The sequence below is a fragment of the Nonomuraea sp. NPDC049152 genome (assembly GCF_040648355.1).
Taxonomy (GTDB): Bacteria; Actinomycetota; Actinomycetes; order Streptosporangiales; family Streptosporangiaceae; genus Nonomuraea.
Window position 1 is genome coordinate 1 of sequence record NZ_JBEZDO010000003.1, and the last position, 53747, is coordinate 53747.

At 69.3% G+C, this 53747-nt stretch carries 58 protein-coding genes, 3 tRNA genes and 1 riboswitch (1 of these 62 running past the window's edge); of the genes, 35 read left to right on the forward strand and 26 right to left on the reverse strand.

Going from position 1 to position 53747, the window contains the following annotated elements; translation table 11 throughout:
* A partial coding sequence (locus tag AB0B45_RS06450) for a zinc ribbon domain-containing protein (protein WP_358126286.1) occupies window positions 1–395 on the forward strand: 395 nt, incomplete at its 5' end.
* Here AB0B45_RS06450 and AB0B45_RS06455 read toward each other — a convergent pair.
* Entirely contained in the window at window positions 392–1246 is an 855-nt protein-coding gene (locus tag AB0B45_RS06455; RefSeq protein ID WP_358126289.1) for an NAD(P)H-binding protein, read from the reverse strand. The genes AB0B45_RS06450 and AB0B45_RS06455 overlap by 4 nt on opposite strands.
* 114 nt (window positions 1247–1360) lie before the next feature.
* On the opposite strand from AB0B45_RS06455, the gene AB0B45_RS06460 reads away from it, so the two are divergent.
* Window positions 1361–1699: a transposase gene (locus AB0B45_RS06460; protein ID WP_358126291.1), complete on the forward strand. Its 339-nt coding sequence runs from the start codon at window positions 1361–1363 to the stop codon at window positions 1697–1699.
* Between the two features lie 177 nt (window positions 1700–1876).
* Here AB0B45_RS06460 and dacB read toward each other — a convergent pair whose 3' ends face one another.
* Entirely contained in the window at window positions 1877–3424 is a 1548-nt protein-coding gene (gene dacB / locus AB0B45_RS06465) for a D-alanyl-D-alanine carboxypeptidase/D-alanyl-D-alanine-endopeptidase (RefSeq protein ID WP_358126294.1), read from the reverse strand.
* Between the two features lie 334 nt (window positions 3425–3758).
* The gene (locus AB0B45_RS06470) at window positions 3759–4310 is read right to left on the reverse strand and encodes a DUF1707 and FHA domain-containing protein (RefSeq protein WP_358126297.1); all 552 of its coding nucleotides are present in this window, start codon (window positions 4308–4310) and stop codon (window positions 3759–3761) included.
* An 80-nt stretch (window positions 4311–4390) separates the two neighbouring features.
* Here AB0B45_RS06470 and AB0B45_RS06475 point away from each other — a divergent pair, with 80 nt between their 5' ends.
* Genes AB0B45_RS06475 through AB0B45_RS06485 form a run of 3 tightly spaced genes read left to right on the forward strand, consistent with a single transcriptional unit; the run spans window position 4391 to window position 8129 of the window.
* Window positions 4391–4903, forward strand: coding sequence for a PadR family transcriptional regulator (locus AB0B45_RS06475; protein ID WP_358126299.1), 513 nt, complete (start codon window positions 4391–4393; stop codon window positions 4901–4903).
* On the forward strand, window positions 4900–5592 hold the full coding sequence (locus AB0B45_RS06480) for an ABC transporter ATP-binding protein (protein WP_358126302.1): 693 nt from the start codon (window positions 4900–4902) through the stop codon (window positions 5590–5592). The genes AB0B45_RS06475 and AB0B45_RS06480 overlap by 4 nt, the downstream gene beginning before the upstream one ends.
* Window positions 5592–8129 (forward strand): FtsX-like permease family protein, encoded by a 2538-nt coding sequence (locus AB0B45_RS06485; RefSeq protein WP_358126305.1) that lies wholly within the window; start codon window positions 5592–5594, stop codon window positions 8127–8129. Before AB0B45_RS06480 ends, AB0B45_RS06485 begins: the two co-directional genes overlap by 1 nt.
* Here AB0B45_RS06485 and AB0B45_RS06490 read toward each other — a convergent pair.
* Window positions 8122–8880 carry a class I SAM-dependent methyltransferase gene (locus AB0B45_RS06490; protein WP_358126307.1) on the reverse strand — a complete coding sequence of 253 codons (759 nt, stop codon included), beginning with the start codon at window positions 8878–8880 and terminating at the stop codon, window positions 8122–8124. The two genes, AB0B45_RS06485 and AB0B45_RS06490, sit on opposite strands and share 8 nt — an antisense overlap.
* A gap of 106 nt (window positions 8881–8986) precedes the next feature.
* Entirely contained in the window at window positions 8987–9844 is an 858-nt protein-coding gene (locus AB0B45_RS06495) for a hypothetical protein (RefSeq protein WP_358126310.1), read from the reverse strand.
* A 228-nt stretch (window positions 9845–10072) separates the two neighbouring features.
* Between AB0B45_RS06495 and serA the strand changes: the two genes are divergently transcribed.
* The gene (gene serA / locus AB0B45_RS06500; protein ID WP_358126313.1) at window positions 10073–11662 is read left to right on the forward strand and encodes a phosphoglycerate dehydrogenase; all 1590 of its coding nucleotides are present in this window, start codon (window positions 10073–10075) and stop codon (window positions 11660–11662) included.
* A 680-nt stretch (window positions 11663–12342) separates the two neighbouring features.
* Here serA and AB0B45_RS06505 read toward each other — a convergent pair.
* Window positions 12343–12831: a C40 family peptidase gene (locus tag AB0B45_RS06505; protein WP_358126315.1), complete on the reverse strand. Its 489-nt coding sequence runs from the start codon at window positions 12829–12831 to the stop codon at window positions 12343–12345.
* A gap of 168 nt (window positions 12832–12999) precedes the next feature.
* Window positions 13000–13144, reverse strand: a riboswitch (cyclic di-AMP (ydaO/yuaA leader).
* Window positions 13145–13244: 100 nt separating this feature from the next.
* Here AB0B45_RS06505 and AB0B45_RS06510 point away from each other — a divergent pair.
* The 3 genes from AB0B45_RS06510 to AB0B45_RS06520 all read left to right on the forward strand — a co-directional run bounded on the left by AB0B45_RS06510 (window position 13245) and on the right by AB0B45_RS06520 (window position 16351).
* Window positions 13245–14297 carry a 3-isopropylmalate dehydrogenase gene (locus AB0B45_RS06510; RefSeq protein WP_358126318.1) on the forward strand — a complete coding sequence of 351 codons (1053 nt, stop codon included), beginning with the start codon at window positions 13245–13247 and terminating at the stop codon, window positions 14295–14297.
* 208 nt (window positions 14298–14505) lie between these two features.
* The gene (locus AB0B45_RS06515) at window positions 14506–15603 is read left to right on the forward strand and encodes a branched-chain amino acid aminotransferase (protein WP_358126321.1); all 1098 of its coding nucleotides are present in this window, start codon (window positions 14506–14508) and stop codon (window positions 15601–15603) included.
* Between the two features lie 196 nt (window positions 15604–15799).
* The gene (locus AB0B45_RS06520; RefSeq protein ID WP_358126324.1) at window positions 15800–16351 is read left to right on the forward strand and encodes a GNAT family protein; all 552 of its coding nucleotides are present in this window, start codon (window positions 15800–15802) and stop codon (window positions 16349–16351) included.
* Between the two features lie 146 nt (window positions 16352–16497).
* Here AB0B45_RS06520 and AB0B45_RS06525 read toward each other — a convergent pair whose 3' ends face one another.
* From AB0B45_RS06525 to AB0B45_RS06545, 5 genes are all read right to left on the reverse strand, one after another.
* Complete coding sequence (locus AB0B45_RS06525; RefSeq protein WP_358126327.1) at window positions 16498–17301, reverse strand: MOSC N-terminal beta barrel domain-containing protein; 804 nt, start codon at window positions 17299–17301, stop codon at window positions 16498–16500.
* Window positions 17302–17395: 94 nt separating this feature from the next.
* On the reverse strand, window positions 17396–18106 hold the full coding sequence (locus AB0B45_RS06530) for a dienelactone hydrolase family protein (RefSeq protein ID WP_358126330.1): 711 nt from the start codon (window positions 18104–18106) through the stop codon (window positions 17396–17398).
* A gap of 198 nt (window positions 18107–18304) precedes the next feature.
* Complete coding sequence (locus AB0B45_RS06535) at window positions 18305–18865, reverse strand: GNAT family N-acetyltransferase (RefSeq protein ID WP_358126333.1); 561 nt, start codon at window positions 18863–18865, stop codon at window positions 18305–18307.
* Window positions 18866–18889: 24 nt separating this feature from the next.
* Entirely contained in the window at window positions 18890–19492 is a 603-nt protein-coding gene (locus AB0B45_RS06540) for a Uma2 family endonuclease (protein WP_358126336.1), read from the reverse strand.
* Between the two features lie 82 nt (window positions 19493–19574).
* On the reverse strand, window positions 19575–20219 hold the full coding sequence (locus tag AB0B45_RS06545; protein ID WP_358126338.1) for an O-methyltransferase: 645 nt from the start codon (window positions 20217–20219) through the stop codon (window positions 19575–19577).
* A gap of 107 nt (window positions 20220–20326) precedes the next feature.
* Between AB0B45_RS06545 and AB0B45_RS06550 the strand changes: the two genes are divergently transcribed.
* Both AB0B45_RS06550 and cimA read left to right on the forward strand, forming a co-directional pair.
* Window positions 20327–20938 carry a thioredoxin domain-containing protein gene (locus tag AB0B45_RS06550; RefSeq protein ID WP_358126340.1) on the forward strand — a complete coding sequence of 204 codons (612 nt, stop codon included), beginning with the start codon at window positions 20327–20329 and terminating at the stop codon, window positions 20936–20938.
* Window positions 20939–21113: 175 nt separating this feature from the next.
* Window positions 21114–22688, forward strand: a complete 1575-nt coding sequence (gene cimA, locus AB0B45_RS06555) for a citramalate synthase (RefSeq protein ID WP_358126342.1) — start codon at window positions 21114–21116, stop codon at window positions 22686–22688.
* A gap of 66 nt (window positions 22689–22754) precedes the next feature.
* Here the strand turns inward: cimA and AB0B45_RS06560 are convergent, their stop codons facing one another.
* Window positions 22755–24386 carry a heparinase II/III family protein gene (locus tag AB0B45_RS06560; RefSeq protein WP_358126345.1) on the reverse strand — a complete coding sequence of 544 codons (1632 nt, stop codon included), beginning with the start codon at window positions 24384–24386 and terminating at the stop codon, window positions 22755–22757.
* Window positions 24387–24482: 96 nt separating this feature from the next.
* Between AB0B45_RS06560 and AB0B45_RS06565 the strand changes: the two genes are divergently transcribed.
* Entirely contained in the window at window positions 24483–25070 is a 588-nt protein-coding gene (locus AB0B45_RS06565) for an HD domain-containing protein (protein ID WP_358126348.1), read from the forward strand.
* Here the strand turns inward: AB0B45_RS06565 and AB0B45_RS06570 are convergent.
* Window positions 25067–25444, reverse strand: coding sequence for an antibiotic biosynthesis monooxygenase (locus AB0B45_RS06570; RefSeq protein ID WP_358126351.1), 378 nt, complete (start codon window positions 25442–25444; stop codon window positions 25067–25069). The two genes, AB0B45_RS06565 and AB0B45_RS06570, sit on opposite strands and share 4 nt — an antisense overlap.
* A 141-nt stretch (window positions 25445–25585) precedes the next feature.
* Between AB0B45_RS06570 and AB0B45_RS06575 the strand changes: the two genes are divergently transcribed.
* A complete protein-coding gene (locus tag AB0B45_RS06575) occupies window positions 25586–25789 on the forward strand; it encodes a cold-shock protein (RefSeq protein ID WP_358126354.1) in 204 nt (67 codons plus the stop codon).
* Window positions 25790–25827: 38 nt separating this feature from the next.
* Here AB0B45_RS06575 and AB0B45_RS06580 read toward each other — a convergent pair whose 3' ends face one another.
* The 6 genes from AB0B45_RS06580 to AB0B45_RS06605 are packed head-to-tail and all read right to left on the reverse strand — an operon-like array spanning window position 25828 to window position 28327.
* Window positions 25828–26409 carry a hypothetical protein gene (locus tag AB0B45_RS06580; protein ID WP_358126357.1) on the reverse strand — a complete coding sequence of 194 codons (582 nt, stop codon included), beginning with the start codon at window positions 26407–26409 and terminating at the stop codon, window positions 25828–25830.
* Entirely contained in the window at window positions 26406–27053 is a 648-nt protein-coding gene (locus AB0B45_RS06585; protein ID WP_358126360.1) for a DUF6286 domain-containing protein, read from the reverse strand. The genes AB0B45_RS06580 and AB0B45_RS06585 overlap by 4 nt, the downstream gene beginning before the upstream one ends.
* Window positions 27050–27385, reverse strand: coding sequence for an Asp23/Gls24 family envelope stress response protein (locus AB0B45_RS06590; RefSeq protein WP_358126363.1), 336 nt, complete (start codon window positions 27383–27385; stop codon window positions 27050–27052). Before AB0B45_RS06590 ends, AB0B45_RS06585 begins: the two co-directional genes overlap by 4 nt.
* A complete protein-coding gene (locus AB0B45_RS06595; protein WP_358126365.1) occupies window positions 27382–27570 on the reverse strand; it encodes a hypothetical protein in 189 nt (62 codons plus the stop codon). Before AB0B45_RS06595 ends, AB0B45_RS06590 begins: the two co-directional genes overlap by 4 nt.
* Window positions 27567–27845: a hypothetical protein gene (locus tag AB0B45_RS06600; protein WP_358126367.1), complete on the reverse strand. Its 279-nt coding sequence runs from the start codon at window positions 27843–27845 to the stop codon at window positions 27567–27569. Before AB0B45_RS06600 ends, AB0B45_RS06595 begins: the two co-directional genes overlap by 4 nt.
* Window positions 27842–28327 (reverse strand): Asp23/Gls24 family envelope stress response protein, encoded by a 486-nt coding sequence (locus tag AB0B45_RS06605; RefSeq protein WP_358126369.1) that lies wholly within the window; start codon window positions 28325–28327, stop codon window positions 27842–27844. Before AB0B45_RS06605 ends, AB0B45_RS06600 begins: the two co-directional genes overlap by 4 nt.
* Before the next feature lie 127 nt (window positions 28328–28454).
* Here AB0B45_RS06605 and AB0B45_RS06610 point away from each other — a divergent pair, with 127 nt between their 5' ends.
* The gene (locus AB0B45_RS06610; RefSeq protein ID WP_358126372.1) at window positions 28455–29219 is read left to right on the forward strand and encodes a fumarylacetoacetate hydrolase family protein; all 765 of its coding nucleotides are present in this window, start codon (window positions 28455–28457) and stop codon (window positions 29217–29219) included.
* A gap of 28 nt (window positions 29220–29247) precedes the next feature.
* Window positions 29248–30615 (forward strand): glutamate--tRNA ligase, encoded by a 1368-nt coding sequence (gene gltX, locus AB0B45_RS06615; RefSeq protein WP_358127550.1) that lies wholly within the window; start codon window positions 29248–29250, stop codon window positions 30613–30615.
* Here gltX and AB0B45_RS06620 read toward each other — a convergent pair.
* Window positions 30509–31771 (reverse strand): MATE family efflux transporter, encoded by a 1263-nt coding sequence (locus tag AB0B45_RS06620; RefSeq protein WP_358126375.1) that lies wholly within the window; start codon window positions 31769–31771, stop codon window positions 30509–30511. The genes gltX and AB0B45_RS06620 overlap by 107 nt on opposite strands.
* A 55-nt stretch (window positions 31772–31826) precedes the next feature.
* Between AB0B45_RS06620 and AB0B45_RS06625 the strand changes: the two genes are divergently transcribed.
* Complete coding sequence (locus AB0B45_RS06625; RefSeq protein WP_358126379.1) at window positions 31827–32378, forward strand: PadR family transcriptional regulator; 552 nt, start codon at window positions 31827–31829, stop codon at window positions 32376–32378.
* A 19-nt stretch (window positions 32379–32397) separates the two neighbouring features.
* Here the strand turns inward: AB0B45_RS06625 and AB0B45_RS06630 are convergent, their stop codons facing one another.
* Window positions 32398–34365, reverse strand: coding sequence for a M3 family metallopeptidase (locus tag AB0B45_RS06630; RefSeq protein ID WP_358126382.1), 1968 nt, complete (start codon window positions 34363–34365; stop codon window positions 32398–32400).
* Between the two features lie 158 nt (window positions 34366–34523).
* Here AB0B45_RS06630 and AB0B45_RS06635 point away from each other — a divergent pair.
* The 5 genes from AB0B45_RS06635 (at window position 34524) to AB0B45_RS06655 (ending at window position 36733) form a co-directional block, all read left to right on the forward strand.
* A tRNA-Gln gene (locus AB0B45_RS06635) sits at window positions 34524–34595 on the forward strand.
* A 149-nt stretch (window positions 34596–34744) separates the two neighbouring features.
* Window positions 34745–34820, forward strand: a tRNA-Glu gene (locus tag AB0B45_RS06640).
* Window positions 34821–34837: 17 nt separating this feature from the next.
* Window positions 34838–34910, forward strand: a tRNA-Glu gene (locus tag AB0B45_RS06645).
* A gap of 84 nt (window positions 34911–34994) precedes the next feature.
* On the forward strand, window positions 34995–36110 hold the full coding sequence (locus AB0B45_RS06650; protein WP_358126385.1) for an ATP-binding protein: 1116 nt from the start codon (window positions 34995–34997) through the stop codon (window positions 36108–36110).
* Window positions 36101–36733, forward strand: coding sequence for a response regulator transcription factor (locus AB0B45_RS06655; protein ID WP_358126388.1), 633 nt, complete (start codon window positions 36101–36103; stop codon window positions 36731–36733). Before AB0B45_RS06650 ends, AB0B45_RS06655 begins: the two co-directional genes overlap by 10 nt.
* Here AB0B45_RS06655 and AB0B45_RS06660 read toward each other — a convergent pair.
* Entirely contained in the window at window positions 36723–38090 is a 1368-nt protein-coding gene (locus AB0B45_RS06660; RefSeq protein WP_358126391.1) for a serine hydrolase domain-containing protein, read from the reverse strand. The two genes, AB0B45_RS06655 and AB0B45_RS06660, sit on opposite strands and share 11 nt — an antisense overlap.
* Window positions 38091–38326: 236 nt before the next feature.
* Here AB0B45_RS06660 and AB0B45_RS06665 point away from each other — a divergent pair, with 236 nt between their 5' ends.
* The 5 genes from AB0B45_RS06665 (at window position 38327) to AB0B45_RS06685 (ending at window position 42445) form a co-directional block, all read left to right on the forward strand.
* A complete protein-coding gene (locus AB0B45_RS06665; protein WP_358126394.1) occupies window positions 38327–38707 on the forward strand; it encodes a hypothetical protein in 381 nt (126 codons plus the stop codon).
* Window positions 38704–39018, forward strand: a complete 315-nt coding sequence (locus tag AB0B45_RS06670) for a hypothetical protein (protein ID WP_358126396.1) — start codon at window positions 38704–38706, stop codon at window positions 39016–39018. Before AB0B45_RS06665 ends, AB0B45_RS06670 begins: the two co-directional genes overlap by 4 nt.
* Before the next feature lie 14 nt (window positions 39019–39032).
* Window positions 39033–39578: a MarR family transcriptional regulator gene (locus AB0B45_RS06675; RefSeq protein WP_358126400.1), complete on the forward strand. Its 546-nt coding sequence runs from the start codon at window positions 39033–39035 to the stop codon at window positions 39576–39578.
* On the forward strand, window positions 39575–39937 hold the full coding sequence (locus AB0B45_RS06680; RefSeq protein ID WP_358126403.1) for a hypothetical protein: 363 nt from the start codon (window positions 39575–39577) through the stop codon (window positions 39935–39937). Before AB0B45_RS06675 ends, AB0B45_RS06680 begins: the two co-directional genes overlap by 4 nt.
* A 144-nt stretch (window positions 39938–40081) precedes the next feature.
* Window positions 40082–42445 (forward strand): arylsulfatase, encoded by a 2364-nt coding sequence (locus AB0B45_RS06685; protein WP_358126406.1) that lies wholly within the window; start codon window positions 40082–40084, stop codon window positions 42443–42445.
* A 51-nt stretch (window positions 42446–42496) separates the two neighbouring features.
* Here the strand turns inward: AB0B45_RS06685 and AB0B45_RS06690 are convergent, their stop codons facing one another.
* Together AB0B45_RS06690 and AB0B45_RS06695 are read right to left on the reverse strand one after the other, a co-directional pair.
* Window positions 42497–44218, reverse strand: coding sequence for a hypothetical protein (locus AB0B45_RS06690; protein WP_358126409.1), 1722 nt, complete (start codon window positions 44216–44218; stop codon window positions 42497–42499).
* 180 nt (window positions 44219–44398) lie between these two features.
* A complete protein-coding gene (locus AB0B45_RS06695) occupies window positions 44399–45115 on the reverse strand; it encodes an IclR family transcriptional regulator (protein ID WP_358126411.1) in 717 nt (238 codons plus the stop codon).
* 65 nt (window positions 45116–45180) lie between these two features.
* On the opposite strand from AB0B45_RS06695, the gene leuC reads away from it, so the two are divergent.
* From leuC to AB0B45_RS06715, 4 genes are all read left to right on the forward strand, one after another.
* Window positions 45181–46566: a 3-isopropylmalate dehydratase large subunit gene (gene leuC, locus AB0B45_RS06700; protein ID WP_358126413.1), complete on the forward strand. Its 1386-nt coding sequence runs from the start codon at window positions 45181–45183 to the stop codon at window positions 46564–46566.
* 35 nt (window positions 46567–46601) lie between these two features.
* Window positions 46602–47189, forward strand: coding sequence for a 3-isopropylmalate dehydratase small subunit (leuD, locus tag AB0B45_RS06705; protein ID WP_358126416.1), 588 nt, complete (start codon window positions 46602–46604; stop codon window positions 47187–47189).
* Window positions 47168–47407 carry a hypothetical protein gene (locus tag AB0B45_RS06710; protein WP_358126419.1) on the forward strand — a complete coding sequence of 80 codons (240 nt, stop codon included), beginning with the start codon at window positions 47168–47170 and terminating at the stop codon, window positions 47405–47407. Before leuD ends, AB0B45_RS06710 begins: the two co-directional genes overlap by 22 nt.
* A gap of 102 nt (window positions 47408–47509) precedes the next feature.
* Window positions 47510–47809, forward strand: coding sequence for an HU family DNA-binding protein (locus tag AB0B45_RS06715; protein WP_358126422.1), 300 nt, complete (start codon window positions 47510–47512; stop codon window positions 47807–47809).
* Between the two features lie 62 nt (window positions 47810–47871).
* On the opposite strand, the gene AB0B45_RS06720 is transcribed toward AB0B45_RS06715, so the two are convergent.
* Window positions 47872–48075 (reverse strand): hypothetical protein, encoded by a 204-nt coding sequence (locus AB0B45_RS06720; protein ID WP_358126424.1) that lies wholly within the window; start codon window positions 48073–48075, stop codon window positions 47872–47874.
* Window positions 48076–48131: 56 nt separating this feature from the next.
* Here AB0B45_RS06720 and AB0B45_RS06725 point away from each other — a divergent pair, with 56 nt between their 5' ends.
* Window positions 48132–49364: an MFS transporter gene (locus AB0B45_RS06725; protein WP_358126426.1), complete on the forward strand. Its 1233-nt coding sequence runs from the start codon at window positions 48132–48134 to the stop codon at window positions 49362–49364.
* Here the strand turns inward: AB0B45_RS06725 and cofC are convergent.
* The gene (gene cofC, locus AB0B45_RS06730; RefSeq protein ID WP_358126428.1) at window positions 49336–49974 is read right to left on the reverse strand and encodes a 2-phospho-L-lactate guanylyltransferase; all 639 of its coding nucleotides are present in this window, start codon (window positions 49972–49974) and stop codon (window positions 49336–49338) included. The two genes, AB0B45_RS06725 and cofC, sit on opposite strands and share 29 nt — an antisense overlap.
* 80 nt (window positions 49975–50054) lie before the next feature.
* On the opposite strand from cofC, the gene AB0B45_RS06735 reads away from it, so the two are divergent.
* The 4 genes in view from AB0B45_RS06735 to AB0B45_RS06750 are tightly spaced (at most 11 nt apart) and all read left to right on the forward strand, a layout consistent with a single transcriptional unit that may run on beyond the window.
* On the forward strand, window positions 50055–50765 hold the full coding sequence (locus tag AB0B45_RS06735) for a lysophospholipid acyltransferase family protein (RefSeq protein WP_358126431.1): 711 nt from the start codon (window positions 50055–50057) through the stop codon (window positions 50763–50765).
* A 5-nt stretch (window positions 50766–50770) separates the two neighbouring features.
* Window positions 50771–51781 carry an NAD(P)H-dependent glycerol-3-phosphate dehydrogenase gene (locus AB0B45_RS06740; protein ID WP_358126434.1) on the forward strand — a complete coding sequence of 337 codons (1011 nt, stop codon included), beginning with the start codon at window positions 50771–50773 and terminating at the stop codon, window positions 51779–51781.
* Window positions 51778–52719, forward strand: a complete 942-nt coding sequence (locus AB0B45_RS06745) for a PLP-dependent transferase (RefSeq protein WP_358126437.1) — start codon at window positions 51778–51780, stop codon at window positions 52717–52719. Before AB0B45_RS06740 ends, AB0B45_RS06745 begins: the two co-directional genes overlap by 4 nt.
* A gap of 11 nt (window positions 52720–52730) precedes the next feature.
* On the forward strand, window positions 52731–53747 hold the 5' portion of the coding sequence (locus AB0B45_RS06750; protein WP_358126440.1) for a D-alanine--D-alanine ligase family protein. 78 nt of this gene lie beyond the right edge of the window; the window shows 1017 of its 1095 coding nt (coding positions 1–1017); it begins with the start codon at window positions 52731–52733; its stop codon lies off the right edge, out of view.

Sequence of the window (53747 nt, forward strand, 5' to 3'; positions counted from 1 at the left end):
TGGGTATCCTCACGCACAAGGCTGAAAGCGCCGGTCGAGAGCTGATCGCGGTGAACCCCGCCAACACCTCCCGCACCTGCCCCGACTGCGGGCACGTGTCCGGGAAGAACCGCACCACCCAAGCCGACTTCGCCTGCGTCGGCTGCGGATACGCTGCGAACGCCGACGTCGTCGGCGCGACCAACGTTCTCAGGGCCGGGCTGGTCCTGCGCGAGGCCGCATCACCTAGCGAGAAGCCACCCGTTTACGGGGTGGAGGAGTCACCCAGGGATACGCATCATTGGCCGGGCGCCGTTACGGAAAGTTCGACCGACGTCACCCGTTGGGCCGGGGCCGTTGCTGGCCGATGTCATTTCGTTCGGCTCAGCCGGATTGGCTCGGCTCGGTCGGGTTAGGTCAGGTCGCTTGTGTGGTCGGATGCCCATTGGGACAGGGTGCGGGCGGGTCGGCCCAGGACTCGTTCGACGTCCGGCGAGACCTCGGGCGGTTCCTCCGCGTACTCGGCCTGGTAGCCCAGGATGTACTCGGCGACGTCCATCGGGAACCCCGCCGTGATGTAGGCGGCGCGCGCCTGGCCGTACGTGAGCGGCTCGAAGCGGAGCCGCCTGCCCAGGCCCTCGCCGACGGCGGCCGCCTGCTCGCGGTGGGTCTGCGCCAGAGGTCCGCTCAACGTGTAGGCGTGCCCGGCGTGGCCGTCCTCGAGGAGCGCGGCGACGATCACGTCCGCGATGTCGGCCTCGTGGATGGGCACGCCGAGCGCGTCGGGAAAGGCGCTGCGCACCACGCCCTCGGTGCGGATCGACTCGCCCCACATGTCGAGCTTGTTCACGGCGAACTCGCCCGGCCGTACATGGGTCCACTCCAGCCCGGACCCCTCGATGACCTCCTCCACGTCGTGCAGCATCTCGAAACTGCCCGGTCGCCGGGTCGTCACGGCCGAGGTCGTCATGTCGACGACGCGGGTCACTCCCGCCCTGGCCGCGTGCGCCAGGAAGGCGTCCGCCTGCTTGGTCGCGAGGTCGGCGTCGAGAACGCCGGGCAGGTAGAAGGTCCTGTCCACCCCTTCGAGCGCGGCGGCGAGTGTGGAGGCGTCGGTGAGGTCGCCGGCCACCACCTCAGCCGCGCCGGGCAGCGCGGCGGTGGCCGGGTTCCTGGTCAGGGCCCGGACCTGATGCCCTGCCGCGAGCAGCCGGTCGACCACGACGCGGCCGACCGTGCCCGTCGCGCCGGTCACGAGGATCCTCATGGATCTTCTCCCTTTCGTCGGTGAGGCGGTGAAGGTAACCCCGGAAACGCCTGGTCCGCACATGGGCCTATGTCTCATTTGGCAGGTCGGGGTGCATGCGGGAGGATCACCGGCATGGAGGCGCTCGCTCAGCGGCTGGTTCCGGACGAGATGTGGGCGGTGGCCAGCACGCTCATGCCAGGGCAGCGGCTACGTCCCCAGGGCGGCGGCAGGGCCGCGACCGACGCGCGCAGGGTGATGGCAGCGGTCGTGTATGTGGTCACGAGCGGGTGCGCTTGGCAGCATCTGCCGCATTCGTTCGGGGTTACGGTGCCCACGGCGCATCGGTGGTTCGCCCGCTGGACACGAGCCGGGCTGTGGCAGAACCTGCACGAGGCGACGGCGTCCGACCCCGCGCTCGCCGACTGGACCAGGGCGATCCGTGACTGCGCGTCGCTGCGTGATCACACGTGAAAAATCACCAAACGAGACATTAGCCAAACCGGGGCAATCCGCCCATTTGCCCGCGTGACGCGGGTTCCGTGCGTCGGTGGGACACTCCGCTGCCGGGGTGCCGGGAGAGCGGAAGGCCCGCCTGGGCGAACCAGGCGGGCCGTTGACGCGGAGACGGCGGTCAGGCGGTCCAGGCGGTCAGCACTGGGCGGGCTTGAGCCACGAGCACTCCAGGTCGCCGCCCTCCTGGGAGGCGGGGCTGTCGTCGGTGCGGAGCTGGGCGGTGGTGTCGGGTGTGATGCGGCTGAACTTCGCAAGCCGTACCGCGATCTTGTCCTCGATGTCCTTGGGCGACCCGGACAGGTACTGGTTCAGCATGACGGAGAACACCAGGGGCTCGCCCTCGGCGCTCGTGACGTAGCCGGACAGCGACGTGACGCTCGTCAGCGACCCCGTCTTGGCGTGGACGTTGTTCGCGGCGGGCGTGCCGCGCATCCGGCTGCGGAGGGTGCCGCCGGTGAAGCGGTCGGCGTTCCCGGCGATGGGCAGCGCGTCGTACCAGGTCTTGAACCACGGCTTGCCCCGCACCGACAGCAGCAGCTGGGTGATCGAGGTCGCGGTGACGCCGTCGCGACGGGAGAGGCCCGAGCCGTCGCGCAGGTTCAGGATCTGGACCCCGTTCGCCTTGGCGAAGTCCGAGGTGACCTTGAGTCCCGCGGACCACGTGCCCTGGTTCGCCACCTTGCGTCCCATGGCCTTGGTGAGGATCTCGGCGTGCATGTTGTTGCTGAGCTTCATGAACGGCACCAGCAGCTCGCTCAACGGCATCGACTCGTGCTTGGCCAGCTCGGTCGCCCCCTGGGGCGCGCCGCTGACCGTGGGGCCGAGGATCTTGACGCCGTGGGCGTTCAGCGCCTTGCGGAACAGGGAGGCGGCGTAGTGGGTCGGGCTGTCGACGGCCACCCACTCGTCGTACGGCTCAGCCACGGTGCCGGTGATGACGATCGTGTTGGTGGCGTGCCGGCGTTCGATGAGCACGTCCGTCGAGGAGCCGACGGTCGCGTTGTTGACGATCTTCACGTAGTCGGTCTCGGGGGTCGTGCTGACCTTGACCTTGTCCCCGTCGGCCGCGACGGAGACGATCACCGAGCCCGCGTCGTAGTCCTTGTCGGGCGAGGCGGTCAGCGCGGAGATCTGGGCGGCGTAGTAGGCGGTCTCGTCGTCCCACGCCCAGTCCTGGCCGAGCCGTAAGTCGTCGAACCAGGTGTCATCGGCGACCAGCTTGCCGGTGACGAGCTTGACGCCCTTCGCGGCGACGGCGGCGGCGAGCGCGTCGTAGTCGGCGGCCAGCATGGTCGGGTCGCCGGTGCCGCGCAGCACCAGGTCTCCCCTGAGAACCGACCCGATGGTACGGCCGGCGGCCAGCGCGCTGGTGGTGAAGCGATAGTCGAGGCCGAGCACCTCGGCTGCGGCCGCGGAGGTGAACAGCTTGGTGTTGGAGGCGGGGGTCATGAGCTTGCCCGCGTCGGTGGAGTAGAGCTGCTCGCCGGTGCTGGCGCTCTTGACCACGACGCCGGCCCGGCCGATGTCCAGGCGGGAGTCGCTGAGGATCTGGTTGAGATCCTGGGTGAGGTCGGCCACGCCGGGGGAGGGGTCGGTGGCGGTGGCGGGAGAGACAGGGCTGGACGCCCACGCGAGGGCGGCGACGAGCGCGCCGGCGACGAGTGAGGCTGGGGTGCGACGCATGGAGGTCTCCAGGGTGCGTACTAGGTCTCGCAGGGATCATGGGAGCGCCGGCCCCTACTCGCAATCCGCAAATTTCCGTATCTTTCCTCGAGGCCGCTGACCCGCCAAGCCGTTGGGGCATGCCTAACGCATCCAGACAGACGATGTCGCGTGACTCGGTGCTTTTGGTCGGCCGGGTTGAACGGGCGGCGTTGCGGACCTCAGCCGGAGTCCTGCTGGAGCATGCGTGCTCGACAGACGGTTTCCGGTGACGGGCGGTGGACTATCGGGTGCTTGCCGTACCGGACACAGACAACCTCACCTCTCGACGCGGTCGCCGGTGACGGAGTGGGGGTTAGCGGGTGCCTGCCGTGCTGGACACCAGGAACCCCACGTCCCCGAACGAGATCTCGTCGCCCGACCGTACCCGCGCAGGGCCGACCAGCCGCCACCCGTTGAGGCGGGTGCCGTTCAGGGATCCCAGGTCGAGGAGCATCCAGGACCCGTCGTCGCCCTTGCGTAGTTCCGCGTGCACCCTGGACACGGTCAGGTCGGCCAGCACCAGGTCGCAGGCGGACCCGCGGCCCACCACGTACCGGAGCCTGCTGTCGTCGGGCAACGCGAGCCGCGGCAGCCGCGGCTTGCGCCAGGCGGACTGCAGGCGGGTGGTGAGCTCCGAGACGGAGGCGACCACATCGGTCAGCCGCTGTCTGAAGGTGTTGGGCGGGGGGAGGTCGGCGACCAGGTCGTCGAGCTCGTGGCGGCTGCGCGCCCGCAGCGCCTGATCGACCCGGCCCACGAAGGTGTCGTGACTCAGACGCCCCTCGACGGCGCGGTCGCGGAGCTCGTCGATGGCGCGATCACGTTCCCCATCGGATGCGCGAAATGGGGGTTGCGTCGAGCTCATGCCCCGAGTATCGGCCCGAACCGCGTTTCCTGTCCAGAAAACCTTGAAGGGGGCATACTGAGTATGCATACTCAGTATTCATGTCGATCCGACACGGGCTTCTGGCGTTGCTCAGCCAGGGGCCCCGATATGGCTATCAACTGCGCGCGGAGTTCGAGGCGTCGACGGGGGCGACCTGGCCGCTCAACATCGGCCAGGTCTACACGACGCTCTCCCGCATGGAACGAGACGGCCTGGTCGCCTCCGGAGAGGAGGACGAGCAGGGCCGGGTCGTCTACACGGTCACCGAGGCCGGTCGGGCGGAGATGGAGCGATGGTTCAGCACCCCCGTCGCCCAGTCCGACCGGCCGAGGGACGAGCTGGTCATCAAGCTCGCGATGGCCGTCACCGCGAAGGACGTGGACGTCGGCAAGGTCGTCCAACGCCAGCGAACCGCCACGATGCGCACCCTGCAGGAGCTGACCAGAGCCAAGCGTGCCAGCTCTGCCGGCCCTGCCCAGCGTCTGGTGCTGGATTCGATGATCTTTCAGGCCGAGGCCGAGCAGCGCTGGCTCGACCACTGCGAGGCCGTACTCAAGGAGGCAGGAGCATGAAGCGTGTGATGGCGCTGAAGGACGTGGCGCGCGTGCACGGGGAAGGTGAGGCGGCCGTCCACGCGCTGAGGGGTGTCAGCCTGGAGATCGACGCGGGGGAACTGGTGGCGGTCATGGGCCCCTCGGGTTCCGGCAAGTCGACGCTGCTCAACCTCGCGGGCGGCCTGGACAGGCCCACCAGCGGCATGGTCGAGGTCGAGGGGATCGACCTCTCGACCGTCAAGGACCTGGCGGCGCTGCGACGCAGGAGCGTCGGCTACGTCTTCCAGGACCTCAACCTCATCCCTTCGCTGACCGCCGTGGAGAACGTCATGCTCCCCAGGGAGCTCGACGGCGTGCGGGCCCGCGAGGCCAGGGAGGAGGCGTTAGGGGTGCTGGGAGAGATCGGTCTGGCGCACCTGGCCGACCGGTTCCCCGACGAGATCTCGGGCGGCCAGCGCCAGCGCATCGCGATCGCCAGGTCGCTGGTGGGCGAGCGGCGGCTGATCCTGGCCGACGAGCCGACGGGCGCGCTGGACACGCCGACCGGCGACGAGATCCTCGAGTTGCTGCGGAGCCGCTGCGAGGCGGGCGCGGCGGTGCTGCTCGTCACCCACGAGTCGCGTTACGCGGGGTGGGCGGACAGGGTGGTGTTCCTGCGCGACGGCCGGATCGCCGACGTGACGACCGCGCCGGCGGTGAGCGTCTGATGAGGGTCGCACTGCGCATCTCGCGCCGGGACGCCTTCAGAGCCAAGGGGCGCACCGCTCTCATCATGGTGATGATCGGCCTGCCGGTGCTGGTGATCACGGGGCTGCTCACCTTCGCGGCGACGGCTGGCGTGACGACCAGCGAGGGGCTGGTCAGAGATCTGGGCGCCGCCGACCTGCGGGTCAAGACGACACAGTTCAACAAGATCAGCCAGCAGTACGGCGACAGCGGAGACCCCGGTTCCGTGTATACCGAGGGGCCGAAACGCTCTCAGCCCACGACCACGGCGGAGGTCGCGGCGCGGCTCCGGCCCGGCACCAGGCTGATCGGCTTCGACGAGGGCGGCCTGGACGTCTGGAGCGCCGACGGCTACGACCGCGTCAGCGCAGCGGAGATCGACCTGCGCGATCCCCTCGCCAAGGGCATGCGACCGCTGGTGGAGGGCCGTTACCCCGCGGGCCCTGACGAGGTCGTGGTGACCCAGGCCATGCCGTTCCGCGCCGGAGACACGATCAAGGTCACCCGCGCGAACCGTCAGGTGCGGGTGGTCGGCGTGGTGGCCTACCCGTTCAGCACCGAGCACACGGAGGTCGTCGGCTTCAAGGGTGTGCTGCTGCTGGACAGACGCGACGGCATGGGCACCGGCTGGCTCGCCGACACCCCGTCCCCCGCGACGCTCGAGGACACGCGGCGCCTCAACGAGATCGGGCTCGTCGGTCTTTCCGCCCTCACCGCTGACGATCACGAGAGGAATGTGCCGACGTCGACCGCCGAGGTGATGTCGATCGCGCTCGTGGTCTTCATGGTGGCGGCGGAGACGGTTCTGCTGGCAGGGCCCGCGTTCGCGATCGGACTGCGCAGGCGCAGGACCGAGCTCGCCATGATCGCCGCGCAGGGTGCCACGGGGGCGCAGCTACGGACGATCGTGCTGGCCGACGGGCTGGTGCTGGGCGGTGCCGCCGCGGTGCCGGCCGCCGTCGTCGGTACGGCGGGCGGGCTGCTGCTCGTTCCGCTGCTGTCGGGCTCGGTGGGCCCGGCGGAGGTGCCATGGTGGCAGGTGCTCGGCGTCGCGGCGCTCGGGCTGCTGAGCGGGGTGGTGGCGGCCATGGTCCCCGCGCTGCAGGCGGCGCGGCAGGACACCGCCGCCGTGCTGGCCGGACGCCCGGGGGTGACCCGTGACAGGGCGGGCAAGCCCGTCCTCGGGCTGGTGCTGCTGGTGGCGGGGATCGTCGCGATTGTGCTGGCGACCAGGACCGAGGAGGTCTGGATCTTCGCTGCCGCCATGCTCGGGCTGCTGGGGATGGTGGCGCTGACCCCCTGGCTGGTCAAGTTCACCGGGCGGTTCGCCGTGAGGCTGCCGCTGGCGTTGAGGCTGAGCGTCCGCGACGCCGTTCGCCACCGCGTGCGTACGGCATCGGCGGTCGCGGCGGTGATGACGGCGACGGCCGGAGCCATCACCGTGGGCATCGGGATCTACAGCCAGGACCTCGACGCCGGCGAGTCCTACCGTTCCGCCGCCCCTGTCGGCACGCTGACGATCAGCGCGGTCGGGGCGGACGACGCGGAGTGGGCGAAGATCCGCGAAGCCGCGAACCAGCGGATGCCCGGCGTCACACAGGCAGGGGGCTTCCGAGCGACGAACGAGAAGGGCCAGGCGCTCCTGCTGTTCCCGCAGAGACCGTTCAGATGCGTGGGATGCGGGTCGATGTTCTTCGACGTCACCATTGGTGACCAGCGGCTGCTCGATCTGCTGCAGGGCGGGCACGACCCGCGGACCGCCGCCGCGTTCGCGGAGGGGAAGGCAGTGGTCTTCGACCCCGCGCCCCTGCGGAAGGGCAAACTCCGCGTCCAGGTCGGCTCCGACGAAGGAGCCGGTGGCGACAAGACCTTCGAGATACCGGCGGTCGTGGGGAAGCCGGCCGACCGGAAGCTGGGCGTGGTGCTGGTTCCACCGGCGGTGGTGTCGGCGAAGGGCTGGACGCTCAAGGAGCGAGAGCTCTACGCGCGTTACCAGCCGAAGGACGTGGACAAGCTCCAGAGGGAGCTGACGGTGCTCAGCCCGTATGTCGGCGTCAGCGTGGAGCAGGGCTACCGGCGTGACATCGGCAGCGCGCTGCTCGTGCTGATGGGGGCCGCGCTGATCCTGGTGCTCGGCGGCACGCTCGTGGCGACCGCGCTGGCGGCGGCCGACATGCGGCCCGATCTCGCGACCGTCTCGGCGGTGGGCGCGCCCGCCAAGACAGGTCGGCTCGTGGTCGCTGGGCAGGCAGGTTACGTCGCGGGCCTCGGCGCGCTGGTGGGCGCCATCGCCGGCGTCGTCCCCGGCGTCGCACTGGCCTGGGTCATGACCACGGGTGGTGGCATCGCTCTGAGCTTCGGCCCGTTCATGGTCCGGCAGCACCCCGGTCCCGCGACGATCGCCGTGCCCTGGTCACTGGTCGGCGTCCTCGTGGTCGGGCTGCCGCTGCTGGCCGCGCTGGTCGCGGGAGCGTTCGCGCGGACGAGGACGCTGACCGTGACCCGCCGCCTCACGTGACGATGCGGCGCACGCGGATCTTGGACTGCTTGTGCTTGAGGAGCTCCCAGTCGTCCATGAACGTCGCCGACAGGCCGTACTTCCCGGCCAGCTCCACGAGCGTCTCGGTGCGGTAGTAGAAGTCTTCGCGCAGGACGTGGTGCTCCTTGCCCTGCGTCCTGTCGAAGGTGAAGTCGAACCAGCCGTCGGGCTTCATGACCCGGCCCACGTGCGCGAAGCACTCCTCGATCACGTGCAGCGGGGAGTGGGAGAAGACGCTGTGGGCGTGGACGACGTCGAAGAACTCGTCGGGCAGGAAGCCGAAGCGCAGGTCGTGGACGGGGGTCAGGCGGGGAAGCTTGTCCTGCAGGCCGAAGTCGGCCAGCGTCTGCTGGGCGGCGAACAGGATGTCGGGAGAGATGTCGAGCCCGTAGTAGTGGCCGGGGGCGAGGTAGTCGATGAACAGCCGCCCTGCGCGCAGGTTGCCGCAGCCGATCTCCAGCATGCGGTGCTCGGGGCTCAGGCCGTGCTGGACGAGGTAGTCGAACTGCGTCTTACCGATCTTCAGCCATCTCTCCCTGCTCTTGGAGCCGACGGCGCGGTCGGGGTTGCGCTCGGTGTCCGAGCGCATCACGGCCCTGTAGTAGTCCACGTGGTCGCGGCTCTGGAGCCTGAGCCACAGGTCCCTGGTGAGCCGCCGCGCGTGGGGGAGGACTTTGTCAGGGTTCAGCAGCGCGTATCTCGCTTGGTGGAGAAGACTGGAGCGGGTCATGCAGAACATGTTCCGCTGTCAATCGGTAACAGAACGTCATGGGCGTGGCAAGAACATCCATGCAGGCCGCCGAACGAGCCCACGCGGACGAACGCCGGGAGGCCCGTCAGTCCGTGACGTCGGCGCACACCACGTGCGCGCCCAGCTCCACCATCCTGCGCTCGCTGCGCGCGTCGGCCACCCGCGCCATGAGGATCGGCGCCTCGCTGGCCGCCAGCTGCGGCAGCTTGGCGCGCACGCCGCGGTGGAGGTCGCGAACCACGTCCTCGGCCGCCGACATGTGGACCTTGACGTGCAGCATGATCCCTGGAGCGCCCGAAGCCGTGCGCGCCTCGGAGATCCACACGTGGTGGACCAGCGGGTAGTCGACGAGCAGCAGGGAGATCGCGCCGCGCAGCGCGGGCAGGATGGGGTGGGTGCAGCGGCGGTAGCCGGGGTCCACCTGCTGCATCGGCCCCGACAGGTGGGGACGCGGCGCGGGGATCCATGACTGCGGCGCGGGGGCGACCTGCACGGGCGGCGCGCTCTGCAGCACGGAGCCGCCGTGCGAGACCGCGGCCATGGCGCCCGTCGCGTACGCCGTGGGCATCGCGCCGGACAGGATCGGCTGGGGCCCCGTCCGCGTCGAGACCAGGAAGCGCTGGAGATCCTCGATCGGTACGGCCGCCGCGGCAGGTCCCGCGGCGTCGATCACGATCTCCCGCACGCCGGTGACGCGCTGGATGTCGAGGATGGTGTCGGCGTCGCAGGCCGACAGCGAATGGCCGCCCCGGTGCCGTGCGTAGGTGTGCGGCCCGGTGTAACCGAGCAGGACTCGATCGCCGACCTGGGTCGTGCCCAGGACGACGGACCGGTCAGGGCGCACGGCGACCAGGATTCCCCCATCGGCGAGTGCGGCCAGCAGCAGGTGCGGACTGCCGTGCTGGACGAGCACGTCGGCGAGAGAGGGGTTCCCGATGCTCATAGGGTGAACCATAGGTAGTTGCCCATGGCTTATCAGGCTAATAGCGAAGAAAACTCCAGATCAAGACAAAGTTGGCTGAGGTCGGGATGAGTTGCCCGGTTGCTGGGTACGCCCGCCCAGATCCTGAGACCCTCGTGAATGCGTTCACAAGCACGGATAGACTCAGAGAGATCCGAGGGGCCCGCAGACGTGTCCCTCAGCCCGTCGCATGCCCCTAAGGATCCACCAGTGAACAAGCCCGTCGTTCTGGTCGCAGAGGAGCTGTCGGAAGCAGGTCTCGCCGTGCTCGGTGCAGACTTCGAAGTCCGTCACACCGACGGCGCCGACCGCTCACAGCTCCTGCCCGCGCTCGCCGACGTGGACGCGCTCATCGTCCGCTCCGCCACTCAGGTGGACGCAGAGGCCGTCGCCGCGGCGCCGAAACTGCGCGTCGTGGCGCGCGCGGGTGTCGGCCTCGACAACGTCGACGTCGAGGCGGCGACGAAGGCCGGGGTCATGGTCGTGAACGCGCCGACCTCCAACATCACCAGCGCCGCCGAGCAGACGATCGCGCTCATCCTGGCCAGCGCCCGCAACACCGCGCAGGCCCACGCCGCGCTCAAGAACGGCGAGTGGAAGCGGTCCAAGTACACCGGTGTCGAGCTCGACGAGAAGATCGTCGGCATCCTCGGGCTGGGCAAGATCGGCCAGCTGGTGGCCCAGCGGCTGCAGCCGTTCGGCGTCGAGCTGATCGCCTACGACCCCTACCTGCCCCCGGCCCGCGCCGCGGCGATGGGCGTCAAGCTGGTCAGCCTCGAAGAGGTCATCAGGACCGCCGACTTCCTCACCGTGCACCTGCCCAAGTCGAAGGAGACCGTCGGTCTCATCGGCGACAAGGAGCTGCACGAGGTCAAGCCGTCGGTGCGGATCATCAACGTGGCCCGCGGCGGCATCGTCGATGAGGCCGCGCTCTACTCCGCGATCAAGGAGGGCCGCGTGGCGGGCGCGGGCCTCGACGTGTTCGCCAAGGAGCCCTGCACCGACAGCCCGCTGTTCGAGCTGGACCAGGTCGTCGCCACGCCGCACCTCGGCGCCTCCACCCACGAGGCGCAGGAGAAGGCGGGCACCCAGGTGGCTCGCAGCGTCAAGCTCGCCCTCGCGGGCGAGTTCGTGCCCGACGCGGTCAACGTCCAGGGCGGCGCCGTCGCCGAGGAGGTCAAGCCCGGCCTGCCGCTGGCCGAGAAGCTGGGCCGCGTCTTCACCGCGCTCGCCGGTGAGACCGCCACCAAGCTCGACGTCGAGGTGCGTGGCGAGATCGCGGCGCAGGACGTGCGGGTGCTGGAGCTGGCCGCGCTCAAGGGCGTCTTCATCGACATCGTCGAGGACGCGGTCACCTACGTCAACGCGCCGCTGCTGGCCAAGGAGCGCGGGCTGACCGTCGAACTGGTCACCAGCTCGGAGAGCCCCGACTGGCGCAACGTCGTCACCGTCCGCGGCGTGCTGGCCGACGGCCGGACCGTCTCGGTGTCGGGCACGCTCTCGGGGCCGCGCCAGGTCACCAAGATCGTCGAGGTCAACGGCTACGAGATGGAGATCGAGCCGACCGACCACCTGGCCTTCTTCACCTACACCGACCGGCCCGGCATCGTCGGCGTCGTGGGTCACCTGCTGGGCGAGAAGGGCATCAACATCGCCTCGATGCAGGTGGCGCGGGACGTCAAGGGCGGCAAGGCGCTGATCGCGCTGACCGTCGACTCGGCGATCCCGGCTGACGTGATGGACCAGATCGTGGCCGAGATCGGCGCCGACAGCGGGCGCTCGGTGGACCTCACCGACTGACCGTCTCGTTTCCCCTCTCCGGAACGCCTTCCCGCCCTGGTGCGGGAGGGCGTTCCTGTTTCCACCACCGCAATGGACGTCTCAAATAGTGAGATATTCGGACGTCCTACGAGACAGCCTGGACCGTGCCAGGTACTTTGGAATGGATGAGCTGGGTACTCGTACTTATTACCAGCCGCGACGGGGCCTGTTAGGGCAGGTCGGCGACCCGTCGCGGTGAGCGGCGTTGCGTCGGCCTTAAGCCCCCTTCGTCCGGTCCGTGATCCGGACCGCACGAGATCAGGCCCGGTCGGATTCGCGACCGGGATCCGACGTCCGAATCCATTCGCGTCCGCGAAACGAGATGAGTCACGTGTACGACATGTATCCATGGAACCGCGCCGAAGATCATGACGACGAGGCGGCGGAGGCCGTTCAGATCGCGCTGGATCGCAGGGACAACGGCGGCTCCCCCTCCCCCCGCTGAACGGGACCACCCGGTGGAGTTCCCCCTGCTCCACCGGGGCGAACCCACTCCCACTCCTTCTCCGGGCACGCATCGGCCAGGGACTCCCGCGAGGCTGGGATCCCGCTCCCACTCCTTCTCCGGGCACGCATCAGCCCGGGAACCCCGGGAGACCGTCGTCCCCTGGGATTCCCGGGCTGATGCGCGACTCCGTCGGCCTCGGGGTGATCGGAGCCTAGAGGGTGGCCCGCATTGACGCGGGGGCCGCCTCGGTCTTCGCCTCGATCAGTTCCTTCGCCTGCGCCACGCCCTTCGGGTCAGGCCGCACCGCGCCGACGAATGCCTGTCGCCGCCACGGGCTGAGCTTCTCCTCCTTCACCACGTCGCCGCTGTGCGGCGCGTGCACCATGTAGCCGTCCTTGGAGATCATCCCGACGTGCCCGAGATTGCTGAAGAAGACCAGATCGCCGGGCTGCAGGTTCTTCCACTTGATCTTCTTGTCGAATGCCTGGTACTGGTCGCGGGCCACGCGGGGAAGCTCGATCCCCGCCTTCTCGTAGGCCTTCATCATCAGCCCCGAGCAGTCGTAGCCGCTGGGGCTGGTGCCGCCCCACACGTACGGCGTGCCCCGCTTGGACATCGCGAACTTCAGCGCGATCTGCCATGCGGGCTTGGGCATCTGCTTGAGCTGGGCCTTCTTGATGTCCGCTCCGGTGAGGGTCACCGTACGAGCGGGGTCGCCCTCGACGGGCTGGTTCTGGCCAGGTTGGACCGGCTGGCTCTTGAGGGTCTCGACCTGGATGGGGGTGGCCGACGCGGGGGAGGCGGCGGCGGCTGATCCTGCGGCGAGGAGGCCGCCGAGAACGGCAGCCGTGACGATGCGAGACAGGGGAATGTCCTTCCACGGGGCCGACCGGGTTAGCTGACGGGCTCGGGCGTGGAAGCCGCCCTACGGCATGGGGGTGCCGATTCGCCCCAAGGGGGAATGGGTCCCCGGCTCCGTGCGACCATCGCAGCGGATTAGGCTGGCAGGGACTCTAACGAAAGGGTCAAAAGACCGCAAACCCGACAAAACGACGTGTCCGGGAAATGAGATGCGGTGTTCGACAGTCGAGACGACCCGGTAAGGTACCGGCCATGGAGTCGCGCAACATTCGTCTGGCCGTCATTCCCGGTGACGGGATCGGCACCGAGGTCGTCGCCGAAGGGCTCAAGGTCCTGGAAGCGGTCGGCGCCAAGATCGAGACCACCCACTACGATCTGGGCGCCACCCGCTACAACGCCACCGGTGAGACCCTCACCGAGGAAACCCTGCAGGAGCTGCGCGGTTACGACGCCATCCTGCTCGGCGCGATCGGCGACCCGAGCGTCCCCCCGGGGATCCTCGAGCGTGACCTGCTGCTCCGACTCCGCTTCGAGCTCGACCACTACGTCAACCTGCGCCCGGTGAAGCTCTTCCCCGGCGTGGAGACCCCGCTGGCCGACACCCGCGCTGAAGACATCGACATGATCGTCGTCCGCGAGGGCACCGAGAGCCTCTACGCCGGCGCCGGCGGCGTCCTGCGTCGCGGCACCCCGCACGAGATCGCCACCCAGGAGTCGCTCAACACCGCCTTCGGCGTCGAGCGCGTGGTCCGCTACGCCTTCGCCAAGGCCGCCGAGCGCCCCCGCAAGAAGCTCACGCTGGTCCACAAGACCAACGTGCTCACCTACGCGGGCGACCTCTGGATGCGCACCCTCAACCGGGTGGCCGCGGACTTCCCCGACGTCACGACCGACTACCAGCACGTCGACGCGGCCTCGATGTTCTTCGTCAGCCAGCCGGAGCGCTTCGACGTGATCGTCACCGACAACCTGTTCGGCGACATCATCACCGACATCGGCGCCGCCATCGCCGGCGGCATCGGGCTGGCCGCCAGCGGCAACATCAACCCCGACAGGACCGCGCCCAGCATGTTCGAGCCTGTCCACGGCAGCGCCCCCGACATCGCGGGTCAGGGCAAGGCCGACCCGACCGCCACCATCCTGTCCGTCGCCATGATGCTCGACCACCTCGGCCTGACCGAGGAGGCGGCCCGCGTCGAGCAGGCCGTCGCCGACGACATCGTGGATCGCCTGGCCGGGTGGGCCGGCCGTACGACGCACGAGATCGGTGACGACATCACCGCACGAGTAGCCGGCGGCGCCTGACCGCCTGCCACTCAGCACCATAGGCGGCCTGGCGCCCTTCGGCCGGGTCCTAACTGTCCGGGATCCGGCGAGAGCGTAGCCGCCTGGATACCACAATCAACGCCTGGCGGCTCGCGAGATCGCCAGGCGTTTGCTGTAAGTTCCCGTTACCCGGTCCAGCGCAAAATGGACTCAGGGCAAATCTCGCGAAAAGAGAAGGATTTCCGTCATGACCACCGCTCAGAAGCTCAGCTTCGATGTGCAGCTCTCCGACCACGCTCGCACTGCGGCGGAGCGTGAGCAGGTACTGGCGAGCCCGGGGTTCGGGCAGACCTTCACCGATCACATGATCTCGATCGACTACACCGAGGGCAGAGGCTGGCATGACGCGCGGCTCATGCCGTACGGGCCGCTCGTCCTGGACCCGGCGACCTCCGTCTTCCACTACGCGCAGGAGCTGTTCGAGGGACTCAAGGCGTACCGCCAGGCCAACGGATCGATCGCCACGTTCAGGCCCTACTCGAACGCCAGCCGCTTCAACGCCTCCTGCCTCCGCATGGCCATGCCCGAGCTGCCCGAGGAAACCTTCGTCGAGTCCCTCGACCTGCTCATCCAGACCGACCGCGACTGGGTGCCCACCACCGAGGGACACAGTCTCTACCTGCGGCCCTTCATCATCGCGACGCAGGTCGGGCTGGGCGTCAACTACCCGTCCAAGACCTACAAGTACATGGTCATCGCCTCACCGGCCGCCTCCTACTTCACCGGCGGCGTCAAGCCGGTGTCGGTGTGGCTCTCCACCGAGTACACCCGCGCCGCCCCCGGCGGCACCGGCGCGGCCAAGTGCGGCGGCAACTACGCCGGCGCCTTCGTCGCCCAGCGCGAGGCCGTCGAGCAGGGCTGCGACCAGGTGGTCTGGCTCGACTCCAACGAGCACAGGTACGTCGAGGAGATGGGCGGGATGAACCTGTTCTTCGTCTTCGGCGACAAGCTGTTCACGCCCGCGCTGACCGGCACGCTGCTGCCCGGCATCACCCGCGACTCCATCCTGTCCCTGGCCGCCGACCTGGGGTTGGAGGCCGAGGAGGGGCGCATCTCGATCGAGGAGTGGCAGGCCGGGTGCGAGTCCGGCGAGCTCAGTGAGGTGTTCGCGTGCGGCACGGCGGCGGTGGTGACGCCGGTCGGGTCGGTGAAGGGCACCGACCGCTCCTGGACGGTCGGCGACGGCACGCCTGGCCCTTTGACGTTGAAGGTGCGTGAGGAACTGCTGGGCATCCAGTACGGCACGCGCCCCGACACCCACCACTGGATCCACAAGCTCTCCTGATCCCCCGGGGCAACGGTCCTTCGCGCGGGTGATTCACGCTCGAGGCGCCGGAGCCCCGACTCACGCGGCCCTCACCCCGCTCGGCCGTTCTCCCAGGACGCCGGAGCCCCGGCCCTGCAGATGGTCGTCGCCTCGCTCGGCCGTTCCCGGCCGTGCGAGGATCCAGACACCGTGATGGCCACTGTGAAGGATGACGATGTTCGCGATTTCCCTGGGCGATGGAGCTGAACTGCGGCCGTTGGAGCCCTGGCAGGCCGAGGAGTTCCTCGCCCACATGGACCGCGGCCGCGAGTACATCGGCCGGTACGTCGGGCTCCCCGACGCCACGGCCGACCTCGAATCGGCGCGGCGCTGGCTCCAGTCGTACGCCGACAAGGCGGCCGCCGACACCGGCCGTCTCTACGGCATCTGGCTCGACGGGCTCCTGGTCGGCGGCGTTCTGTTCAGGGTCTTCGACGCAGGTGCGGGCAACTGCGAGGCCGGTTGCTGGCTGGAACCGGCCGCCGCCGGGCGCGGTCTGGTCACCCGCGCGGCACGCGTCATCATCGACTGGGCGGTCCTGGAACGCGGAATGCACCGTGTGGAGTGGCTGGTGGCCTCGGAGAACACGCCGAGCATCAACGTGGCCAAGCGGCTCGGCATGAGCCGCGACGGAGTCCTGCGTGAGGACAACCTCTACCGGGGCGCACGGCAGGACACCGAGATCTGGTCGGTCCTCGCACCCGAGTGGCGTTCGTCGAGGGACTGACCTCCACCGTGACACGACCGTCGGCTCGCCGAGATCGAGCCGCGTGGGTCGGCGGGATGGGTTTCTCGGCCGTGCGAACCGGGTGCCGTGCGGCGCCCCGCTGGGGGGTCCTCCCCAGGGGGAGCCGCTCGGGTCGAGTAGGTGGATCAGGGGTCGCAGACGATCACTTCGTCGCCCACGGCCAGTTTGCCGGGGCGGATGACGGAGAGCTTGGTGCCGAACGCGATCCCGCCCTCGGCCACCCTGCGGTAGGTGGCGAGCGTGCGCAGCGGCTCGGGACCCGCCTTCGTCCCTGCGCGCTGGTCGACCATGGTGACGGCGCACCTGATGGCCAGCTTGGCGAAGCCCAGTTCGGCGTTTCCGATGCGCACGCGGCGGATCCGGTCCTCCTGGTGGGGTTCGTCCCATCCGTCGATCACGATGTTGGGCCGGAAACGTGACATCGGAAGGGGAGAAGTGCTCAGCCGCCGGTTGAGTTCGTCCAGCGAAGCCTGAGAGATGGCGTGAACGGGGCTGCTATCGGCGTATCCGGAGGTTCCGGGTGTCTGGCCGTCGGTCACCCTGTCGTGTTCGGGCGGCACTCTCATGAGCCTGCTGGGTACGGCGAGCACGGCCGAGAGCCACGCGGCGGCGCGCTCTCCCTGGTCGATGCCCCGGTAAGGGGTGCCGAACAGGGTCACGTCCTGGCGGGCGGCGTCGAGGTCGACGTCGAGGCGCAGGTCGGCGGTGCCGGGCGCGCTGAGCGTGAGTGCTGAGCCGTCGGCGTCGACGGCGGCGCGGATGACGGCGAGCCGCGGGTCGCGGCGCTGGCTGCGGAACCTGCCTGACGCGTCGGTGACCATGAAACTGCGGTCGTGTTCGATTCCGGCGCCGGTCAGGAGCGCCTCACTGGCGGGCACGCCCGCGCAGCCTTTGATCGGGTACGAGATCAGCCTGCCGACCGTTGCCATGAAGATGCCCCATTTCTGTCATGTACGCGCCGGAAGGCTACGGCGGGCCCTCCTCTCGAGGCCAGAGAAAGCCCGATTATCTGACAGAGATTCGTCATATTTGTGAGCCTCGATGCGCGGCGAAGAAGCCGAGCACCCGACGCCAGGAGTCGGCGCAGGCCGCCGCGAAGTCCTGAGCGCCGAGCTCGAAGAAGCTGTGCGGCGCGCCCGGGTAGGTGACGAACTCGTGCGGGCACCCGGCTGCCGTCAGCGCCTCGTCGAAGCCGTCGACCGTGGTGGACGGGATGCCGTCGTCCGCGCCTCCCCAGAGGGCCAGGATCGGCGCGGTCAGTTCGGGCGCGAGCTGCGTGGGCCCAGGCGTGCCGTTGATCGGGCCGGGGAAACCGTAGAAGCCGACGGCGCCCGCCAGGCCGAACCGGGTGGCGGCGGAGCGGAAGGCTTGGCGGCCACCGAAGCAGAAACCGAGGGAGAACACGTCGCCGGCGCCGGTCGACCGCAGGCGGCCGATGGCCGCGGTGATGTCGTCGCCGAGCCCGGCTGGGGTGAGTTTTCCGAGATGCCGCATGAGATTGCTCATCGCGGTGAATTCCGCGTCGCGATCGGCGTAATCCGTGCCGGCGGTGCGGCCGAAATAGTCGATGGCGAGTGCTGCGTGCCCCTGTTCGGCGAGACGCGCGGTGAGGGTCTCATAGAAAGGGGAGAGGCCGTTGTTGTCCGGCAGTACGACCACGCCCACGCCCGACGGCTGTTCGGGGCGGGCGAGATAGGCGGCGAAAAGGGTGCCGTCGGCGGAGGTGAGCGTCAACGGCCCCTCGGCCGCGACCGCGGTGATGGCGGGGCCGTGGACGGGCGGAACGGCATCGGCGTCGTAGCATATGGGGATTCCTTGTCGTGGGATCTGAATGGCCGCACGAAAGGCTAACAAGGAATCCGGGATATGTTTCTCAGCATATCAGAGACAAATAATATTCGACAGCCTTTGTCGATATAGTTTCGGTTACCATTAACGGGTCGACTGCCATTCGGATTTGGTCAAGGCGTATTCGACCTCGCCCTTGTCGGAGCCTTCGATGGGGTCCGGCCAGTCCTGGAAGAACGTGCGCACGAACGTCAGCCCCGACTTCTCCATCACCCGCCTGGAGCCGGTGTTCACGGTCATCGTGAACGCGGTCACCCGCTCCACGCCCTGCCCGGTGAAGCCCCGCTCGATCAGCGCGCGCGACCCCTCGGTGCCGTAACCCTTGCCCCATGCCGACTTCCTCAGCCGGTAGCCGAGCTCGATCTCTCCTGGAGGCGCGTCCTTCTTCGGTCTGAAGTGGAACCAGCCGATGAACTCGCCGGTGGCCTTCTCTTCGGCGGCCCAGAACCCGAACCCGCCGGGACGCTCGTAGTACGCCAGGAACGCGGGCAGGGTGACGTCCCTGATCCGCTCGAGCGGCACGGGCTCGCCCCCGTTGAGGAAGCGCATGACCTCGGGGTCGTTGTCCAGCGCGAACAGGTTGTCGACGTCGTCCTCTGTGAAGCGGCGCAGGATCAGCCGCTCGGTCTCCAGAATGATGTGCACGACACGCATTCTGCCGAGACAGGACTACCCGGGAGAATCGGTTTTCGGGTCATCGAGGTCGACGAGCAGACCGGTGTCGATGGTCAGCTTCCATGGCTCCGGCAAGTCGAGCGGCGCGCCAAGCGCCACCTGGACCCGCTGCTGGTAACTCCCGCCGGCGGGGGAGCTGAACAGGACGGCGATGCCCTGCTCCGGGTCGATGAGCAGGTAGAGCGATACGGTCGCCTTCGCATACTCGCGGGGCTTGACGACATGGTCGTCGTTGACGCTGGAGGGTGAGACGACCTCGACAACGAGTTCCGTCACGTCGCCTTGCACCTCGTCGGGCCCCCGCATGCGTGGGTCACGCGGAACCACGGTCAGATCAGGGATGTAGCGGTCGGCCTGGGGGCCGAGGAAGATCTTGATGTTGGTCCAGAGTTTCCAGCCATTGGCGGCGACCACGGCGACGATCTGCAGCAGGAGGTTCGAGACGATGTCGTTGTGAAGTCCGGTCGGCACGTCGTTCACCACGATCCGGCCGTTGACGACTTCGACACGATAGTCGGGGAACAGGTCGCAAGCGCGTTCGTAGCTCTCCAGCATCGTTGGCTTCTCTGTGGTTGGGCCTTCCAGAACCTTGGCCATACAACCATCATCCCCTCCGGGAGGTCGAGCACAACGTGTTCGGTGCGCGACTGGTCGTAGCCAAAGATTGGGCGGAGCTTCGCTAGTTCTTTCGAATCATGGTCAGGCCGTCCGCGATGGACAGGATCACCGACGTGACGCGAGGGTCGTTCCTCACGAGGTCGTTGAACTCGCGGATCGTTCGCGTCGAAGCGTCCTCGTAGGAGGGGTCGGCGACGTGTCCCTTCCACAGCGTGTTGTCCACCATGATCACACCGCCGTGCCGCAGCCGTTCCATCACCAGCTCGTAGTACGTCGGGTACTGCGCCTTGTCGGCGTCGATGAAGGCCAGGTCGATCTCTTCGTCCAGCTCGCGCAGCGCGTCGGCGGCAGGCCCGATGGTGAGGGTGATCCGTGACGCGACCCCCGCCTTCTCCCAGTACCGCTTGGCGATCGAGGTCCATTCCTCGCTCACGTCGAAGCAGCGCAGCCGCCCGCCGGACAGCCCGCGCGCGATGCAGAGCGACGAGTAGCCGGTGAAGGTGCCGACCTCCACCGCGAGGGCGGGGCGGACGAGTTGGGTGATCATGGTGAGGAAGCGGCCCTGGTCGGGCGTGATCTGCATGCCCGCGTGGGCGCCGGTGAGCTCTCGGGTCTCGGCGGTCAGCTCGTCCAGCATGTCGTCGGGCGGGGTGGAGTGGGCCATGATGTACTGCCCGACGGCGGGCGAGAGGTAGGACGCCTTCATGGGCCCCATTCTTCCCACCGAGATAGGCTGCACGCGGTCAAAAGCGGATCTTATGGGCGGAGCCATACGTGGAGTTGACGGTTGAGAGGCGGGGTCGTTCCCGGTTGGTGGGCGCTTTCGTGGCGCTGGCCGTACTCGCGGGAATGCTGATCATCGCCGGGCTCCCGAAGGGGAGCGCCGCGCAGGAGGTGCGGCTCGTCCGGCAGGCGGACGGGTCGATGCTGCTGGCCAGGCCGGGCGTCACCGCTCCCTTGCTCGACGTGTTCGAGGACTTCGACTGCCCCTTCTGCAAGCAACTGCACGACACCTCGGAGGCCCGTCTCGAGCAGATGGTCGACGAGGGCAGGCTCAGGGTCGTCTTCCACACCGTGACGATCTTCGCGGAGGAGCCTTCGCGTTCGAACTCCATCAGGGCCGCGGCCGCCGCGCGCTGTGTCCCTTCCATGAACTGGCTGGCCTTCCGCTCCCAGGTGTACGGCATGCAGCCGGCCCCGCACGGCCAGGCGTCGGGCTACACGGTGGAGGAACTCGTCGCCGCGGGCAGGAGGGCGGGCGTGACCGACTCGGCGTTCGCGGACTGCGTGACCTCCCAGCGCCACGCAGAACAGCACCTCGAGGACAACGCCAGGATCAGGATCGACGGCACCCCCACGCTGCTGCTCGACGGGCGGCCCATCCGTGACCTGTCGGCCCTCGACGAGCAGGCCACCTCGGTATGACGTCCCGGATGGTGAGATCGATGTGCCAAATGGTGAGTCCGTATGGCAGACTCACAGGCACCATGAACTTCGGTCTGCTCATTATCGGCAGGCGCGCTGGCTGACAAAGGACAGAGCCAGCGCGCAGACCTCTCACGTCCGTGAGGGGTCTTTTTCTTTTCCTCAGGAGATCTCGATGGCCGACGACCGTTTCCACGTCTACGACACCACGCTGCGAGACGGCGCACAGCAGGAGGGCTTGAACCTCAGCGTCGCCGACAAGCTCGCTGTCGCGCGGCACCTGGACGGTCTGGGCGTCGGCTTCATCGAGGGGGGCTGGCCCGGCGCCAACCCCAAGGACACAGAGTTCTTCAGGCGCGCCCAAACAGAGCTCGACCTGAAGCACGCGCAGCTAGCCGCGTTCGGCGCGACCCGCCGGGCCGGTGTGAAGGCAGCCGACGACCCATTGGTGGCCGCTCTGCGCGAATCCGGCGCGCCGGTCGTGACCCTTGTCGCCAAGAGTCACGACCGGCACGTGGAGCTGGCCCTCCGTACGAGTCTCCAGGAGAACCTCGCGATGATCCGCGACACGGTTTCTCACCTTCGTGCGGAGGGACAGCGAGTCTTCCTCGACGCCGAGCACTTCTTCGACGGCTACCTCTCCAATCCAGCGTATGCGCTGGAGGTGCTCAGGACGGCCGCCGAGGCGGGGGCCGACGTCATCGCCCTGTGCGACACCAACGGCGGCATGCTGCCCGACGAGCTCGCCGACGTCGTCCACGCGGCCGTGCAGACCAGCGCCCGCGTCGGCATCCACTGCCACGACGACACCGGCTGCGCGGTCGCCAACACGCTCGCCGCCGTCAAGGCCGGCGCCACGCACGTGCAGGGCTGCGCCAACGGGTACGGCGAGCGCTCGGGCAACGCCAACCTCTTCACCGTCGTCGCCAACCTCCAGCTCAAGCGTGGGTTCGACCTCGTGCCGCGGGAGGCGCTCGCCGACATGACCCGCATCGCGCACGCGATCACCGAGGTCACCAACGTCACGCCCAACTCCCACGCGCCCTACGTGGGCACCTCGGCCTTCGCGCACAAGGCGGGACTGCACGCCAGCGCCATCAAGGTCGACCCGAACCTCTACCAGCACATCGACCCCGCGATGGTCGGCAACGACATGCGCATGCTGGTCTCCGACATGGCTGGCCGCGCCTCGGTCGAGCTCAAGGGCCGCGAGCTGGGCTACGAGCTGACCCCGGAGTCCACCAAGACGCTGGTGGGCAGGGTGAAGGACCTGGAGGCCAAGGGCTACACGTTCGAGGCCGCCGACGCCTCCTTCGAGCTGCTGCTGCGCGACACCGTCCACGGCGCGCGCAAGCGCCACTTCGAGGTCGAGTCGTGGCGGGTGATCGTGGAGCGCACGAAGGGCGGCGAGGTGGTCAGCGAGGCCACGGTCAAGGTCCACGCCAAGGGGGAGCGCATCGTCGCCACCGGCGAGGGCAACGGCCCCGTCAACGCGCTCGACAAGGCGGTCAGGTTCGCGCTGGAGAAGCTGTACCCGGAGCTGGCCAAGCTGGAGCTGGTCGACTACAAGGTCCGCATCCTGGAGGGCTCGCACGGCACGGGCGCCATCACCCGAGTCCTCATCACCTCGAGCGACGAGAGCGGCGAGTGGGCGACCGTGGGGGTCGACGAGAACATCATCGAGGCCAGCTGGCAGGCGCTGGAGCAGGCCGTCACGTTCGGCCTGCTGCGCTCGGGCCGGGAGCTGTAGAACCCGCCGCGCGGCCCGACAAGGAGGCCCCGGGTGTCACATCCACCCGGGGCCTCCGCGCGTCCGCTAGAAGATCGAGGCCTTGAAGGTGACCGGGCCGTCAGCGGCCTGTACGGTCACCTTGCCGCCGGCGCACGACACCTTGGGCTGGTCCGTCCCCGGCACGATCACCGTCAGGATCGAACGAGCGGCAGGCGAGACGACCACGGTGGCGGGGTTCTTGGCCATGTACGTGGGCGACACCCAGCCGAGCTTCCCGCCCCGCTCCACCTTCTGCCCGCCGACCGGCGCGCATCCGGCCAGCTGCACCAGGCTGACCCGGAACTTCCCGTCGCCCAGCACGACCTTGCCGCCCGCGTTGGAGACCACCTTGAGCGCGGAGTCGAAGCGCCAGATGTCGCTGACCTTCTTGCCGCCGCCCGCCGTGTCCAGGACGGCCATCACGTCCTGGTCGTGGTTGACGAGCACCGACCTGGTGCGGCTCACGCCGTAGGCCTTGTCGGTGAGCTGGTAGCGCTGGCGGTCCTTGTCGTAGGAGGTCCTGGCCAGTTTGGTGGCGGTCCTGGGCCTGAAGCGGGCGCCGACCACGGTCGGCACGTTGTGCGCCTCAGGGGACATGGTCCAGTACCTGTACGGGGTGGACTCGTAGGAGTGGAAGCCGGTGTCGACGAGCACGTCCCTGCCCTGGGCGTAGTAGGTGACGCCGAGGTGGTCCTCGTGGCCGTGGAACTTGACGCCCGGGCCGAACCTGATGGAGTAGAACGCCGACTCGGGCTTGTTCCAGGCCGTCCTGCCGTACACGTAGCCGGCCTTGAAGACCTTGGTCTTCTCCGAGGGGTTGGCGAAGCCGGTCGGCTCGTGGTCGGCGCCGCCGTCGCCGATGGGCACCATGTAGCCGTTGGGCCTGGTGGAGTGCATGATGAAGCCGCCGAGCCTGCCCCAGCGCTTGGAGATCTCGCCCGGCACCTTGCGGCCGCAGTCCTTGAGGTTGTCCATCGCGACCTTGAGCCGGTCGTGGACGTAGATCGCGTAGCGGGGGGCCTGCTCCATCAGCGCGCCCTGCGAGTCGATGTCGAGCCGCACGGTCTTGGTGAGCCGCTTGATCGCGTGGTCCTGCCAGCGCTTGTCGCCGAGGCGGCAGCCGATGCCGAGCAGCGCGATGTCCTGGTCGATGCCGTGGTTGTGGCCCCACTCGTAGAGGCGGTCGTCGCCGAGCACCTTGGCGTGCTGGGCCAGGCTCTCCTTGAGCCAGGGGGCGTTGACGTGCTTGCTCAGGCACACCAGCGCGGGGGCGCGCAGCGCGATCGGGTGCTCGGCCCAGGCGTAGGGGCTGGCGGCGCCGTGGCGCGGGTTGTCCTTGACCCAGTCCTTGGCGATCTCGGTGGCCCTGGCGAGGTAGCGCTCCTCGCCGTTGCCCTCGTACTCGGCGACCAGGCGGCCCATCCAGCGCAGGGAGTGGAACACCATGCCCCACGAGCGGTTGTTGTAGGGGTTGGTGCGCCAGTTGACGTCCTGGCCGATCTTGACGGGCGGCAGGTCGAGGAAGGAGATCTCGCCCTTCATCACTTCAGCGGCCGTCGGAGTGGCGGGCAGCCAGTCGCCCTGACACTCGGGAGTGCGTTTCACGGCCGCGCTCGCCGGGTGGATCATCCCTCCGAGGGCGAGCAGGAGGGCAAGGGGGAGAGCGAGGCGGCGCACGCCAGATCCTTCCGGGCAGAACCGAGGGGGCGGAACATGCTGTCCGGAATAAGATCACCTGGTCAAGCAGGGATGGGACATCGTTATCGTGACGGCATGAACCTCGTGATCCCCGACACAACGGCCTGCAGGACCTCGCTCGAAGTGGCGACCGCCTTCCACACGCCGGCGCTGCTCAACCACTCCGTCCGGGCCTATCTCTGGGCCGCCGCGTACGCCCAGGAGCGCGGCATCTCCTTCGACGCCGAACTGCTCTACGTGTCGGCGATGCTGCACGATCTGGGGCTCGCGACGGCCTTCGACAACCACTCCGTCCCGTTCGAGGAGGCGGGAGGGCACGTGGCGTGGGTGTTCGGCGCCGGCGCCGGATGGCCCGTGGAACGGCGGCAGCGCGCGGCCGAGGTGATCGTGCACCACATGTGGGACGAGGTGGACCTCGAGCAGGACCCCGAGGGCCACCTGCTCGAACTGTCCACCGGCATGGACATCTCCGGGCGCAACACCGAGGCCATCCCGGCCGACCTGCGCGAGGAGGTGCTGGCCCGTTATCCGCGCCTCGGCCTCGCCAAGGAGTTCGTCGCCTGCTTCGAGAGCCAGGCCGAGCGCAAGCCGGACAGCCTGGCGGGGACGTTCGTGCGCGGCGGGTTGGCCGCCCGCGTCGCGGCCAACCCGCTGGACCGCTAGGCCTTCGGGCCCGCGCTCTCCACGACCTCGAAGGACCAGAGCTCCGAGCCCGTGGCGGCCGGGCCCTGCCCGTGCCCGTGTCCCTGGCCGGGTCCCTCACCGGGTCCCTGGCCGTGGCCGTGCCCCTGGGCCTGGCCCGCCTGCGCGTGCCCGGCCTGGAACGCCCTGCTGGACTGCCAGTTCTGGAAGTCCTCCTCGCTGCGCCAGCGGGTGTAGACGAGGTAGGTGTCGGTGCCCTCGACCGGACGCAGCAGCTCGAACCATTCGAAGCCATCGGACGACTCGACCATCCCTGCGCGCCCCGAGAAGCGTCGTTCGAGCTCATCGCGCATCTCAGCGGGTACGGACAGCACGTTGATCTTCACTACGGACATGGCTTCCAGCCTCCCATATGACATCTTTTTGCCCGCCATTGGCGCTCGGCTTCACACTTTGGTCCGCCACATCGCGGAATGCGGGGTAGGGTCCGCAACGCAGCCTCGCGTCAGTGGCGAGGCAGTCAGAAGGAGAAGCAGTTGTCTGAAGGCACCGTGAAGTGGTTCAACGCCGAGAAGGGCTTCGGGTTCATCGCGCCCGACGACGGTAGCGCGGACGTGTTCGTGCACTACTCGGCAATCGCCACCAACGGCTACCGTTCGCTCGAGGAGAACCAGCGGGTCTCGTTCGAGACCACTCGTGGTCCGAAGGGCCTGCAGGCCGAGCAGGTCGTCCCGCTGTAACCAACGATGAAGCGGGGTCCTCGCCGGGCCCCGCTTCGTCATTGCAGCACCCTCTTCTGCGGGGCGGCCCTTTCCAGCTCGACCCGCGCGACCGTCTGCAGCCTGTCGGCGCCCAGCGCCTGCTGCAGGTGCGGCACGGTCACCGTCGTCAGCTGGTGCCGCAGCACGCTGATCGGCACCCTGTCGTCGGCCGCCACCCGTAGCCGCAACAGGAGCTGGTCCCCGTCTCCCGCCAGCCTCGCGTTCGCCGTCCGCACCGCGGGCAGCGCGGACAGCTCGGCCGAGGCGGCGCTCGCCACCGCCTGAGAGTCGACCGTGGTCTGCCCGTCCGGGCCGCTGCCCACCCTGATCTCTCCCATCGTCTCCGTACGGCCCTGCGCCACCAGCCAGCGCAGCCCCACCAGCGCCACGATCACCGCGAGCACGGCGAAAGCCCACCAGATCCACGGTGAGAACGTCGCGAAGAAGTCGGTGACGGGCTGGTCGACCAGTGGCACGCCCGCGGGCGCCCAGTTCTGCGGGAAGGCGCGCAGCCCCCTGGCCAGCACCAGTCCGCCGCCGACGACCAGCAGCAGGCCGAGGATCGCCAGTCCCGCGCGGTTGGCGCGTCCGGTGCTCATCGCCGTTCCTTCATCGCGACCGACACCCGGTGGTCGGCGACCGGGGAGAGCGCCTCGAGCCTGGCGGAGACCGCGTGCCGTACCGCCTCGGAGAGCCTGTCGTCGTCCCAGCCCGACGCGCGGGCGATCACGCTGACCCTGCCCCGCCGTACCGTTGCCTTGGCCGAGTGGACGCCGGGCACCTCTTCCGCCGCGTGTGCGAGCGCCGTGGCGAAGCCCTTCGGGCGCAGCCCGATGACCAGGTCGGGATCGCCGGTGCGCACCGGCACCGTGCGGCAGCGCCCCGCGTGCAGGGCCAGTACCAGCAGCACGAGCCCGGCGAGCACGAGCAGGGCCCCGCCGGCGAGCACCTCGGGGGAGTCCCAGCGCGTCGTCGTGGCCCACGAGAGCAGCCGGTCGTGGGGAAGCCAGTGCACCGGCCTTCGCACGAGCGTCGAGACGATCTCGACGGCCGCCACGAACCCGATCCCCACCAGCGCCAGCGCGGCCACCGTCGCGGAGATCACCCTGCGCGGCCTGAACGCCCTGCGCGCGGCCCTGTCGGCGGTGGGATAGGGCGGCGCGACGGGCACCGCGCCCGGTGCCGTCGCCTGAGCCGGCGCCATCGGATTCCCGCTCTCCCCCGGCGCCGCCCGCAGTGTCATGACCTCACCTCCAGGCGCGTCACACGCACGTCGACCTGGGCGACCTCGAGGCCGGTCAGCTCGAGCACCCTGCGCGCGACGTGTCCCCTGATCTCCGCGGCTATGGAGTGGACGGGCGAGGGGTAGTCGAGCGCCACGTCCAGCTTGATCGTGGTCAGGTCGCCGTCGACCCTGGCCACGGGCGGGTGCCCCGCCACCGCGCGCACCCTGCCGACCTCGCCCGCAGCCTGCAGGGCGATGGCGGAGACGACCCTGGCCCCGATACGGGTACGGCCCCGCTGTTCGGCGGGGACGCGCTGGGCGGGGATGATGACGGCGGACGCCGCGGTCATCGTCGCCTCGAGGTGAAGTTCGACAGGTCGATCTGGCCGGTCTCGGCGATGCGCCCGATCAGCAGGCCGAGGGCGCCCAGCACGAGGACCAGCAAGAACGCCCCCAGCCCGCCGAACGCGGCGGCGAAGCCCAGGGCGATGCCGACGGCCATGCCGACGACCGGCAGCGAAGGGATGGTGTTCATGAGTCCTCCAGGTCGTCGATCGTCACGTTCACGGGACGGCCGCCGACCAGCGGCGCAATGGCCGCGCGCACCTCGTCGGCGGTGATGTAGACGGGGCGGCCGCCGCGGGCGATGATGGCGATCTCCACCTCGTCGTCGCGGACGGCCACTCCATGGAGCCGTGCGCCCGGCAGGTACGTCGCCACGGTGCCGTACGGGCCGCCCGAGAGCGCCGCCACTCCCGGGCAGTTGCGCACCCGCTCGGCGATGGCGTGAGCCAGCCCGTCATCGGTCATTGGACTCTCGACTCCCTCGGGCCCGCGTCCTCGCGGCTCCTGGGAGACTCGGGCAGGTGGACGTCGTTGACGCTGACGTTCACCTCGGTCACCTCGAGTCCTGTCATGCGCTCGATGGCGACGATCACGTTTCTGCGCACCGCGCCCGCCAGGTCGGGGATGGCCGCGCCGTACTCCACGACGAGGTCGAGGTCGACGGCGGCCTGTCGCTCGCCCACCTCGACCTGCACGCCCTGGGCGACGCTCTTGTCGCCACCGACCATGCCTCGCATGGCGCCGAGCGCGCGCGCCGTGCCCCCGCCCATGTCGTACACGCCCTCGACCTCGCGCGCGGCGAGTCCGGCGATCTTCGAGACCACGCCGTCGGCGATGGTCGTCCTGCCCTGTTCGGTGACCAGGGATGAGGCGCCCTGCGTTCTCGCTCGCGGAACGGTGGTCGCCGAGCCCCCGGTGTCTCTGGGCATCGTGTCTGACACGATCATTCACCCCCGCTGTTGAAGCATCTCTCACCCTGTTGCCCTGTAATTTCGGGGCATTCGCGGCTTAAAGGGGGTTTTGGTGATTAATGGAGTCGCCGAGGCATGGGGCGGACGGCACTAGCCTTGTCATGTGCGTATAGCGAGGTTCTCCACAGGCGACGAGGTCGTCTTCGGCGTGGTCGAAGGCGATGTCGTCTCGGCGATCGCCGGGCATCCGTTCAACCAGATCCAGTTCACCGGCGAGCGCTACCCGCTGGCCGAGGTGCGGCTGCTGGCCCCGATGCTGCCCAGCAAGATCATCGCCATTGGCCGGAACTACGCCGAGCACGCCAAGGAGCTCGGCAACGAGGTGCCCGAAGAGCCGCTCATCTTCATGAAGCCGTCCACCTCCGTCATCGGCCACGGCGACGCGATCGTCTACCCGACCGCCCAGTCGCAACGCGTCGACTTCGAGGGCGAGCTGGCCGTGGTGATCGGCAGGCTCTGCCGCGAGGTGCCCGTCGAACGGGTCAAGGACGTCATCTTCGGCTACACCTGCGCCAACGACGTCACCGCACGCGATCTGCAGAAGAAGGACGTGCAGTTCACCAGGGCGAAGGGGTTCGACACCTTCTGCCCCATCGGGCCGTGGATCCAGACCGACCTCGACGCCTCCGACCTGGCGCTGACCACCACGGTGAACGGCGAGATCAGGCAGAGCGGTCGCACCTCCCAGCTCATCAACGACATCCCCGCGCTGGTGGCCTACGTCAGCGCGGTCATGACGCTGATTCCCGGCGATGTCATCCTGACCGGCACCCCCGCGGGCGTGGGCCCGCTGGAGATCGGCGACGAGGTCAGCGTGGGCATCGAGGGCATCGGCACACTGACGAACAAGGTGGTCTCTCGTGACTGACGTATCGTCGCAGGCTCCCCAGCCAGACATGCGGGTGCGCTTCGCCCCGTCTCCGACTGGCATGTTCCACGTCGGCGGCGCACGCACGGCGCTGTTCAACTGGGCGCTGGCCGAGCAGTCCGGCGGCAGGTTCGTGCTGCGCATCGAGGACACCGATGCCTCGCGCAACCGCCCCGAGTGGACCGAGGGCATCATCTCGGCGCTCGACTGGATCGGCATCAACGGCACCAACCCGGTCTTCGAGGGCCCCTACTTCCAGTCGGCGTTCGAGCCGCAGCACAGGGAGGCCGTCGCCAAGCTGCTGGCCGACGGCAAGGCCTACTACTGCGACTGCACCCGCGACGATCTGGTGGCGCGCACGGGCTCGGAGCACAAGGGCTACGACGGCTTCTGCCGCGAGCGCGGCCTGGCCTCGGGCGCGGTCCGCTTCCGCACGCCCGACGAGGGCGTCACCGTCGTCGAGGACATCATCCGCGGTCACGTCGAGTTCCCCAACAGCGCGCAGGAGGACTTCGTCATCGCGCGCACCGACGGCTCGCCGCTCTACGTGATCGCCAACGCGGTCGACGACATCACCCAGAACATCACCCACGTCGTGCGGGGCGAGGAGCACCTGGGCAACGCGGCCAAGCAGATGCTGCTGTGGCCCGCGCTCGGGGCCAGGCCGCCGGTGTGGGCGCACCTGCCGGTGATCGTCAACGAGCAGCGCAAGAAGCTGTCCAAGCGGCGCGACAAGGTGGCGCTGGAGTCCTACCGCGACGAGGGCTACCTGGCCGAGGCCATGGTCAACTACCTCATGCTGCTCGGCTGGGGCACCGGCGAGGACCGCGAGATCATGCCGTGGTCGGAGATGGTGCCCAGGTTCCGCCTCGAGGACGTCAACTCCGCCAGCGCCTTCTTCGACGAGAAGAAGCTGCGCGCCTTCAACGGCGAGTACATCAGGGCCCTGCCGCTGGAGACCTTCGAGGAGCGCTGCCGGCCCTACCTCGACCCCTCGTGGGACACCGAGGCGTTCAGCAAGGTCGCGGTGCTGGCCCAGACCCGCGTCGCCGTGCTGTCGGAGATCACGCAGAACGTCGACTTCCTGTTCGTCGACGAGCCGGTCTTCGACCAGGCCTCGTGGGACAAGGCAATGAAGGCGAACGCTCCCGAGATCATCCAGGGCTACCTGGAGCGGCTGGAGACGGTCAGCTGGGACCCCGAGTCGCTCAAGGAGGCGCTGGAGGACGTCGGCGCCTCCCTCGGCGGGCTCAAGCTCAGCAAGACCCAGGCGCCGGTGCGGGTGGCGATCACCGGCCGGACGGTGGGCCTGCCGCTGTTCGAGTCGATCGAGGTGCTGGGGCGGGAGCGCTCGCGCGAGCGCCTGCGCGCCGCACTGGAGCGACTGCGAGGCTGAGCGTGGTCCCGGCCGCCATGGCGAGCCAGACCCCTGTGAGGCCGAGCCACGAGCTCAGCAGATAGGCGAGGGGCAGCTGTACGGCGAAGCCCGCCAGTGTGGCGGCGAGCAGTCGGCTGCCCCTTCCGCTCGCCTGGGCCACCCCGCCCGCCGCGATGAGGCCCCCGAAGGGGACCAGGTAGAGCGTCATCCAGCGCAGGAAGCTCACCGCCGCGGCCGCATCGTCGGTGAACAGGGCCGCGGCAGGCTCGGCCACGAGGTTGAGCGCCAGCGCCACCAGCGCACCTGCCACGAGGCCCGTCCTGAGCGGCGAGCCCGTCTCCTCCGAGCGGGCCGTCCGGATCATGGCGGCCTGCCTGAGCGCGTAGAACGCCATCACGCCCGCCAGCATGATCTTCATGCCGATGCCGTAGCCCGCCTGGGCGGCCACGCCGTACCTGGCGACGAGCTCGATGAGCAGCAGGCCGACCAGTGCGCGGGCCAGGAAGTCGCCTGACATCGGCAGGCCGGTCCTGATGATCTCTCCTACGCCTTCGCGGCCGTCGGCGTCGCGGGGCGCCAGCCGCGCCAGCGTCCGCAGGGAGACGGCCAGCGTGACGGCGCGGGCGAGCACGGTGGCCAGCGCGGCGCCCCGCACGCCCATGCCCAGGCCGTAGATGAACACCGGGTCAAGCACGATGACCAGGGCGTTGCAGATCAGCGCGTTGCGCATCGGGATCCTGGTGTTGCCGAGGCCCTTGACCACGCCGTCGGCCATCGACTGCGCGAAGTAGATCGGCAGGCCCGCCATCGAGATCAGGAAGAAGTCGGCGGCCAGCGCGGCCGACGCGGCGTCGGCGGTGAGCAGCCCTGCCAGCTGCTCGCGCAGCAGCAGGCCTGGGATCGCGATCGCGGCCGAGCCCGCCAGCCACAGCCGCCATCCCGACCTGATCAGCGGGGCGATGGGGGCCTTGCCGTCTCTGCGGCCGACCAGGACGGTGACGCCGGTGACGGGGGCAAGGATCAGCCCGTAGGCGAAGTACTCGGTGGTGGTGGCCACTGTCACGGCCGCGATGGCGGCGTCGCCGAGGCCCGAGACCCACAGCAGGTCGATGACGCTCACCGCGACGACGGCGGTGAGCAGCTCCACGTAGATGGGGAGAGCGAGACGGATCATGGTTATGCCTCGATTCGCTATATCTCGATTAGATGTATAGCGATACGATGCGTCCATGGCAAGTGGCGGGGATCTGACGTTGATGATCCTGGGATTCCTCAACCAGCGGCCGATGCACGGCTACGAGCTCAAGGCCCGGCTGACCGAGCTGAGCGGGCACCTGCGCCCCGTCAGCGACGGCGCGCTCTATCCGGCGATCGCGAGGATGGCGGCCAAGGGGCTGCTGGAGCGTCACGAGGAGGAGGGCGTGGCCGCGGCGCGCAGGCAGGTGCTCACCATCACCGCCGAAGGGCGGGAAGAGCTGCTGCGGCGGCTGCGGGAGCCGTCCGAGCTGGACATCAGCGACCAGACGCGCTTCTTCGCGCTCCTGACGTTCCTGTCGGCGCTGGGGGACCCGTCACTCCAGGCCGAGGTGCTGCGCAGCCGCCTGGCCTTCCTGGAGGCGCCCACGAGCTTCTTCTACGAGGGGGGCAGGCCGCTGCGGGCCGAGGACACCCCCGACCCGTTCCACCGCGGCATGCTGCTGATCGCCCGAGCCACCGGCGCGGCGGAGCGCCAGTGGCTGGAGGAGACCATCGCGGAGCTGTCCGCGGCCCAGGTGCGCTGACCACGGAGGCCGAGTGCGTCTAGTCGAGGCCGCGGCGCTTGAGCAGGGGCTCGATGCGCGGGTCGCGCCCGCGGAAGTTGCGGAAGGCGGTCAGCGGGTCCATGCCGCCGCCGCGCGACAGCAGCTCCTTGCGGAAGTGGTCGCCGTTCTCGCGCTTGAGCCCGCCGTTCTCCTTGAACCACTCCACGCTCTCGGCGTCGAGCACCTCGCTCCAGATGTAGGAGTAGTAGCCGGCGCTGTAGCCGCCCGAGAAGATGTGGGCGAAGTAGTTTGTCCGGTAGCGCGGCCTGACCAGCGGGAAGGCGATCTGGGCCGCCTCCAGCGCCGCCGCCTCGAACGCCTCGGCGTCCTCGACGCTCTCGCCCGCCGCCAGCTTGTGCCACGCCCAGTCGAGCAGCGTCGCCGCGAGGTACTCCACCGTCATGAAGCCCTGGTTGAACTTCTCCGCGGCCCTCATCTTCTCCACCAGCTCGGCGGGCATGGGCTCGCCGCTCTCGTGGTGCTTGGCGTAGTTGGCCAGGATCTCGGGCCAGGTCGTCCACATCTCGTTGACCTGCGAGGGGTACTCCACGAAGTCGCGCGGCACGTTGGTGCCCGACACCCGCGGGTAGCGCGCCTCGGAGAACAGGCCGTGCAGCGCGTGGCCGAACTCGTGGAAGGCGGTGTTGACCTCGTCGTAGGTGAGCAGCGTCGGGCCGCTCGCCGGCTTGGTGATGTTGAGGTTGTTCATCACCACCGGCTTGTCGCCGAACAGGTAGGACTGGTCGACGAGGTTGTTCATCCACGCGCCGCCGCGCTTGGTCGGCCTGGCGTAGGGGTCCAGCAGGAACAGCCCGAGCGCCGAGCCGTCCTCGTTGAACACCTCGAAGACGGTCACATCCGCGTGATAGCCCTTGAGATCGGGCCGCTCGGTGAAGGTCACGCCGTACAGCTGTGTCGCGGCGTGGAAGACGCCGTCCTTGAAGACCCTGTTCAGTTCGAAGTAGGGGCGCATCGCGTCGGCGTCGAAGTCGTAGCGCGCCTCGCGCACCTTCTCGGCGTAGAACGACCAGTCCCAGGGCTCGATGGCGAAGCCGGCCTGCTCGGCGAGTGCCTCGGCCTCCTTCTTGGCATTGCGTACGGCGGGCCCCACGAGCTGCCCGAGCATCTCCTCGACCGCGTCGACCGTCTTGGCCGTCTGGTCGGCCACGGTGTAGGCGGCGTGGCTGGGGAAGCCGAGCAGGGCGGCGCGCTCGGCCCGCAGCGTCGCCATCCTGACGGCCAGCTCCAGGTTGGGCCGCGCCCGCTCCACGCTCAGCGTGTAGAGCCTGCGCCTGGTCTCCCTGTTGGTCAGCTGGGCCAGGCCAGGCTGGTTGGTGAAGTTGAGCAGCGGCAGGACGTACTTGCCGTCCTTGCGGATCGACTCGATCTTGGCCTCGTCGAAGCCGTCGAGCTCCTTGGCGTCATCCACGACCAGGGCCTCCTCCGTGGAGGCCTTGAGCAGGTTCTGCGAGAACTCGGTGGAGAGCCTCGACAGCTCCTCGTTGAGCTCCCTCAGCCTGGCCTGCTCCTGCTCGCCGAGGTCGGCGCCCGCGCGGATGAAGTCGTCGCGGTACTTCTCCAGCAGCCACGCCTCTTCGGCGTCCTCGGTCGCGACCCGCTTGACCCGCTCCCACAGGGCGCGGTTGAGCCTGACCTCGTCGCTGTGCTTGGTCAGCTTGGGGGACACCTCGGTCTCGATCGCCATGATGCCGTCGGTCGAGTCGGACGCCGCGATGCTGAAGAAGACGGTCGCGGTCCTGTTGAGGATCTGTCCCGAGCGCTCGAGCGCCGCGATCGTGTTGTCGAAGGTGGGGTCTTCCGTGCTGTTCGCGATCGCGTCGACCTCGGCCAGGTGCTCGGCCATGCCTCGCTCGAACGCGGGCAGGTAGTGCTCCTCGCGGATCTCCTCGAACGGGGGCAGCTGGTAGGGCAGGCTGCTGGATGCGAAGAACGGGTTCTCAGCCAACGCTAGGGCTCCTCCACGTGGTGTTTTGTCCCCTTCAGCTTGGCATGAGAGGGGCGCGGGCGCGCTGGTTGAGTAATCGTTTTGGCCTTGTCCCCCTACCTGGGCTATTCTTTCGGAGTCGCCAGCGAGCGGAACCCGCAAGGGGGTCGTGAGCGCGGTGGGGTATGGTGTAATTGGCAACACGACTGATTCTGGTTCAGTTATTCTAGGTTCGAGTCCTGGTACCCCAGCTGTGGAACGGATGTCCGTACAAGGGCATCCGTTTTCGCGTTTCCGTGGCCTTGCGGATGGGTAAGCATGTGAGTTTGGTTGTGCTCCGCGAGGTGCGGTAGAGTTACATCCGTTGCCGGGGAGAGCCCGGCACATCGCTTGTGGACAGGGTCCCGTCGTCTAGTGGCCCAGGACGCCGCCCTCTCAAGGCGGTAGCGCCGGTTCGAATCCGGTCGGGACTACCACTGTCACAAGCTGCTTCGGTCCCGTCGTCTAGTGGCCCAGGACGCCGCCCTCTCAAGGCGGTAGCGCCGGTTCGAATCCGGTCGGGACTACGCTGACAGAGCCCGGATGTCCACAGGCGTCCGGGCTTTCTGCTGTCCGAGGGCCGGTCACGGGACCTGGCTAGACTCCGCCTCATGCGACGAGCGGCCACGACGCCTCTGCGACGGGCGATCGGCCTGCTCGCGGGAATGCCGACCGGACTGGCAGGGCTCGGATGGGCCTGCGTCGCGTGGACGGTCGCCGGCGAGCGCGCCCGAAGGGTCACCGCCGCCCTCGTGCGGCTGGAGCGGGCGCGCCTGGCCGCCTGGTACGACCAGCACCCTGGCGGCGGCCGTGGCGGCCGCGCCTACCTGGTGCTGCGCGGCCTGCTCGGCCTTGCGGGCGGCTACCTTGCCGCCACCGGTCTGTTCGTCGCCGTCCTCCTCCTGTACGGCGGGGCGGCCCAACTCCTCGCCGGCGACGCCGACCTGGTCCCGCTGGAGTTCCCTGGCGTGCGGCTGATCGGCAGCAGCTGGGCCTACGGCCTTGTCCTCGGGACGATCGTGCTGGCGCTCTCGGCCGGCTGGTGCGTCGCGCTGATCGGCATGGAACGCCGCCTCGCCGACCGCTTCCTCGGCCTCGACCCGAACGAGGCGATGGCCCGCAGGATCGCCGAGCTGACCGCCTCACGCACCGGCATCGTCCGCGCCGTCGACGACGAGCGCAGGCGGATCGAGCGCGACCTGCACGACGGGGTCCAGCAGCGCGGAGTGGCGCTGGCGATGCTGCTGGGCCGCGCGCGGCACACGGCCGATCCGGCCCTGGTCGACGAGGCCTACGCCGAGTCCAGGCTGCTGCTGGACGAGCTGCGCGGCGTGGCGTGGCAGATCTACCCCACCGCGCTCGACACGCTGGGGCTGCGGGCGGCGCTGACGGAGGTCGCCGACCGCTCCGCCGTGCCGGTGCGCGTCGAGTACGCGGTCGCGAGGCGCCTGGCGCCGGAGATCGAGACCGCCGTCTACTTCGTCGCCAGGGAGGCCATCACCAACGCGAACAAGCACGCGGCGGCAGGCATGATCGTGGTCGAGGTGCGCGAGGAGGAGGGGGAGGTGGCCGTGACGGTCTCCGACGACGGCAGGGGCGGCGCCATACGGGGGAGTGGCGGGCTGTCGGGGCTGGAGCGGCGGGTGCGGGCGCTCGACGGGAGCCTCGCCGTGGACAGCCCGGAAGGCGGCCCGACCACGGTGACGGCGAGGCTGCCGTGCGGCTGATCCTCGCCGACGACTCCGTGCTCCTCCGCGAGGGGCTGGCCAGGCTGCTCCAGGACGCGGGACACGAAGTGGCGGCCGCGGTGGGCGACGCCGACGCGCTCATGGCCGCCGTGGCCGAGCACCGGCCCGACGTGGCGGTCATCGACGTGCGCATGCCGCCCTCGCACACCGACGAGGGGCTGCGGGCGGCGCTGGAGATCCGCGACAGGTGGCAGGGCGTCGGGGTGCTCGTGCTGTCGCAGTACGTGGAGCAGACCTCGGCCGCCCAACTGCTGGCCGGACCATCGGAAGGGCTCGGCTACCTGCTCAAGGACAGGGTGTCGGAGGTGGCCGAGTTCCTCGAGGCGCTCGAGCGGATCGGCTCGGGCGGCACGGTGTTCGACCCCGACGTGGTCAGGCGGCTGCTGGCCCGCGCCCCGCTGAGCACCCTGTCCGAGCGGGAGCGGGCGGTGCTCGAACACCTGGCCACCGGCATGGTCAACACCGCCATCGCCGAACGGCTGCACGTGTCGCAGAGCACGGTCGAGAAGCACGTCAACGCCATCTTCGACAAGCTCGGACTGGCCCACACGCCCGGCTACAGCCGCAGGGTCCTGGCGATCCTGCGCTACCTCAACGGATGAGCCGCACGACGGTCACGACCACGCCCGCGGCGGCGGCCGTCACCAGCCAGAGCATGAAGGCCGGATAGAGATAGCCGACCTGGATCCACATGATGTCGCTTCCGCGGGCCAGCACCCTGAAGATCGGCGCGATCGCCGCGCAGAGCGCCAGCGGCGCGAGACAGGGCAGCACCCACAACCGTCCCCATCCCGTACGGCGGCCCGCCCACCGCCGCGACCGGGCCACGCCAAGCGCGGCCAGCCCCAGGGTCGCCAGCGTCAACAGGGCGAACACCACGTCGGTGACGAGGTAGGGCGAGGAGGGCGGCTCGGGAGTGCCGCCTTCGATCATGGCGACGAGCCCGTCCAGCAGGGCGGAGCTGTCGGCGAAGGCCATGCCGGTGTTGGCCATCACCGCGATGCCGTAGCCGGACCCCGGCATCAGCAGTTGCTCGGCCGTCGAGGTGAACAGGTCGCCGCCGTGCCCGATCACCGGCGTCCCGCGCTCGGTCTCGCCGATCGACCAGCCGAGGGCGTAGGAGTCGTTCTGCTTGGACGGAGTGCGCGTCTCCTTGACGCTCTCGGGGGACAGGATCCCCTCGTCCTGGGCGATCAGCCACCTGGCCATGTCGCCGGCGCTGGTGACCACGCCGCCTGACCCGTTGCCGAAGCCGGGCGGCTCCGGCACGGCGAACGCGTGGCCGAGGACCGTCAGATGGCCGCGCGCGCTGTCCGGCAGGTCGCGTTCGGTGTCGAGCGTGCTGCTGTGGCGCATGCCGAGCGGGTCGAACACGTGCCCCTTGAGATAGGCGGCGAACGGCTCGCCGCTCACCACCTCCACCATCCGCGCGGCGACCTGGTAGTTCGTGTTGTGGTAGCTGAAGGCGGTGCCGGGGGCGGCGGCCAGCTCCGCGTCCCTGAGCCGCGCCACCGCGCCCTTGAGCGAGCCGGGCTGGGGAAGGCTCTTCTCGTGGAAGGCGGTGTCGGCCATGCCCGAGGTCTGATTGAGCAGCTGGCGGACGGTGATCGCGGCGGCTCTCGGGTCGGCCATCTCGAACTCGGGCAGGTAGCCGCGCACCGGACGGTCGAGTTCGACCGCGCCCTTCTCCACCAGCTGCATGACGGCGAGTGAGGTGAAGGACTTGCTGACCGAGGCGACGGCCATGGGCGTGTCCGCGGTCACCGGCGCGCCCGAGGCGGTCTGCCCGTATCCCGCGGCGTGGATCACCTTCGTTCCCTTGGTGATCGCCACCGCCACCCCCGGCAGGCCGGTCTTCTCCCGGTAGTCCTCGACGTAGGCGTCGACGGCGGCGGGGGTGATGTCCACCGTGGGTGGCAGGACGGTGAGGCAGAGCGCGGCAAGGGTCGTGGTGAGCATGCGCCGACGCTAGTGACCGCCGTTCGCCCCGGACCATTGCGAAATCCCTCCGCGTTTCCTACGGAGAACCACCACGCGCGGGCCCCGTCATGCCATCAGGGTGCCCGCCGCGCCGGGCTCTCGGCAGGCGGTCCGCTCGTCGAGGAACGCGGAACCGATGCCCTCGGCCACTTGACTAGATAGTTCTACTATCCAATAATCGAGAGCGTCGCTATCCAATGAAGAAGAGGTGCGAAATGGCGATCACGACCGCCTGGATTCCCGGGCCCGACGCGAACCACGAGCAGTCCGTGCAGGTCATGGCCTCCCGTTTCGAGCTGCGCAGCATCCTTCACGTGCCGGGCTTCCTCATCCAGGCGATGCGGATCCTGGCGCAGGCCAGGCGCAGCCCCGGCGCGGTCGGCGCCACCTTGAAGGCTGCGCCCCTACGCCGGACGTTCTGGACCCTGTCGGCGTGGACGTCCGACGAGGCACTGTCCACCTTCGCCCGCAGCCAGCCGCACCGCGGCATCATCGGCACGTACCGGACGCGGATGGCGGGCTCCACCTTCGAGTTCTGGACCGCCGAGCGGCCCGCGGGCTGGGACGAGGCGCACACCCGCCTGAAGGACACGTGATCGCCCGCCTGGCCTTGCCCGCGCTGGCCGTCCCGCTGGCGCCCCTGCTCGCGGCTCAGGCGCTGTGGGTGCGCCGCACCACCCCCCGCCTTCCCCGGCCGCTCCGCACCGTCATGGGCCTGCGCGCCCGAGCCCTCGACGAGGTGATCGCCCGCGTGGTCGGCGAGCGCTACGCCCCCGCCGAGCTGCCGGTGGAGGCCGAGTGCTTCTTCGCCGCCGACGGCTTCCACCCCTCCGTCAAGGGATACCAGGCCTGGGCCGCGGCCCTGCTCTCCAACCCCGGGCTTCCCATTTATCGAAGTACGTACTAAAGTTCTGCTTCATTATGAATGACGTACATAACTTCACGCCCGACCAGGAGGGCCTCCTGTTCGACCCGGCCGCCAGGACCGCGATGACCCGGTTCGCCGGCGGCGACGACACCCTCACCCTGGAAGCCGCCGCCGCCGTCCGCACCGCCTTCAACGCGATCGAACGCATGCGCGCCCACGGCACCGAGGGCCGAGGGCTGAGCTCGGGGGCCCTGGACATCCTGCTGCGCCTCAGTGCCGCGACCGACGGGATCAGCATCGGCGACCTCGCCCAGGCGGCAGGGGTGAGCTCCCGCAACGTCACAGGACTGATCGACACGCTCGAACGCGACGGCCTGGCCGCACGCGCCCCCGCGCCGCACGACCGTCGCTCCGTGCTGGTCGGCATCACCCCCGCCGGCCAGGAGTGGATCGAGAACTTCCGGCGCCCGACGCAGGCCGCCATGGCCGCGATCTTCAGGGGCTTCACCCCCGACGACCTCGCCCGGCTACGCCACCTGTGCCTGCGCCTCGCCGACAACCAGACCGCACTCGCCCAGCACCTGAACGGAGCCCGATGACCACCGCGGAGACGGTTCGCGCCTACCACGAGGCCAGGTTCAGGGGCGACGTGGCCACGGCCGCCGCCCATCTGGCGGAGCCGTTCAGCTTCCGCAGCCCGTTCATCACCTCTGCCGACCGGGCCGGGCACCTGTCGGGACTGCCGGAGTTCGTCCAGGTGGTGACGGGCGTCGACCTGATCAGCGAGCTGTACGGCGAGGCGGAGGCCACGCTCGTCTACGACGTCCACACCGCGACCCCCGCGGGCACCCAGCACACGGCCGAGCACTTCCGCCTCGACGAGGACGGCAGGATCACCTCGATCACGCTGATCTTCGACGCGTCCCCGTGGCAGGCGATGGCAGGACTGATGACCTGACATATTCGCCCCTATTGACCGAATGGGGCGATTCAAGAGATTAATTGTGGTTGGCCATGGTTCATCCAGTGCTCGCGTGAGGGGCAGGGGCGTCGGGGAGACCGTCTTGAGGTGACTTTCACCGACCAGAGACGGGAGAGCGCGATGAGCCACATGCCAGACGAGTGGCGCAGGAACCTCCCCATCCCCGATGTCGCCCGGCTGGGCTTCACCGCTCAGGACATCAGGAACCAGGTTCCCGCCTTCGACAAGAGGCAGGCACTGCGCCCGCCGGGGAACCCGCCGAACGTGCTCATCGTGCTCATCGACGACATGGGGTTCGGCGCTTCCTCGGCGTTCGGCGGGCCGTGCCACATGCCCACGGCCGAACGGCTGGCCGCACAAGGGCTGAAGTACAGCCGCTTCCACACCACGGCGCTGTGCTCCCCGACCAGGCAGGCCCTGCTCACCGGCCGCAACCACCATTCGGTCGGCATGGGCGTCATCACCGAGCTCGCCACCGCAGCACCGGGCTACAACGGCATCCGCCCCAACAGCGCCGCGACCATGGCCCACATTCTCAAGTACAACGGGTACGGCACCGCGGCGTTCGGCAAGATGCACCAGACACCCGCATGGGAGACCAGCCCCTCGGGACCGTTCGACCGCTGGCCGGTCGGCGACGGGTTCGAGAAGTTCTACGGCTTCCTCGGCGGCGAGACCAACCAGTGGGAGCCGACCCTGTTCGACGGCACGAAGGCGGTGAAACCCCCACGCACGCCCGCGGAGGGCTACCACCTGTCGGAGGACCTCGTCGACGAGACGATCGCCTGGGTGCGGGCTCAGCGGTCGCTCACCCCGGACAAGCCGTTCTTCGCCTACCTGTCCTTCGGGGCGGTGCACGCCCCCCACCATGTGGCGCCCGAGTGGCGGGAGCCGTACAGGGGCCGCTTCGACGACGGCTGGGACGCGCAGCGGGAGCGGACGCTCGAACGGCAGAAGGCGATGGGCGTCGTCCCGGCGGAGGCGGAACTGGCCCCATGGCCCGAAGGAATCCCGCACTGGGACCGGCTCACCGAGCAGCAGAAGCAGGTGGCCGCCGCGCTCATGGAGAACTACGCGGGCTTCGCCGCCCACACCGACCACCAGGTCGGCAGGCTCGTGGACCTGCTGGGCGAGATGGGCGTGCTGGAAGACACCCTCATCTTCTACCTGCTCGGCGACAACGGCGCCTCCGCCGAAGGCGGGCTGGACGGCACGACCAACGAGCTGTTCGCGCTCAACGGGATGAAGGACACCATCGAGAACGTCATGGCCGGACTCGGCACGCTCGGCGGGCCCGAGTCCTACCCGCACTATCCGGTCGGCTGGGCGCTGGCCATGGACACGCCCTACCAGTGGACCAAGCAGGTCGCCTCCCACTATGGCGGCACCCGCAACGGCCTGATCGTGCAGTGGCTCCGCGGCATCGCGGGCAAGGGCGAGGTCCGGCACCAATGGCACCACGTCATCGACGTCCTGCCGACGGTCCTCGAGATCACAGGGCTGCCCGAGCCCTACTCCGTCGACGGCGTCGCGCAGCGGCCCATCGAGGGTGTCAGCATGCGGTACAGCTTCGCCGACGCCGACGCGCCCGAGCGGCACACGACCCAGTACTTCGAGATGTTCGGCAACCGCGGCATCTACCACCTCGGCTGGACCGCGGTGACCCGCCATCGCATCCCGTGGGAGACGGGAGCGCAGACGATGTGCTCCTTCGACGACGACGTCTGGGAGCTGTACGACACCTCCGGGGACTGGACGCAGGCCCGAGACCTCGCCCAGCGGGAGCCGGACAAGCTGGCCCGGCTGAAGGAGCAGTTCCTCATCGAGGCCGCCAAATACCAGGTGTTCCCGCTGGACGATCGCGTCGCCGAGCGGATGAATCCCGAGGCAGCGGGCCGTCCCGACCTGCTCGCCGACCGTACGTCGATGACGCTCTACGCCGGGATGACGCAGCTGCTGGAGAACACCGTGCCCAACGTCAAGAACAAGTCGCACACGATCACCGCGGAGATCGAGGTGCCCGAGGGAGGGGCCAATGGCGTGATCGTCGTGCAGGGCGGCCGGTTCGGCGGCTGGGCGCTCTACCTGAACCAGGGCCGCCCGGTCTACTGCTACAACTACTTCGGCAGGCAGCACTTCTACCTGCGGGCACCCGAGCCGCTCGCCCCTGGACGGCACACCGTCCGCCTCGAATTCACCTACGACGGAGGAGGAGTCGGCAAGGGCGGCAGCGGCTTGCTCACCGTCGACGGTGCCAAGGTCGTCGAGGGACGCATCGAGGCGACCACCCCCTACCTCTTCTCCGCCGACGAGACGCTCGACATCGGCATCGACACCGCCTCGCCGGTGAGCCCCGACTACACCGAGACCGGCAACTCCTTCACCGGCACGATCGACTTCGTCCGCATCGACATCGGCGGGGACGACCACAGCCACCTGGAGGACCCGGAACACCGCCACCACCGGATGATCGCCCGGCAGTAGCCCTCGCCGCCGGGCCGGACCTGGCGGCCCGGCCCGGCGGCACCGGATGGGTCAGGACGACGAGCGAGCTTTGAAGAGCGCTCGCTTCGCCGCCTTGGCCACGTGCTTGTCCGGGTGGACCTGCGAGATCAGGTCCAGCAGCTCCTCGACGTGCGCGTGCGGGATCTTCCAGATCACCTCGAGCAGGTTGTTGAGCAGATCGGGCCCGATGTCCCGCAGGCTGCCCACGAACTCGGCCCGCCCGAGACCCGCGGAGATCGTCCACATGTCGAGGATGAGCCAGTGGGTGTCGTCCTGGGTGGGCTCGGGGGCGCCTTCGACCTCCAGCTGCGTCAGGTGCGTCGCCGCGTAGGGACGCAGCGAGGGCTCCTTCAGCGCCGCCTGCCAGGCGGGGATGGCGTCCTCGCCCAGCGTGCCGACCACGCTCGCCGCCTGGACCCTGATCAGCGCGTCGGTGTCGTCCTCTGAGGCGGCCTCCAGCAGCTCGCGGGCGGCGTCGGCCGGCTCGCGCAGCTCCATCCAGGCCGCGAACTCCGCGTCGGCCTCGTCCTCGGGCAGCTCGGCGCTGAAGGCCAGCAGCTCCAGGGCGGTCATCGCGTCGATCGCGGGGCGGGCGTCGAGCTCGATGTCGGAGTCGTCGACCAGGTGGACGACGCCTTCGGTGCCGAGCGGGGTGAGCGCCACCTCGTCGCCGGTGACGGTGAGCATGCCGTACCCGACGAGCCAGTCGAGCACCGGAGCCAGCGGGTCACCGTAGTGGTCGCGAGCGGCGGCCCAGGCGTCGGGGCCGAGCTCGTCGATGTCGGTGGCGGCCGCGGCGAGCTCCTCGCGCAGCTCGGCCAGCCCACGCGAGCCGCCGCCCAGGATCAGGCGGACCAGCAGCCCGCGGCTGAGGCCGCCGAGCGCCATGGTGAGGTCCTCGTCCTCCAGCTCGGGGTCGCCGTAGTCGACCGAGTGGAGGCCGAGCATCCAGGCGTCGAGGACGTCATCGTCGTCGTCGAAGGGCCACTCGGCGGTCTCGTCGTCGACGCTGACCGTGTCGTCGCCGTCGGGCTCGAGGAACTCCAGATCGACCGCGAGGTTCCAGATGTTCCACAGCTGCGGGACGGCGCCGGCGAGCGGGCCCTCGATCTGCGGCCTGGGCAGGCCGACGACGGCCAGCGCCTCCTCCACCTCGGCGTCGGACAGCAGGTTGTCCTCGCCCACCTCGCGCGCCTCGCCGACCCAGACCGCGAGGTCACGGGCCTTGGCGATCAGCGGTACGGCACGCGCCGCCGCGGCCAGCTCCCCGTCGGGGCGCAGCCGGATCGTGGGCAGGTCGGCCAGCTCGTCGGCGAAGGGTTCGAAGTCGCCGAGGTCACCGCTGTCCTCGTGCACGTCCTCCTCGCCGTCGTCGATGAGCTCCTCCATGGCCTCGACGAAGTCGTCCTCCAGGTCGTCGAGCTCCTCGAGCAGATCGTCGAGGGAGTCCGAGCGCTTGGCCAGCTTGTCGGTGTCCGACAGGAAGGTCAGATAGGCGCGCATCGCGCCGATCATCCCGTCGGCCGCGTCGTCGGGGTCCTCGACGACCTTCGGCATGCGCTCGAGCAGCACGGTCCTGAGGTCGGGGCGGCGCCACCTGCCGACGTCGTCGGAGGCGGCGAGCCTGTGCCACAGCGCGGCAGGGCCGACCAGGTCGGGGTCGCTGCCCGGGGCGTGTTCCCGGGCCCACACGATGAACTCTTCGAGCAGGGGACGCAGCTCATCGGCGGCTACCTCGATGCGATCTGTCACCCACTCAGGCTAGTGCGCCCTGGCCGCGGTCGGCCCATGAAATCCACGGAGCGCTGATCACGAAAAGTCGTGAAATGCGAGACAGCGCTTCTGGGAGCGCGTCCAGCCGCTCCCAGTGCGCTCACGCAGGTGCGCTCCCGTGTTCGATCCAGAGACGTGATCCGGCACGGCGAGCAGGGGTCAGTTGGCCCGGCGCATGGCTTCGGTGATGCGTTCGGCAGCGGCCATGACGGGCACGGCGTGGAGCCTGCCGGGGGTGCGGGTCAGGCGCTCGATCGGTCCGGATACCGAGACGGCCGCGACCACCTTGCCGCCGTTTCCCCTGATGGCCGCCGAGACGCTGGCGACGCCCTGCTCGCGCTCTCCCACGCTGTGGGCCCAGCCGCGCCGCCGTACGGAGGCGAGGGTCGCGGCCGTGAACTTCGCCCCGCGCAGACCCCTGTGCAGCCGGTCGGGCTCCTCCCACGCGAGCAGTATCTGCGCGGCCGAGCCCGCGGTCATCGGCAGCGCCGAACCCACGGGAACGGTGTCGCGCAGGCCGCTGGCGCGCTCGGCCGCCGCGACGCAGACCCGCTCGTCCCCCTGGCGCCGGTACAGTTGCGCGCTCTCTCCGGTCAAATCTCTGAGCTGGGTCAACACGGGCGCGGCGACCGCGAGGAGCCGGTCCTCGCCTGCCGCGGTGGACAACTCAGACAACCGGGGGCCGAGGACGAAACGGCCCTGCGTGTCACGCGAGACGATCCTGTGGTGCTCCAGCGCGACGGCCAGCCGGTGTGCCGTGGGGCGGGCCAGTCCTGTGGCCTGAACCAACATGGCGAGTGAGGCCGGACCCGCTTCGAGGGCATTGAGCACGAGAACGGCCTTGTCCAGTACGCCGACTCCGCTAGAGTTGTCCATACACCGATACTGCCGTCTCGACATATGAGAAGGCAAGTCGGGGCAAAATCTCAAGGAGGAGATCAATGGGCCGCACACTCGCGGAGAAGGTCTGGGAGCAGCACGTCGTGCGCCGCGCCGAGGGCGAACCCGACCTGCTCTTCATCGACCTGCACCTCATTCACGAGGTCACCAGCCCGCAGGCCTTCGACGGCCTGCGGATGGCAGGGCGCAAGGTGCGCAGGCCCGATCTCACCATCGCCACCGAGGACCACAACGTCCCGACCGTGCTGGGCCCGATCTCCGACCCCGTCTCGAAGACGCAGGTCGAGACGCTGCGCAAGAACGCCGCCGAGTTCGGCGTCAGGCTGCATCCCATGGGCGACGCGGGCCAGGGCGTCGTCCACATCATCGGCCCCCAGTTCGGGCTCACCCAGCCGGGCATGACGATCGTGTGTGGCGATTCTCACACCTCGACGCACGGGGCGTTCGGCGGCATCGCCTTCGGCATCGGCACCTCCGAGGTCGAGCACGTGCTGGCCACCCAGACGCTGCCCGCCTACCGCCCGAAGACGATGGCCATCGAGGTCGCCGGCGAACTGCCGGTGGGCGTCACGGCCAAGGACCTGATCCTGGCGATCATCGCGAAGATCGGCACAGGCGGCGGTCAGGGCTACATCGTCGAGTACCGCGGTGAGGCCATCCGCAAGCTCTCCATGGAGGGCAGGATGACGATCTGCAACATGTCCATCGAGGCGGGCGCCCGCGCCGGCATGATCGCGCCGGACGAGACGACGTTCGCCTACCTGGAAGGCCGTGAGCACGCCCCGAAGGGCGAGGCGTGGGACCAGGCCGTCGAGTACTGGAAGTCGCTCAGGACCGACGACGACGCCGTCTTCGACAAGGTCGTCGAGATCGACGCCACGACGCTGACGCCGTTCGTCACCTGGGGCACCAACCCGGGGCAGGGGCTGCCGCTGGACGCCGCCGTACCGTCGCCGGACTCCTTCGCCGACCCGGTGGAGCGGTCGGCGGCCGAGCGGGCGCTGGAGTACATGGGCCTGACGGCCGGCACCCCGCTGCGCGAGATCGCGGTCGACACGGTCTTCGTCGGCTCGTGCACCAACGGGCGCATCGAGGACCTGCGGGCCGCGGCCGACATCCTGCGCGGGCGTCAGGTCACGACCCGCACGCTGATCGTGCCGGGTTCGATGCTGGTGAAGCTGCAGGCCGAGAAGGAGGGCCTGGACGAGGTGTTCAAGGCCGCGGGCGCTGAGTGGAGGCAGGCGGGGTGCTCGATGTGCCTGGGCATGAACCCCGACACGCTCGCTCCCGGTGAGCGCAGCGCCTCGACCTCCAACCGCAACTTCGAGGGGCGTCAGGGCAAGGGTGGCCGCACCCATCTGGTCTCGCCCGCCGTCGCCGCCGCCACCGCGGTGACGGGCAGGCTGACGGCTCCGGCGGACCTGTAACCCGGCTTCACCACCCGACCCGAAGGACATCCACGATGGACGCTTTCACCACTCACACCGGTACGGCGGTGCCGCTGCGCCGCAGCAACGTCGACACCGACCAGATCATCCCCGCCGTCTGGCTCAAGCAGGTCAGCCGTACCGGGTTCGAGAAGGGCCTGTTCTCCGCCTGGCGCGAGGACCCCGCCTTCGTCCTGAACGACCCCGCCTACGAGGGCGCCGGCATCCTCGTGTCCGGCCCCGACTTCGGCACCGGCTCCTCGCGCGAGCACGCCGTGTGGGCGCTGCAGCAATACGGCTTCCGCGTCGTGATCGCCGCCAGGTTCGGCGACATCTTCCGTAACAACTCCACCAAGATGGGCCTGCTTCCCGTCATCCTGCCGGGCGAGAAGGTGGAGGCGCTGCAGTCGGCCGTCGAGGCCGACCCTCAACTGGCGGTCACCGTCGACCTGGGCGAGCGGCAGGTCCGCTGGGCCGGCGAGGCCGTCTCCTTCGAGATCGACGACTACACCCGCTGGCGCCTGATGGAGGGCCTGGACGACATCGGCCTGACCCTGCGTCACGCCGACGACATCACCTCGTACGAGAATGGTCGGCAGCCATGGCTGCCGACGACCGTCTAGAAGACGACGAACTGGCGCGGCGGTTGCGTGAAGCGCACCGCCGCGTCCGCATGCTCCCCGCCGCCGACAGAGAGCGTTTCGCGCGCCGATATCTGGCGATCTGTGATCTCGCAAAGCGTGATCCCGGCCGTGCGGCGGCCCGGATGGAGGCCTTCTTGGCCGACCTGAACAGCGATTCCGACACGCCGGGTGCCCAAAAAAACGCGCCCGGTGATTGAGTTCTTTCGCAATCCCCCTTTAGATTCAACCCGTAAGGGGTTTCTCGACCGTTGGACTCGTCTGCTGGAACCCCGAGCCGTAACAGGGGGAGCGAAACCTACATGAACAAGCGGGAACTCGTCGACGCCATCGCGGACCGGGTGGGCGACAAGAAGACGGCCACTGAGGCCGTGAACGCGATTCTCGAAGCGATTCAGAAGGCCGTCGCCAGCGGCGACAAGGTCTCGATCACGGGCTTCGGCGCGTTCGAGATGGTCCACAAGCCGCAGCGCACGGCCAGGAACCCGTCGACCGGCGCCGAGATCAAGGTGGCCGAGAGCTGGGGGCCGAAGTTCCGTCCAGGCTCGGACTTCAAGGAGCTGGTGAACGCCGGGGGCAAGAAGGCCGCCAAGAAGAAGTAAGTCAATGTGGAACGCCCGGACACCCGATCAGGGAGTCCGGGCGTTTTTCATTGGCGGGCCACTCAGTCGGGCACGGGGAATGTCGACAGCGTGACGTAGGCGATCTCGCCTCCGGAAACGACGAGATTGACCCGCTGCCCCGAACGCAGCAGCCGGAGCGGCCCGGCGTCGAAGGCCCGCGTGCCGAACTCCAGCACGCTCCCGTCGTCGAGGAACACCGACCCCGAACGGGTCACCGGATCAAAACTCCGCACGGTCGCCTGCACGAGCCCAGCGTAAATGGTTTGACCCTCGCGAAGGGATCCGGTGAGGATCACGATTCGTGCCCGTAGAGCAAAGCGTCTGGCGTAACTCCGCCTTCCAGCGCCTGGTAGGCGCCGACTTCCTCAGTCAGTTCGGCACCCAGGTGACACTGGTGGCGCTGCCGCTGACCGCCCTGCTCGTGCTGAACGCGGGCCCGTTCCAGCTCGGCCTGCTCACCGCGGCGGAGATGGCGGCCTTCCTGGTCATCGGCCTGCCCGCGGGGGTGTGGGCCGACCGCATGCGCCGCCGCCCGATCCTGGTCGCGGCGGACGCCGTACGGGCGCTGGCACTGCTCAGCGTCCCGCTGGCGGCCTTCGCGGGCGTGCTGTCGCTCGTCCAGCTGTACGTCGTCGCGCTGGTCGTCGGGGTCGGAACCGTCTTCTTCGACGTCGCCCACATGAGCTTCGTGCCGTCGATCGTGCGCAAGGACGACCTGTCCAGGGGGATCGGCACGCTCGAGACGCTGCGCAGCGGCGCGTGGCTGGCGGGCCCCGGGCTCGGCGGATGGCTGGTCCAGGTGCTCACGGCGCCGTTCGCCCTGTTGGCCGACGCGATCTCCTACGCCTGTTCGGCGCTGATCCTGTCGACGATCAGGGCGGAGGAGACCCCGGCAGCCCAGGAGGAGCGCGGGAGTCTCAAGGCGGAGGTCGCCGAAGGGCTGAGGTACGTGCTCGGGCACCCGGTGCTGCGCCGCGTCGCCATGGTGGGCGCGCTGAACATGCTCACCAACGGCCTCTGGTCCATCGTCCAGCCGCTCTTCCTGGTCCGGGAGCTCGGGCTTGGCGCGGGCGTGTACGGCCTGATCGTCTCGGCCATGGGCGTGGGCGGCGTGGTGGGCGGCGCGATCGCCCCGAAGATCGTCGACAGGTACGGCAACGGCGGCGCCATGTACGGCGGCGCGCTCCTGGCCGGGCTGTTCCCGCTGATCGGCGGGTTCACCGCCGAGGGGTGGCGCGTGCTGCTCTACCCGCTCGGGCTGGCCCTGCTGATGGTCGCCGCGGTCGTCTTCAACGTCGCTCAGGGCAGCTACCGCCAGGCCGTGACCCCCGACCACCTGCGCGGCAGGATGAACGCCAGCATGCGCTTCCTCATGTGGAGCGCGATGCCGATCGGCGGCGTCCTCGGCGGCCTGCTCGCCGAGCAGGTGAGCGTGGGGCAGCTCCTCTGGGTGGCCTGCCTGGGCACGGCCGCGGCCCACCTGCCGATCATCGTGTCGCCGTGGATCAGACGTCTGAGAGTCGAAGCAGCCTGACCACCTCGGCGGTGCGGGGGCCGAGGCCCAGCGCGATGGCCGCCCGTAGGTCGTCGGGGGTGTCCACGTCTCGCCTGACCGACTCGATCCCCTCCAGGGTCAGCTCCTTGGCGCCGCCGGCCAGATGCTTGGCTCTCGACTCGCCACCGAAGCGCGGGGTGAACGGCAGGCCTGGCCGTACGCCGTAGAAGGTGGTGCCGACGTCGAGCGCGTCAGGCACGAACGACTGGTCGAACTCGGTCGCGGCCTCCAGCACCGTGGCCAGCTCGCCGGCGCGCAGCGCGGGCAGGTCGGCCTGGAGCGCGCCGATCGCGTCGCCCGGCGCCAGCCGTACGGCGTGGGCGGCGCCCGCGCGCAGCGCGGTGTTGAGGCCGCGGTCAGGATCGGGGACGACCACGGCACCCAGCGCGGCCAGGGGTCCCGCGGCCGCGGGGTCGGCCGTGACCACGATGACCCGGGCCACGGGCGCACTCGCCAGTGCCGCGGAGAGTGTGTCACCGGCCACCGCGACCGCCAGCGCGGTCCTGTGCGGTCCCGTCGCCGCGGCCAGCCGGGTCTTGGCCGCGACCAGCGTCTTCACCGGGATGACCAGTGACCAGCGGATGCTCATAGGCTTAAGCATCTCGTCTCGACATCCCGCGCGGCCAACCGGGAGACTTGGGGCGCAAGTCGTCTCTCTTGGAGGAGTTCATGAGCCGCCCCGGCCGACCATCGCGCTTCTGGGAGACCTTCGCCGTCATGATCGTGAAGCCGCTCTCGTGGCTGCTTGTCAAGAAGGACTGGCGCAGGGGCGAGCTGATCCCCAAGACCGGCGGCATCATCATCGCGACCAACCATCTGTCATGGACCGATCCTGTCCTGCTGTCGCACTTCCTCTACAACAACGGCCGCTGGCCGATCATTCTCGCCAAGGCGGCCCTGTTCAGGGTGCCGCTGCTGGGGGTGGCGGTGCGCTCGCTGCTGGCGATCCCCGTGGACAGGGGCACCAACGAGGCGGCCAGGTCGCTGGAGATCTCCGAGCAGCGGCTGCGCGACGGCGGCGTGATCCTGTTCTATCCCGAGGGCACGGTCACGCGAGATCCCGGTCTGTGGCCGATGGTCGGCAAGACCGGCGCGGCCCGGCTGGCGCTGCTGACGGGCGCGACGGTGATCCCCGTGGCGCACTGGGGTGCGCACGAACTGTTGCCCTACGGAGAAAAGAAGCCGAGACTCTTTCCTCGCAAGACGTTCACCGTGAGGGTCGGCCCACCCGTCGACCTGTCGAAATACGAGGGGCAGCCGTTGCGAGGGCCGGTGCTGCGTGAGGCGACCGCCGACATCATGGCGGCGATCACCGTTCAGCTCGCCGAAATCAGGGGAGAGAAAGCCCCGGAGACCCCTTACGACCCGGCGAGGCGGTGAAGCGGATGACCAAGGCCGCCGTGTTCGGCACCGGTTCGTGGGGCACCACGTTCGCCATGATCCTGGCGCGGGCCGGGGTACGCACCACGCTGTGGGGCCGCCGCGCCGAGATCGTCGAGGCGATCGACCGCCGCCACGAGAACCCCGACTACCTGCCGGGCGTCCTGCTGCCCGAGACGCTGCGCGCGACGACCGACCCCGCGAAGGCGCTCGACGGCGCGGACTTCGTGGTCCTCGGCGTCCCCTCGCAGACGCTCAGGGAGAACCTCACCCTGTGGAAGCCGCACCTGCCGGGCGAGGCCGTGCTGGTCAGCCTGATGAAGGGCATCGAGCTCGGCACGACCAAGCGGATGAGCGAGGTCATCTGCGAGGTGGCCGAGGTGCCGCAGGAGCGGGTCGCGGTCGTGTCGGGTCCCAACCTGGTCGGCGAGATCATCAGGGGCCAGCCCGCGGCGACCGTCGTGGCCTGCCCGGACGAGCGGACCCTCGAACGCCTGCAGGAGGCCTGCCACGTGCCGCCGTGGTTCCGCCCCTACACCAACCCCGATGTCGTCGGCGTGGAGCTCGGCGGCGCGGTCAAGAACGTGATCGCGCTGGCGGTGGGGGTGGCGGCGGGCATGGGCATGGGCGACAACGTCGGCGCCATGCTGATGACCCGCGGCCTCGCCGAGATCTCCCGCCTCGGCGCGGCGCTCGGCGCCGACCCGCACACGTTCGCGGGCCTGGCCGGCATGGGCGACCTGGTCGCCACCTGTACCTCGCCGTTGTCGCGCAACCGCACCTTCGGCGAGAACCTCGGCAAGGGCATGACGCTCGCCGAGGTCGTCGCGGTCACCAAGCAGACGGCCGAGGGCGTCAAGTCCTGCGAGTCGGTGCTTGAGCTGGCCAGGAAGCACGACGTGGAGATGCCGATCACCGAGGTGGTGGTGGGCGTCGTCCACGACGGCATGACCCCCGAGGAAGCAGGGGTGCTGCTCATGTCGCGCACCCCCAAGCCGGAGAGATACGGCGTGTGAGAGAGAACACCCGGTGCGTCCGCGCCCCCGCCGAGGGCGGGTACGCCGCGGCCGTGGCCGCCCTGGAGGGCGCGGCCGCACCAGAGAACGTGGCGGGCAAGGCCTTCGCCTCAGGCGACGCCGCCCTGGCCGCCGTCCTGCTGACCTTCCTGCGCGGCGGCACGCACGTGATCGCCCCCGCTCCGGGCGCCGGCGTGATCGCCAACGTGCTCGGCAGGTTCGGGGTGAGCGCCGACTTCGTCGACACAGGAAACCTGTCCTCCGTACGGCAGGCGGTCCGCGGCAACACGAAGATCATCTATGTCGAGACGCTGTCGGACACCGCCGTGGCCGACCTGCGCGGGCTGTACCGCCTGGCCAGGGAGACGGGGGCGATGCTCGTCGTCGACTCCACACTCGCCACGCCGATCGTCTGCCGCCCGCTCGAACACGGCGCCGACCTGGTCCTCCACTCGACCGGCACGCTCCTCGGCGACCGCGAGGGGGGTGTCGTCGTCGGCCGGCACGACCTCATGCACAGGCTCACCGACGACCTCGGCGCCCCGCTCTCCCGCGCCGACGAGCCCGCGCTGCTCGGCGCGCTGGAGACGCTGACGCTCCGGATCAGGCGCAGGTGCGCGACCGCCATGGAGTTCGTCGCCGCCGTGGCCAAGCATCCCGCCGTCGTCGCCGTCGGCTATCCCGGCCTGCCCCACCACCCGGGACACCACCTGGCGCGCCAGCTGTTCGACTCGGGCCCCGAGGGCACGAGGTTCGGCTCGCGCGTGAGCATCACGCCACGCGGAGACGCCGACGACCTCGTCAAATCGCTGCGGCTGATCGGCAACAGCACCACGGCCGTCAGACGGGGCACCGCCGTCCTCTTCACGATCGGGCTCGAAGACGTCGAAGATCTCGTAGCGGACGTGACACGAGCCCTTGACTCCCAAGCAGGGTAGATTCGGGCGACATGAGCAAGCCACGCGTCGCGGTCGTTTTCGGTGGTCGCAACTCTGAGCACGCCGTCTCCCTCATGGGGGCGGGCAGCGTTCTCGAAGTGATCGACAGGTCCAGGTACGAAGTGATCCCCATCGGGATCGCCCAGGACGGCCGGTGGGTGCTCGCCGCGAGCGACCAGCGGTTCGCGATCGAGGACGGCAAGCTGCCCATCGTCGACACCTCGGGCGCCGAGCTCGCCCTGCCCTCGGGCGAGGCCACGCTGGTCGCCTACGAGCAGGGCAGCATCCCCGTCGAGCTGGGCTCCGTCGACGTGGTCTTCCCCGTGATGCACGGCCCCTTCGCCGAGGACGGCACGATCCAGGGGCTGCTGGAGATGGCGGGCGTGCGTTACGTCGGCTCAGGCGTGCTCGCCAGCGCGGTCGGCATGGACAAGGCCTACATGAAGACCATCCTGGCCTCCGCTGGGTTGCCCATCGGCCGCTACGTGGTGGTGCGCGAACGCGACTGGCGGCTCGACAAGGACCGCGTGGTCAAGGAGGTCGAGGAGCTCGGCTGGCCCGTGTTCGTCAAGCCGGCCCGCGCGGGGTCGAGCCAGGGCATCTCCAAGGCGCACGACCTGGCGTCGCTGGAGACGGCCATCGAGCACGCCCGGGCGCACGACCCGAAGGTGCTGGTCGAGGCGGCGATCGTGGGGCGCGAGATCGAGTGCGCGGTGCTGGAGTCGCTCGGCGACGAGCCGCCTGCCGCCTCCGTGCCCGGCGAGGTGCTCGTGGAGGGCGGCCAGGAGTTCTTCGACTTCGAGGCGAAGTACTACCCGGACCAGATGTCGCTGGCCGTGCCCGCGGACATCCCTGCCGACAAGACCGAGGAACTGCGCGCGATGGCGGTGCGGGCCTTCGAGGCGCTGGGGTGCGAGGGGCTGTCGAGGGTCGACTTCTTCTACACGGCCGACGGGCGGCTGGTCCTCAACGAGATCAACACCATGCCGGGGTTCACGTCGCTGTCGGTGGCGCCCCAGCTGTGGGCG

Coding starts and splice junctions, on each gene's coding strand:
- AB0B45_RS06515 (WP_358126321.1), top strand. CDS start 14,506: ATGACCACCGCTCAGAAGCTCAGCTTCGATGTGCAGCTCTCCGACCAC.
- AB0B45_RS06490 (WP_358126307.1), bottom strand. CDS start 8,880: ATGACCCGCTCCAGTCTTCTCCACCAAGCGAGATACGCGCTGCTGAAC.
- AB0B45_RS06585 (WP_358126360.1), bottom strand. CDS start 27,053: ATGACACTGCGGGCGGCGCCGGGGGAGAGCGGGAATCCGATGGCGCCG.
- AB0B45_RS06620 (WP_358126375.1), bottom strand. CDS start 31,771: ATGATCCGTCTCGCTCTCCCCATCTACGTGGAGCTGCTCACCGCCGTC.
- AB0B45_RS06510 (WP_358126318.1), top strand. CDS start 13,245: ATGGAGTCGCGCAACATTCGTCTGGCCGTCATTCCCGGTGACGGGATC.
- AB0B45_RS06660 (WP_358126391.1), bottom strand. CDS start 38,090: ATGCTCACCACGACCCTTGCCGCGCTCTGCCTCACCGTCCTGCCACCC.
- AB0B45_RS06650 (WP_358126385.1), top strand. CDS start 34,995: ATGCGACGAGCGGCCACGACGCCTCTGCGACGGGCGATCGGCCTGCTC.
- AB0B45_RS06570 (WP_358126351.1), bottom strand. CDS start 25,444: ATGTCCGTAGTGAAGATCAACGTGCTGTCCGTACCCGCTGAGATGCGC.
- AB0B45_RS06715 (WP_358126422.1), top strand. CDS start 47,510: ATGAACAAGCGGGAACTCGTCGACGCCATCGCGGACCGGGTGGGCGAC.
- AB0B45_RS06545 (WP_358126338.1), bottom strand. CDS start 20,219: ATGAAGGCGTCCTACCTCTCGCCCGCCGTCGGGCAGTACATCATGGCC.
- AB0B45_RS06595 (WP_358126365.1), bottom strand. CDS start 27,570: ATGAACACCATCCCTTCGCTGCCGGTCGTCGGCATGGCCGTCGGCATC.
- gltX (WP_358127550.1), top strand. CDS start 29,248: ATGCGGGTGCGCTTCGCCCCGTCTCCGACTGGCATGTTCCACGTCGGC.
- AB0B45_RS06665 (WP_358126394.1), top strand. CDS start 38,327: ATGGCGATCACGACCGCCTGGATTCCCGGGCCCGACGCGAACCACGAG.
- AB0B45_RS06485 (WP_358126305.1), top strand. CDS start 5,592: ATGAGGGTCGCACTGCGCATCTCGCGCCGGGACGCCTTCAGAGCCAAG.
- AB0B45_RS06625 (WP_358126379.1), top strand. CDS start 31,827: ATGGCAAGTGGCGGGGATCTGACGTTGATGATCCTGGGATTCCTCAAC.
- AB0B45_RS06695 (WP_358126411.1), bottom strand. CDS start 45,115: ATGGACAACTCTAGCGGAGTCGGCGTACTGGACAAGGCCGTTCTCGTG.
- AB0B45_RS06525 (WP_358126327.1), bottom strand. CDS start 17,301: ATGGCAACGGTCGGCAGGCTGATCTCGTACCCGATCAAAGGCTGCGCG.
- AB0B45_RS06495 (WP_358126310.1), bottom strand. CDS start 9,844: ATGAGCATCGGGAACCCCTCTCTCGCCGACGTGCTCGTCCAGCACGGC.
- leuD (WP_358126416.1), top strand. CDS start 46,602: ATGGACGCTTTCACCACTCACACCGGTACGGCGGTGCCGCTGCGCCGC.
- AB0B45_RS06675 (WP_358126400.1), top strand. CDS start 39,033: ATGAATGACGTACATAACTTCACGCCCGACCAGGAGGGCCTCCTGTTC.
- AB0B45_RS06565 (WP_358126348.1), top strand. CDS start 24,483: ATGAACCTCGTGATCCCCGACACAACGGCCTGCAGGACCTCGCTCGAA.
- leuC (WP_358126413.1), top strand. CDS start 45,181: ATGGGCCGCACACTCGCGGAGAAGGTCTGGGAGCAGCACGTCGTGCGC.
- AB0B45_RS06735 (WP_358126431.1), top strand. CDS start 50,055: ATGAGCCGCCCCGGCCGACCATCGCGCTTCTGGGAGACCTTCGCCGTC.
- AB0B45_RS06710 (WP_358126419.1), top strand. CDS start 47,168: ATGGCTGCCGACGACCGTCTAGAAGACGACGAACTGGCGCGGCGGTTG.
- cofC (WP_358126428.1), bottom strand. CDS start 49,974: ATGAGCATCCGCTGGTCACTGGTCATCCCGGTGAAGACGCTGGTCGCG.
- AB0B45_RS06600 (WP_358126367.1), bottom strand. CDS start 27,845: ATGACCGATGACGGGCTGGCTCACGCCATCGCCGAGCGGGTGCGCAAC.
- AB0B45_RS06685 (WP_358126406.1), top strand. CDS start 40,082: ATGAGCCACATGCCAGACGAGTGGCGCAGGAACCTCCCCATCCCCGAT.
- AB0B45_RS06480 (WP_358126302.1), top strand. CDS start 4,900: ATGAAGCGTGTGATGGCGCTGAAGGACGTGGCGCGCGTGCACGGGGAA.
- AB0B45_RS06605 (WP_358126369.1), bottom strand. CDS start 28,327: ATGATCGTGTCAGACACGATGCCCAGAGACACCGGGGGCTCGGCGACC.
- AB0B45_RS06475 (WP_358126299.1), top strand. CDS start 4,391: ATGTCGATCCGACACGGGCTTCTGGCGTTGCTCAGCCAGGGGCCCCGA.
- AB0B45_RS06580 (WP_358126357.1), bottom strand. CDS start 26,409: ATGAGCACCGGACGCGCCAACCGCGCGGGACTGGCGATCCTCGGCCTG.
- AB0B45_RS06590 (WP_358126363.1), bottom strand. CDS start 27,385: ATGACCGCGGCGTCCGCCGTCATCATCCCCGCCCAGCGCGTCCCCGCC.
- cimA (WP_358126342.1), top strand. CDS start 21,114: ATGGCCGACGACCGTTTCCACGTCTACGACACCACGCTGCGAGACGGC.
- AB0B45_RS06740 (WP_358126434.1), top strand. CDS start 50,771: ATGACCAAGGCCGCCGTGTTCGGCACCGGTTCGTGGGGCACCACGTTC.
- AB0B45_RS06470 (WP_358126297.1), bottom strand. CDS start 4,310: ATGAGCTCGACGCAACCCCCATTTCGCGCATCCGATGGGGAACGTGAT.
- AB0B45_RS06455 (WP_358126289.1), bottom strand. CDS start 1,246: ATGAGGATCCTCGTGACCGGCGCGACGGGCACGGTCGGCCGCGTCGTG.
- AB0B45_RS06680 (WP_358126403.1), top strand. CDS start 39,575: ATGACCACCGCGGAGACGGTTCGCGCCTACCACGAGGCCAGGTTCAGG.
- AB0B45_RS06460 (WP_358126291.1), top strand. CDS start 1,361: ATGGAGGCGCTCGCTCAGCGGCTGGTTCCGGACGAGATGTGGGCGGTG.
- AB0B45_RS06540 (WP_358126336.1), bottom strand. CDS start 19,492: ATGGCCAAGGTTCTGGAAGGCCCAACCACAGAGAAGCCAACGATGCTG.
- AB0B45_RS06520 (WP_358126324.1), top strand. CDS start 15,800: ATGTTCGCGATTTCCCTGGGCGATGGAGCTGAACTGCGGCCGTTGGAG.
- dacB (WP_358126294.1), bottom strand. CDS start 3,424: ATGCGTCGCACCCCAGCCTCACTCGTCGCCGGCGCGCTCGTCGCCGCC.